Source organism: Mesorhizobium sp. BH1-1-5 (assembly GCF_020165615.1).
GTDB lineage: Bacteria > Pseudomonadota > Alphaproteobacteria > Rhizobiales > Rhizobiaceae > Mesorhizobium.
Window position 1 is genome coordinate 53,223 of sequence record NZ_JAIUIM010000011.1, and the last position, 56,986, is coordinate 110,208.

48 protein-coding genes and 1 riboswitch (1 of these 49 running past the window's edge) are annotated in these 56,986 nt (G+C 64.8%); of the genes, 24 read left to right on the forward strand and 24 right to left on the reverse strand.

What is annotated here, in order from left to right:
- Window positions 1–129 precede the first annotated feature (129 nt).
- The 3 genes from ykgO (at window position 130) to LB572_RS16405 (ending at window position 2,236) form a co-directional block, all read left to right on the forward strand.
- Window positions 130–255 carry a type B 50S ribosomal protein L36 gene (ykgO, locus tag LB572_RS16395; RefSeq protein WP_006203764.1) on the forward strand — a complete coding sequence of 42 codons (126 nt, stop codon included), beginning with the start codon at window positions 130–132 and terminating at the stop codon, window positions 253–255.
- Window positions 256–399: 144 nt separating this feature from the next.
- A complete protein-coding gene (locus tag LB572_RS16400) occupies window positions 400–1,020 on the forward strand; it encodes a tetratricopeptide repeat protein (protein ID WP_140807168.1) in 621 nt (206 codons plus the stop codon).
- Window positions 1,021–1,174: 154 nt separating this feature from the next.
- Entirely contained in the window at window positions 1,175–2,236 is a 1,062-nt protein-coding gene (locus LB572_RS16405) for an alpha/beta fold hydrolase (RefSeq protein ID WP_224668425.1), read from the forward strand.
- A 181-nt stretch (window positions 2,237–2,417) separates the two neighbouring features.
- On the opposite strand, the gene pyk is transcribed toward LB572_RS16405, so the two are convergent.
- Window positions 2,418–3,845 carry a pyruvate kinase gene (gene pyk, locus LB572_RS16410; protein ID WP_224668426.1) on the reverse strand — a complete coding sequence of 476 codons (1,428 nt, stop codon included), beginning with the start codon at window positions 3,843–3,845 and terminating at the stop codon, window positions 2,418–2,420.
- A complete protein-coding gene (locus LB572_RS16415) occupies window positions 3,842–4,333 on the reverse strand; it encodes a DUF1036 domain-containing protein (protein ID WP_412033566.1) in 492 nt (163 codons plus the stop codon). The genes pyk and LB572_RS16415 overlap by 4 nt, the downstream gene beginning before the upstream one ends.
- Window positions 4,334–4,569: 236 nt before the next feature.
- Between LB572_RS16415 and LB572_RS16420 the strand changes: the two genes are divergently transcribed.
- The 3 genes from LB572_RS16420 to LB572_RS16430 all read left to right on the forward strand — a co-directional run bounded on the left by LB572_RS16420 (window position 4,570) and on the right by LB572_RS16430 (window position 7,114).
- Window positions 4,570–5,367, forward strand: a complete 798-nt coding sequence (locus tag LB572_RS16420) for an N-formylglutamate amidohydrolase (protein WP_140810470.1) — start codon at window positions 4,570–4,572, stop codon at window positions 5,365–5,367.
- A 26-nt stretch (window positions 5,368–5,393) separates the two neighbouring features.
- The gene (locus LB572_RS16425) at window positions 5,394–5,702 is read left to right on the forward strand and encodes a DUF1244 domain-containing protein (protein WP_224668428.1); all 309 of its coding nucleotides are present in this window, start codon (window positions 5,394–5,396) and stop codon (window positions 5,700–5,702) included.
- 218 nt (window positions 5,703–5,920) lie between these two features.
- Window positions 5,921–7,114: an MFS transporter gene (locus tag LB572_RS16430; protein WP_224668429.1), complete on the forward strand. Its 1,194-nt coding sequence runs from the start codon at window positions 5,921–5,923 to the stop codon at window positions 7,112–7,114.
- 78 nt (window positions 7,115–7,192) lie between these two features.
- Here the strand turns inward: LB572_RS16430 and LB572_RS16435 are convergent, their stop codons facing one another.
- Window positions 7,193–8,086, reverse strand: a complete 894-nt coding sequence (locus LB572_RS16435) for a LysR family transcriptional regulator (protein WP_224668430.1) — start codon at window positions 8,084–8,086, stop codon at window positions 7,193–7,195.
- A 96-nt stretch (window positions 8,087–8,182) separates the two neighbouring features.
- Between LB572_RS16435 and LB572_RS16440 the strand changes: the two genes are divergently transcribed.
- Entirely contained in the window at window positions 8,183–9,139 is a 957-nt protein-coding gene (locus LB572_RS16440; RefSeq protein ID WP_224668431.1) for an SDR family oxidoreductase, read from the forward strand.
- Here the strand turns inward: LB572_RS16440 and LB572_RS16445 are convergent, their stop codons facing one another.
- From LB572_RS16445 to LB572_RS16460, 4 genes are all read right to left on the reverse strand, one after another.
- The gene (locus LB572_RS16445; protein ID WP_140803247.1) at window positions 9,140–9,298 is read right to left on the reverse strand and encodes a DUF3309 family protein; all 159 of its coding nucleotides are present in this window, start codon (window positions 9,296–9,298) and stop codon (window positions 9,140–9,142) included.
- Window positions 9,299–9,395: 97 nt separating this feature from the next.
- A complete protein-coding gene (locus LB572_RS16450) occupies window positions 9,396–12,572 on the reverse strand; it encodes an efflux RND transporter permease subunit (RefSeq protein ID WP_140803248.1) in 3,177 nt (1,058 codons plus the stop codon).
- Window positions 12,573–12,646: 74 nt separating this feature from the next.
- A complete protein-coding gene (locus tag LB572_RS16455) occupies window positions 12,647–13,849 on the reverse strand; it encodes an efflux RND transporter periplasmic adaptor subunit (protein WP_224668432.1) in 1,203 nt (400 codons plus the stop codon).
- A 354-nt stretch (window positions 13,850–14,203) separates the two neighbouring features.
- Window positions 14,204–15,625 carry a coniferyl aldehyde dehydrogenase gene (locus LB572_RS16460; RefSeq protein ID WP_224668433.1) on the reverse strand — a complete coding sequence of 474 codons (1,422 nt, stop codon included), beginning with the start codon at window positions 15,623–15,625 and terminating at the stop codon, window positions 14,204–14,206.
- A gap of 307 nt (window positions 15,626–15,932) precedes the next feature.
- Here LB572_RS16460 and LB572_RS16465 point away from each other — a divergent pair, with 307 nt between their 5' ends.
- Entirely contained in the window at window positions 15,933–16,817 is an 885-nt protein-coding gene (locus LB572_RS16465) for an AraC family transcriptional regulator (protein ID WP_224668434.1), read from the forward strand.
- Between the two features lie 87 nt (window positions 16,818–16,904).
- Here the strand turns inward: LB572_RS16465 and LB572_RS16470 are convergent, their stop codons facing one another.
- Together LB572_RS16470 and LB572_RS16475 are read right to left on the reverse strand one after the other, a co-directional pair.
- On the reverse strand, window positions 16,905–18,035 hold the full coding sequence (locus LB572_RS16470; RefSeq protein ID WP_224668435.1) for a patatin-like phospholipase family protein: 1,131 nt from the start codon (window positions 18,033–18,035) through the stop codon (window positions 16,905–16,907).
- Between the two features lie 359 nt (window positions 18,036–18,394).
- The gene (locus tag LB572_RS16475) at window positions 18,395–19,480 is read right to left on the reverse strand and encodes a citrate synthase/methylcitrate synthase (RefSeq protein ID WP_224668436.1); all 1,086 of its coding nucleotides are present in this window, start codon (window positions 19,478–19,480) and stop codon (window positions 18,395–18,397) included.
- A gap of 89 nt (window positions 19,481–19,569) precedes the next feature.
- On the opposite strand from LB572_RS16475, the gene LB572_RS16480 reads away from it, so the two are divergent.
- Window positions 19,570–20,715, forward strand: coding sequence for a citrate synthase (locus LB572_RS16480; protein ID WP_224668437.1), 1,146 nt, complete (start codon window positions 19,570–19,572; stop codon window positions 20,713–20,715).
- Window positions 20,716–20,982: 267 nt separating this feature from the next.
- On the opposite strand, the gene phaR is transcribed toward LB572_RS16480, so the two are convergent.
- Window positions 20,983–21,576: a polyhydroxyalkanoate synthesis repressor PhaR gene (phaR, locus tag LB572_RS16485; RefSeq protein ID WP_224668438.1), complete on the reverse strand. Its 594-nt coding sequence runs from the start codon at window positions 21,574–21,576 to the stop codon at window positions 20,983–20,985.
- Between the two features lie 306 nt (window positions 21,577–21,882).
- Between phaR and LB572_RS16490 the strand changes: the two genes are divergently transcribed.
- The 6 genes from LB572_RS16490 to LB572_RS16515 all read left to right on the forward strand — a co-directional run bounded on the left by LB572_RS16490 (window position 21,883) and on the right by LB572_RS16515 (window position 30,004).
- Window positions 21,883–23,067 carry an acetyl-CoA C-acetyltransferase gene (locus LB572_RS16490; protein WP_140803256.1) on the forward strand — a complete coding sequence of 395 codons (1,185 nt, stop codon included), beginning with the start codon at window positions 21,883–21,885 and terminating at the stop codon, window positions 23,065–23,067.
- Window positions 23,068–23,191: 124 nt separating this feature from the next.
- A complete protein-coding gene (gene phbB, locus LB572_RS16495; RefSeq protein ID WP_224668439.1) occupies window positions 23,192–23,917 on the forward strand; it encodes an acetoacetyl-CoA reductase in 726 nt (241 codons plus the stop codon).
- Between the two features lie 701 nt (window positions 23,918–24,618).
- The gene (locus LB572_RS16500; RefSeq protein ID WP_224668526.1) at window positions 24,619–28,083 is read left to right on the forward strand and encodes a helicase-related protein; all 3,465 of its coding nucleotides are present in this window, start codon (window positions 24,619–24,621) and stop codon (window positions 28,081–28,083) included.
- A gap of 91 nt (window positions 28,084–28,174) precedes the next feature.
- Window positions 28,175–28,561, forward strand: a complete 387-nt coding sequence (locus LB572_RS16505; protein WP_140803258.1) for an RNA-binding S4 domain-containing protein — start codon at window positions 28,175–28,177, stop codon at window positions 28,559–28,561.
- 148 nt (window positions 28,562–28,709) lie between these two features.
- Window positions 28,710–29,048 carry a ferredoxin FdxA gene (fdxA, locus tag LB572_RS16510; RefSeq protein WP_112101550.1) on the forward strand — a complete coding sequence of 113 codons (339 nt, stop codon included), beginning with the start codon at window positions 28,710–28,712 and terminating at the stop codon, window positions 29,046–29,048.
- Between the two features lie 374 nt (window positions 29,049–29,422).
- Window positions 29,423–30,004: a CarD family transcriptional regulator gene (locus tag LB572_RS16515; protein ID WP_140803259.1), complete on the forward strand. Its 582-nt coding sequence runs from the start codon at window positions 29,423–29,425 to the stop codon at window positions 30,002–30,004.
- 67 nt (window positions 30,005–30,071) lie between these two features.
- Here LB572_RS16515 and LB572_RS16520 read toward each other — a convergent pair whose 3' ends face one another.
- The 3 genes from LB572_RS16520 to LB572_RS16530 form a co-directional block, all read right to left on the reverse strand.
- Window positions 30,072–30,848: an amino acid ABC transporter ATP-binding protein gene (locus LB572_RS16520; protein ID WP_224668440.1), complete on the reverse strand. Its 777-nt coding sequence runs from the start codon at window positions 30,846–30,848 to the stop codon at window positions 30,072–30,074.
- Complete coding sequence (locus LB572_RS16525) at window positions 30,845–31,525, reverse strand: ABC transporter permease subunit (RefSeq protein WP_140803261.1); 681 nt, start codon at window positions 31,523–31,525, stop codon at window positions 30,845–30,847. Before LB572_RS16525 ends, LB572_RS16520 begins: the two co-directional genes overlap by 4 nt.
- Before the next feature lie 162 nt (window positions 31,526–31,687).
- Window positions 31,688–32,461: an amino acid ABC transporter substrate-binding protein gene (locus LB572_RS16530; RefSeq protein ID WP_140803262.1), complete on the reverse strand. Its 774-nt coding sequence runs from the start codon at window positions 32,459–32,461 to the stop codon at window positions 31,688–31,690.
- A gap of 302 nt (window positions 32,462–32,763) precedes the next feature.
- Between LB572_RS16530 and LB572_RS16535 the strand changes: the two genes are divergently transcribed.
- Window positions 32,764–33,627 (forward strand): RNA polymerase factor sigma-32, encoded by an 864-nt coding sequence (locus tag LB572_RS16535; protein WP_224668441.1) that lies wholly within the window; start codon window positions 32,764–32,766, stop codon window positions 33,625–33,627.
- 169 nt (window positions 33,628–33,796) lie between these two features.
- On the forward strand, window positions 33,797–35,767 hold the full coding sequence (locus tag LB572_RS16540) for a caspase family protein (protein ID WP_224668442.1): 1,971 nt from the start codon (window positions 33,797–33,799) through the stop codon (window positions 35,765–35,767).
- 65 nt (window positions 35,768–35,832) lie between these two features.
- On the opposite strand, the gene LB572_RS16545 is transcribed toward LB572_RS16540, so the two are convergent.
- The 4 genes from LB572_RS16545 to thiB all read right to left on the reverse strand — a co-directional run bounded on the left by LB572_RS16545 (window position 35,833) and on the right by thiB (window position 41,063).
- Window positions 35,833–37,299, reverse strand: a complete 1,467-nt coding sequence (locus LB572_RS16545) for a M48 family metalloprotease (protein WP_140803265.1) — start codon at window positions 37,297–37,299, stop codon at window positions 35,833–35,835.
- Between the two features lie 139 nt (window positions 37,300–37,438).
- A complete protein-coding gene (thiQ, locus tag LB572_RS16550; RefSeq protein WP_224668443.1) occupies window positions 37,439–38,221 on the reverse strand; it encodes a thiamine ABC transporter ATP-binding protein in 783 nt (260 codons plus the stop codon).
- Window positions 38,218–39,837, reverse strand: coding sequence for a thiamine/thiamine pyrophosphate ABC transporter permease (thiP, locus tag LB572_RS16555; RefSeq protein ID WP_224668444.1), 1,620 nt, complete (start codon window positions 39,835–39,837; stop codon window positions 38,218–38,220). Before thiP ends, thiQ begins: the two co-directional genes overlap by 4 nt.
- Before the next feature lie 224 nt (window positions 39,838–40,061).
- On the reverse strand, window positions 40,062–41,063 hold the full coding sequence (gene thiB / locus LB572_RS16560; protein ID WP_412033568.1) for a thiamine ABC transporter substrate binding subunit: 1,002 nt from the start codon (window positions 41,061–41,063) through the stop codon (window positions 40,062–40,064).
- A 52-nt stretch (window positions 41,064–41,115) separates the two neighbouring features.
- Window positions 41,116–41,221, reverse strand: a riboswitch (TPP riboswitch).
- A gap of 133 nt (window positions 41,222–41,354) precedes the next feature.
- Between thiB and LB572_RS16565 the strand changes: the two genes are divergently transcribed.
- The 4 genes from LB572_RS16565 (at window position 41,355) to LB572_RS16580 (ending at window position 44,396) form a co-directional block, all read left to right on the forward strand.
- Window positions 41,355–41,999, forward strand: a complete 645-nt coding sequence (locus tag LB572_RS16565; RefSeq protein WP_140803269.1) for a thiamine diphosphokinase — start codon at window positions 41,355–41,357, stop codon at window positions 41,997–41,999.
- Window positions 42,000–42,009: 10 nt separating this feature from the next.
- Window positions 42,010–43,824, forward strand: coding sequence for an ABC-F family ATP-binding cassette domain-containing protein (locus LB572_RS16570; RefSeq protein ID WP_224668446.1), 1,815 nt, complete (start codon window positions 42,010–42,012; stop codon window positions 43,822–43,824).
- A 55-nt stretch (window positions 43,825–43,879) separates the two neighbouring features.
- Window positions 43,880–44,122 (forward strand): type II toxin-antitoxin system CcdA family antitoxin, encoded by a 243-nt coding sequence (locus LB572_RS16575; protein ID WP_224668447.1) that lies wholly within the window; start codon window positions 43,880–43,882, stop codon window positions 44,120–44,122.
- A gap of 91 nt (window positions 44,123–44,213) precedes the next feature.
- Entirely contained in the window at window positions 44,214–44,396 is a 183-nt protein-coding gene (locus LB572_RS16580) for a CcdB family protein (protein WP_246684693.1), read from the forward strand.
- Window positions 44,397–44,412: 16 nt separating this feature from the next.
- Here the strand turns inward: LB572_RS16580 and LB572_RS16585 are convergent, their stop codons facing one another.
- Entirely contained in the window at window positions 44,413–46,206 is a 1,794-nt protein-coding gene (locus tag LB572_RS16585; RefSeq protein WP_224668448.1) for a hypothetical protein, read from the reverse strand.
- Window positions 46,207–46,276: 70 nt separating this feature from the next.
- Window positions 46,277–47,575, reverse strand: coding sequence for an adenylosuccinate synthase (locus tag LB572_RS16590; protein WP_140803273.1), 1,299 nt, complete (start codon window positions 47,573–47,575; stop codon window positions 46,277–46,279).
- Window positions 47,576–47,875: 300 nt separating this feature from the next.
- Here LB572_RS16590 and LB572_RS16595 point away from each other — a divergent pair, with 300 nt between their 5' ends.
- Complete coding sequence (locus tag LB572_RS16595) at window positions 47,876–48,775, forward strand: DMT family transporter (RefSeq protein WP_140803274.1); 900 nt, start codon at window positions 47,876–47,878, stop codon at window positions 48,773–48,775.
- 162 nt (window positions 48,776–48,937) lie between these two features.
- Window positions 48,938–49,363: an SH3 domain-containing protein gene (locus tag LB572_RS16600; RefSeq protein ID WP_224668449.1), complete on the forward strand. Its 426-nt coding sequence runs from the start codon at window positions 48,938–48,940 to the stop codon at window positions 49,361–49,363.
- Between the two features lie 79 nt (window positions 49,364–49,442).
- Here LB572_RS16600 and serA read toward each other — a convergent pair whose 3' ends face one another.
- The 5 genes from serA to glmM all read right to left on the reverse strand — a co-directional run bounded on the left by serA (window position 49,443) and on the right by glmM (window position 55,875).
- A complete protein-coding gene (gene serA / locus LB572_RS16605) occupies window positions 49,443–51,044 on the reverse strand; it encodes a phosphoglycerate dehydrogenase (RefSeq protein WP_140803276.1) in 1,602 nt (533 codons plus the stop codon).
- 65 nt (window positions 51,045–51,109) lie between these two features.
- Window positions 51,110–52,285, reverse strand: coding sequence for a phosphoserine transaminase (locus LB572_RS16610; protein ID WP_224668450.1), 1,176 nt, complete (start codon window positions 52,283–52,285; stop codon window positions 51,110–51,112).
- A 195-nt stretch (window positions 52,286–52,480) separates the two neighbouring features.
- On the reverse strand, window positions 52,481–53,257 hold the full coding sequence (locus LB572_RS16615; protein WP_224668451.1) for an outer membrane protein: 777 nt from the start codon (window positions 53,255–53,257) through the stop codon (window positions 52,481–52,483).
- Window positions 53,258–53,458: 201 nt separating this feature from the next.
- Window positions 53,459–54,304, reverse strand: a complete 846-nt coding sequence (locus tag LB572_RS16620) for an outer membrane protein (protein WP_140803279.1) — start codon at window positions 54,302–54,304, stop codon at window positions 53,459–53,461.
- 218 nt (window positions 54,305–54,522) lie between these two features.
- Window positions 54,523–55,875 (reverse strand): phosphoglucosamine mutase, encoded by a 1,353-nt coding sequence (glmM, locus tag LB572_RS16625; RefSeq protein WP_224668452.1) that lies wholly within the window; start codon window positions 55,873–55,875, stop codon window positions 54,523–54,525.
- 373 nt (window positions 55,876–56,248) lie between these two features.
- On the opposite strand from glmM, the gene LB572_RS16630 reads away from it, so the two are divergent.
- Window positions 56,249–56,986 carry the 5' portion of a hypothetical protein gene (locus LB572_RS16630; protein WP_224668453.1) on the forward strand. Its footprint extends 129 nt past the window's final position, so only the first 738 of its 867 coding nucleotides appear in the window; its start codon is at window positions 56,249–56,251; its stop codon lies off the right edge, out of view.

Consider the following 56,986-nt stretch of genomic DNA (forward strand, 5'->3'; position numbering starts at 1 on the left):
GACATCGTCACGTGGTTGACACGGACGACACTCCTCGTTTATGAGCCACCGCAAGTTCAAAGGCGCGCTTTTTCCGGGCGCGCCTTTAAAATTCGGCCCGGGACGGGCCCTGACCGAACAGGCAAGACCATGAAGATCAAGAATTCGCTCAAGGCGCTCAAGGCGCGTCACCGCGACAACCAGTTGGTTCGCCGCAAGGGACGCATCTACATCATCAACAAGACCGCTCCGCGCTACAAGGCGCGCCAGGGCTGAGGCTTGCGCGCGGCTTGATGCATGTCGCCCGTAAGGAAGCGACATGCGACGAGGCCACACCGCGCTGATGTCGAATGCCGGTTCGCCGGCGCTCTCACGCTAAAATCACTTTGACGATCCGCCGTCCGGGACTAGATTCCGGCGATGCGGATTCTTTTTGCATTTTTCACCGCCCTTCTGCTGTCCGCCGCAGCTTTGCCTGCGGGAGCGGAAACAGTGCCGGGCGCGCTGCCTCCGGATGCCGCGCCGCCCGCCGCCACGCCGCCGCCGGCCGCTCCGACCAAACAGGGTCGCCTCGACCAGCTCTTCACCGAGTTGAAGCGCGAGCGCAATGAAAAGGCGGCAGAGCGCATCGCCGGGCGCATCTGGAACGAGTGGAACCAGTCGGGCAGCGCCTCGATCGACCTGATGATGCAATGGGCGCAGAAGGCGACCGCAGACCAGAAATTCGATGTCGCGCTCGACTTCCTTGACCAGGTGGTGACCTTGCAGCCGGATTATGCCGAAGGCTGGAACCGGCGCGCCACCGTCCATTTCATGATGAAGAATTACGGGAAGTCGATGGCCGATATCGACCGCACCTTGCAGCTCGAGCCGCGCCATTTCGGCGCGCTCTCGGGCCTCGCCCAGATCATGGCCGAGACCGGTCACAAGCAGTCGGCGCTGGAAGCCTGGCAAAAGGTGCTGGCGATCTACCCGATGATGCGCAGCGCCCAGAACCAGGTTTCGACGCTCTCGGAAGAGCTGGCTGGCGAGGGCATTTAGTGGGGGAGTAAGGGAGTATGTTTTGGGCGCTGTAAAAACGGCGCTCGGAAATGCTTCCCCTACTCCCTACTCCCTACTCCCTACTCCCTACTCCCTACTCCCTACTCCCTACTCCCCTAAACTAATTCCGCCCCACTCCCGTATATCTCCCCGCATGAACCTCATCTGCGCCGCCCTCCTCTTCCTCGTCGCGCTCCTCTTTGCCCTGGCCGGCGTCACCCGCGCCGGCGTCTGGTCGATCGAGCGGCGCAACCCGCCTGTCGGGGCATTCGCCGAGATCGACGGCGCGCGCATCCACTATGTCCATATCCCGGCGCCGGCCGGCGCCGACCTGCCGCCGGTCGTCTTCATCCATGGCGCCAGCGCCAATCTGAAAGACCAGATGCTGCCGCTGAAGCCCCTGATCGAGCGCCGCGCCGAGATGCTGTTCCTCGACCGCCCGGGCTTCGGCTGGTCGGAGCGCGGCGACAATGAAACCTTGGCGGCTCAGGCGGACACCATTGCCACGCTGATGGATCGCCTCGGCATCGAAAAGGCAGTCATCGTCGCGCATTCCTTCGGCGGCGCGATCATCACGGCATTCGCCCGCCAGCATCCCGAAAAGACGCTGGGACTGGTCTTTCTTTCGCCCGCCACGCATCCATGGCCGGGCGGCGCGACCGCCTGGTATTACAAGCTCACCGCCACGCCGGCGATCGGCTGGCTGTTTTCCGAAACGCTCGCCTATCCGGCCGGCATGCTGCAGATCGGCAATGCGACGGCTTGCGTCTTTTCACCCAACAACCCGCCGGACAATTACATCGGCGAGGCCTCGATCCCGCTGGTGCTGCGGCCGTCCGCCTTCCGCGCCAATGCCCGCGATGTCGCCCAGCTCTACGACTATGTCCGCGCCGCCTCACCCGCTTACCGCGAGATCAAGGCGCCGACGGTCGTCATCTCGGGCGACCGCGACAAGGTGGTCTATGCCACGATCCATTCCATCGGCCTTAAGCGCGACATTCCCGGCGCCGAGCTGGTCTGGGTCCACAATCTCGGCCACAAGCCGGACTGGATCACGCCCGGCCTCGTCGTCGGCGCGATCGAGAAAGTCGTAGGCCAAGATGTCGACCTAGAAGCGATGGCCAGGACCGTGGAGGCCCGGATCGCCAGCGATGCCTATAATGACGGCAAATGTCCGGACATCGAAGTACCCGACGCCGAGTTGGCGCCGACCTGAAATTTCAGAGATTGGTTCCTGAATGCCACCGCGAAGACGGCTGGGTATATCGAGATTCAGTCAGGCCGAGTCGAAAGTAGTGACTTCCGAGAACCGGAGCGGAGCGTACTTAAAGTACGTGAGCACCGGAAGCGCAGGAAGTCGCTACTTGCAGGCCGGCCTCACCTGAATATCGACATACCTAATGCGTGTCCGACCCCACATACGCAATGCGCAGCATATTGGTCGAGCCGGGTGTCCTGAGCGGCACGCCGGCCGTGATGATCACCCGGTCGCCCGGCTTGCCGAAACCTTCTTCCAGCGCGATGCGGCAGGCCCGGTCGACCATGTCGTCGAGGTCGGTCGCGTCCGGCGAGACGACGCAATGCGTGCCCCACAAGAGCGACAGCCGGCGCGCCGTGTTGAGGATCGGCGACAGCGCCACGATCGGCACCTGCGGACGCTCGCGCGCGGCGCGCAGTCCGGTGGTGCCCGATGCGGTGTAGGAGATGATCGCCGACAGTTTCAGCGTCTCGGCGATCTCGCGCGCGGCCAGCGAAATCGCGTCGGCCCCAGTGGCCTCGGGCTCGGAGCGCTGCGCGTTGATGATGCCGGCGTAAGTCGGGTCGGCTTCGACCTTGGTGGCGATGCGGTTCATCATGGCGACCGCTTCGACCGGATAGGCGCCGGCCGCGGATTCTGCCGAAAGCATGATCGCGTCCGCGCCTTCGAAGACGGCGATCGACACGTCGGAGACCTCGGCGCGGGTCGGCACGGGCGCGGTGATCATCGATTCCAGCATCTGCGTGGCGATCACCACCGGCTTGCCGGCGCGGCGCGCCGCGCGCGTGATCTGCTTCTGGATACCGGGCACCGCTTCGATCGGCATCTCGACGCCGAGATCGCCGCGGGCGACCATCAGCGCGTCGGAGAGCTCGATGATTTCGGGGAGCCGGGCGACTGCCTGCGGCTTCTCGATCTTGGCCATGATCAGCGCCCGGCCGCGCGCGATCTTGCGAGCCTCCGCCAGATCCTCCGGCCGCTGCACGAAGGACAGCGCCACCCAGTCGACGCCGGTGGCGAGCACCGCGTCGAGATCGGCGCGGTCCTTCTCGGTCAGCGCGCCGACCGGCAGGTCGGTATCGGGCAGGCTGACGCCCTTCTTGTCGGAAATGCCCGAGCCGGCGACGACAGTGCAGGTGATCGACTTGCCGTCGCTCTTTACCGCTTTCAATTCCAGCTTGCCGTCGTCGATCAAAAGCCGGTGACCGGGCTCGACCGAGCTCAGGATTTCGGGATGCGGCAGGTACACCCGCTTCGATGTGCCGGGTTCTGGATTGTCGTCGAGCGTGAAGGTCTGGCCAAGGGTCAGCGCTTCCTTGACGTTGGCGAATTTGCCGACCCTGAGCTTCGGACCCTGCAGGTCGGCGAGGATGCCGATAGGCCGGCCGACGGCCGCCTCGACGGCGCGGATGCGGCCAACCAGCGTGCGCATCAGTTCGTGGTCGGTATGGCTCATATTGATGCGGAAGACATCGGCGCCGGCTTCGAAGAGCTTCTTGAGCATTTCCTCGGAGGAGGAAGCCGGACCGATGGTGGCGAGGATCTTGACCTTGCGGTTACGTCTCATTGACTGCTTGTTCCCGGAGCGGGGGCCGCCGCTGGCGCGCCTCCCGTTGCAGGCTCGTCGGTCAGCTGGACCATCCAGCTGGCCTGCTCGCCCGTGTCATATTCCTGAAATCCGGCGCGCTGGAAGCCCCGGGCGACGCAATCATTCACGCCGGCGATCTTGAACTCTTTTTCGGCGACGCACATGTTGATTGGGCCGTCCCAGCGCCCGCCGCGTTCGGCGTCTTCTGCATAAAGATAATAAAACCTTGATGACAGCGGACCCTCTATCAGCGTCTTGCAGGTCGATCCTTCGATGTGCCACCAGCCCTCGGTGATCCAGCCGGCCTTGGCGCGATAGCCGATGCCGACGCCCACCAGATTTTGCGTTGCGTTGCAAACGCGGAAGTCGGCCCGAGCCGGCGAGGTCGCGAAAATCGCGCATAATCCCGCGCCGATGATCAGCAACGGCACGGCCAAGCGCTTGCGCAACCGGCCGGCAAAACCCATCGCAGATCCCCTTGCGAACCACATTTGCATCTCTCGAAGCCCCTTTTCAGCAAACTCCGGTCGCATGTCAACGCGCCGTTTTGTTCAATTCCAATCGATTTAGAAGGGCCCGTCGCGCAAATTCTCCCCCAGCGGGGGATTTTTTGCCGAAACCTTGGCCAAACAACGGCATTGCGCCAGCGTCCTCTTCGTGGAATGACGATACCACATCGCAGCCGCCATCCCCTTTTCAGCCGATGACCCGATCCACAGTTTTCACGCCATTCGACATCGTCGAGGGCGACCGCAAGAAAGGCGTCGTGCTTCTGGCCGATCACGCCCGCCGCGACCTGCCCGAGGAGTATGGCAGTCTCGGTTTGCCGGCGTCCGAATTCGATCGTCACATCGCCTATGACATCGGCGTCGAGACGGTGACGCGGGAGCTTGCCGCCGCGCTCGACGTGCCTGCGGTGCTGGCGGGCTTCTCGCGGCTGTTGATCGATCCCAACCGGGGCGAGGACGACCCGACCATGATCCGTCAGCTCTATGACGGGACCGTGGTGCCGGGAAATTATCCGATAGCCCGGGAGGAGCGCGAGCGGCGGCTGGACCGTTTCTACCGGCCCTACCACGACGCTGTCGGCGCCATGATCGCCTCCGTGGCGCACGCCTCGGGCAAGGCGCCGTTCATCTTCTCCGTCCATTCCTTCACGCCGGTGATGCAGGGTTTTGTCCGCCCCTGGCATGTCGGCGTGCTGTGGGACCGCGACGATCGCGTGGCGCGGCCGCTGATCGACATGCTGGCTCAGCACAAGTCCCTCGTCGTCGGCGACAACGAGCCTTATGACGGCGCCCTGCGCGGCGACACCATGTTCCGCCACGCCATCGTCAACGGCTATGCCCACGCGCTGATCGAGATCCGCCAGGACCTGATCGCCGACCGCGCCGGTGCCCTCGCCTGGGCCGAACGCCTGGCCCCGATCGTTGACGCCATCGACCGGCGTCCCGATATACATGCGGTGAAAATGTTCGGCTCGCGCACCGGACCCGTGTGACGAGCCCTACAGCCGGAGTTTTCCCCATGACCGAACTCAGCGACGACCAGAAACGCGACTTCGAGGCAGCCGCCTTCCGCCGGCTGGTGGCGCATCTGCGCGAACGCGGCGATGTCCAGAACATCGACCTGATGAACCTCGCCGGCTTCTGCCGCAACTGCCTGTCCAACTGGTATCGCGAAGCCGCCGAGGCCGAAGGTGTCGCGCTGTCGAAGGACGCGTCGCGCGAGATCATCTACGGCATGCCCTATGCCGAATGGCAGGCGCTCAACCAGACCGAGGCTTCGGAAGCCAAGAAGGCCGAGTTCGAGGCAAGGCGCCCGAAGGATCATTAGCGATGCCGAACGCTCTCGCGGCTTCGTCATTCTTGGGCGGAGCAAGGAGCGACGGAGAGGCGCTTGTGCCAAACCTCCAAAGCTACCGCCTGCCACGAACGACGCTGGCTCCACGGTCGCACTCCTTGGTCCAAGCACTTCCCCAGCGCGGTTCTTGACTACCAATTGAATCGATCTAATTTGCCGCGCAAAGCCATTTGGCGCAGCGGATTCGGACTATGAGCGTGCAAACCACGATGCAGGCCGCGACGCGCGGCCGCTGGGCCGTCGCCGGCATTTTCCTGGCCAACGGCTTTCTCACCGGCAGCTGGGCGCCGCAGATCCCGGTGTTCCTCACCCGGCTCGACATCACCCGATTCACCCTCGGCCTGCTGATCCTCCTGTTCGGCGTCGGCGCGGTTGTTGCCATGACCTGGTGCGGCCATCTCATTTCCAGGCATGGCTCGCGCACAGTGACCCGTTGGTTCGGCGTCTGCGGCAGCTTCGGCCTGCTGATCGTGGCGCTCGCGCCCAACGTTCCGCTGGCGGCGATCGCCATGCTCATCTTCGGCGGCTCGATCGGCGGCATGGATGTCGCGATGAACTCGAATGCCGTGGTGGTTGAAAGAAGGCTCTCCCGGGCAATCATGTCGTCCTCGCACGGCTTCTGGAGCCTCGGCGGCTTCGCCGGCGGGGCGCTCGGCGGCTATTCGATCCAGAACTACGGCTATCTGCCCCATGCCGTCGCGGTGACGGCGATCGCCTTTGCCGTGATCGCCTTTGCCATTCGCTACCTTATCGCCGATGATCGGCCGCAGGCGGTCGAGCACCAGAAATTCACGCTGCCGCGGCACACGGCCGTCTATCTGGTCGGACTGATGGCGCTGCTCACCATGATCTCGGAGGGCGCGGTGCTCGATTGGGCGGCGCTCTTCCTGCATCAGGAGCTGGGCGCCGACCTTGCGGTCGCCGGCCTCGCTTATGCCGCCTTCTCCGGCGTCATGGCGCTGATGCGTTTCCTGGGCGATGGCGTGCGCAACCGCTTCGGCGCGGTGGCGACCTTGCGCGGCTCGGCGTTGGTCGCCGCGGCCGGCATGCTGGTCGCCGGCCTCTCGCCCTCGCCTTACCTTGCCATCGCCGCCTTCGCCTTCTGCGGCTTCGGCATTGCCAACATGGTGCCGATCCTGTTCTCGGCCGGCGGCAACCAGGAAGGCATGTCGTCGGGCACCGGCATGAGCGTCGTCACCACAATGGGCTATTCCGGCATCCTGGTGGCGCCGTCGGCGATCGGCTTCGTCGCCGAGCATTCGAGCTTCGGCCCGATCTTCATCGCGCTGTCCGGGCTGCTGGTCGTCGTGCTCTTGATGGCCGGGCTCGCTCACCGGGCCGAATTCGCTCCCGAGCCGGATGGATTTCAGGTCGGATCGACCTGAAATCCATCCGGCTCTAGGATCAGAGAAATAGGGCATGATGTCGTCCGAAAACCGCTTCACACTTTTCGGCATCATGCTCTAGCCTGTGCCGGCCGAATAGCGCCTCAGCTCCTCATGCAGGAAGTCCGCCACGCGGCGGATGCGCATGCTGGTGCGCACGTCGCGATGCATGGCGAGCCATACAGGCAGAACCGGCAGCGGTACATTGGGCAACAGCTTCTCCAGGTCAGGGTCGCGGTCGGCCAGTGGCTCCTGGCCTATGCCGATGCCGTTGCCGGTCCGCACCGCCTCCCACAGCACGATCTGGTTGTCGGTCCGGAAGCGGAAATGGCTGCGGCCGACCGGAATGCCGAACGCGGTGAAGCCGCGAATGATCTCGTCGCTGCGGTCGAAGCCGACCAAAGCGTGCTCGGCAAGGTCGGCGGGTGTTTCGGGCCGGCCGCGCCGGTCGAGATAGGCGCTTGCCGCGCATAGGCAGAGCGGAATGTCGGTGACCTTGCGCGCCACCAGTTCGTTCTGTGCCGGCCGGACCATGCGGATGGCGATGTCGGCGTCGCGGCGCAAAAGGTTCTCGACCTGATTGGAGGCGACGATCTCGACCTCGATGCCCTGCTCCTCCTCGCCGAGACGGGCCATCATACCCGGCAGCACGAAGGCGGCGACCACTTCCGAAGCTGCGATGCGCACCGTGCCCTCGATCGCCTCGACCGAACCCAGCGCCAGCAACGAGAACGCATTGGCCTGCTCGCTGACCGCCCGCCCGCGCTCGTAGAGCGCGCTTCCCGCCTCGGTCAGCTCGTAGCCGCGCCGCCCACGCCTGAACAGCGTCACGCCGAGCGCCGCCTCCAGTTCGGCGATGTGGCGGCCGAGCGTCGGCTGGCTGGCCGCAAGCTGGCGCGCCGCAGCCGAAAGGCTGCCGGTATCGGCGACCGCGACAAAACTCTTGATCAGGTTCCAGTCGAATTCCTTCATTCATTTTTGAATAACAGAACGCCAATCTAAGGCAATTTCAATTCGTTGGTGAACGCCTCAAATTAGCTGGGCAAACGCAAGCAACGGAGAGAACACATGACCAAGATCGCAATCCTCGGCGCCAATGGCCGGCTCGGCCGCGTGGTTGGCAAGGCTTTCATCGACGCCGGCTTCGACGTCCGCGCCGTCACCCGCACCGGCAAGGTGCCGGCCGAGCTCAAGGGCGCAACCGCGGTGGCCGGCGACGCGCTGGACCGCCAGTCCCTGATCAACGCAACGCAAGGCGTCGACATCATCTTCAATGGCCTGAACCCGATCTACACCGACTGGGGCAAGTGCATGCCGATGGCCGAAAACGTCATGGCCGCCTGCCGGGCGAACAACGCGCTGCATCTCTTCCCGGGCACCGTCTATAATTACGGCTCGCCAATGCCGCAGGTGATCACCGAGCAGACGCCATTCCATGCGACCACCGAGAAGGGCCGCATCCGCTGCGCCATGGAGGACCTTTTCCGCGGCGAGGCCGAAGCCGGCCGGGTGCGCACCATCGTGCTCAGGGCAGGCGACTTCTTCGGCGGCACCGGCAGCGGCTCCTGGTTCGACCTCGTCGTCGCCGCCAAGATGGAGAAAGGCGTCTACACCGCGCCCGGCCCGGCCGACCTGACGCATGAATGGGCCTACCTGCCGGACTTCGCCGTCGGCTTCGTCGGCCTGGCGAAGAACCTCGACAAAACGGGCTACTACGAGGCGATCAACTTCCCCGGCCACGCCATCACCGACCTCGACATGAAGGCTGCGGCCGAGAAGGCGCTCGGCCGCAAGCTGAAGCTCTCCTTCATGCCCTGGTGGGTGCTGCGCGCCGGCAGCCCCTTCGTGGCCATGTGGCGCGAGATCGTCTCGATGTCCTATCTGCGCTTCGAAGCGCACCGGCTGGTCTCGACGCGGCTGGAGGAGGTGATCGGCGAAATCCCGCACACCCCGCTCGACCAGGCGGTGAAGGAAGCCATGCGGGATATCGGCATCGCCGTGGAGCCGTCGCGGTTGGCCGCCTGATCAGATCCTGCCCATCAACAAAAGGATCAGCAGCACGATCAGGACGACGCCGACGATGCCGGACGGCCCGTAGCCCCAAGAGCGCGAATGCGGCCAGGCCGGGACGGCGCCGATCAGGATCAGAACCAGGATGATTACGAGAAGTGTCGTGATGGTCATGAGAAGCCCTCGCCGTTTAACCTAACTTGAGGGGACAATGCAAAAAGCCGCCCGGTTGTTCCCGGGCGGCTTTTGTCGTTGGAGTTGTGAAACCGCTCTATTCCGCGGCTTTCGGGAAGGCCTCCGCCGGCCCGGCGCCGACTTCCTGGGCCGGCTCGTCGGTCGTGACCTTGCCTTTGCCGCGGCGGAACAGGCGGCTGAACCAGTTGCGCCGCTGGCCGGGTTTCACCTTGGCGCGGGTGAACACCATCAGCATCGACGGCGTCACCACCAGCGTCAGCAGCGTGGCGAAGGACAGGCCGAAGACGATCGCCGAGGACAGCGATATCCACCATTGCGTCGACGGCGCGTTGATCGTCGTCTCGTGATGGAAGATTTCGAGACCGAGGCCGAAGGCGATCGGCAGCACGCCGAGAATGGCCGACACCGCCGTCAGCACCACCGGACGGGCACGCTCGCGGCAAGTCTGCAGCACCGCGTCCATCTTGTCCCAGCCTTCCTCGCGCAACCGGTCATAGGTGTCGATGAGCACGATGTTGTTGTTCACCACCACGCCGGCCAGCGCGATGACGCCGATGCCCGACATGACGATGCCGAAGGCCTCGCCTGTCAAAAGCAATCCGAGGAACACGCCGATCGTCGCCATGACCACGCAGGACAAGACAAGCCACACGCTGGTGAACTTGTTGAACTGCGCGAGCAGCACCAGGAAGATCAGGAAGATCGCCGCGCCAAAGGCCTTGCCGAGGAAGGCGCTGGCTTCCGCGCTGTCCTCGTTGGAGCCGGCGAGCTTCCAGCGGATGCCGCTGCCGAGATCCATGTCGGCGACGGCCTTGGTGACCTGTTCCTGCACCGCCGCGACCTGCGCGCCGCCGCTGACATTGGCCTGCACCACCACGGTGCGCGCGCCGTCGATGCGGTTGAGCACGCCGACGGTCGGCTCGGGCTTGCGCACGACGAAGTTGGAGATCGGCACCGAGCCTTGCGAGGTCTGCACCCTGAGCTCGTCGAGCGTCGACAGCGTGCGCCGGTCTTCGGGCAGGCGCAGCCGGATGTCGACCGCGTCGTCGGCGCCGGCCGGCCGGTATTCCGACAGCTTGAGGCCGTTGGTCACCAGTTGCACCACCGTGCCGACCGAAGTCGGGCTGATGCCGTATTGCGCCGCCTTGGCGCGGTCGACCTCGATCGCCCAGTCGACCCCGGGCGGCGGCAGGCCGTCCGAAATGTCGATGACATTGGGGATCTTTGCGATGCGTGCCGCGACCGCCCGCGCCTTGTCGTCGAGTCCGGCCGGATCGACGGCCGACAGCCGGATCTGGATCGGCTTGCCGGTCGGCGGGCCGGCTTCGGGCACGCGCACTTCGACGTCGACGCCGGGAATGCCGGCCATCACGCCGCGCAGGTCGTCGAGGATCTGGTTGGCGGACTTGCGCTCGCGCCAGTCGACGAACTCGTACTGGATGACGCCAACCACGTCCTCCGGGATGTCCTGGCCGCCGCCTTGCGTCTTGCCGACGCGCGTATAGACCGACTTCACGCCTGGCCAGCCGAGCAGCCGGTTTTCCGCCGTCTTGGTCGCAGCGTCCATTTCGGCCAGCGAGAGATTGCCGCGCGCGTGCACGTAGAGTAGCCCGTAGTCCGGCTCGACACTGGGGAAGAACTCGACGCCGGCACCATATTTCGAATAGGCGAAGCCGACGCCGACCAAAAGGGCGACGGTGAGCAGGATGACGGTGATCGGGAAGCGCACCGCCTGCTTGACCACGGCCATGTACCAGCCGTCGCGGTTGCCCTCCTCGTGATGCTCCGGCGCCTTGGCGAAGATCGCGCCCAGCGTCGGCGCGAACACCAGCGCGTAGAGCATCGAGGCCGACAGCGTCACGATCAGCGTGATCGGCATATACTTCATGAAATCGCCGATGATGCCCGGCCAGAACAGCAGCGGCGAGAAGGCGGCGATCCGCGTCATCGTCGCCGCGATGACCGGCCCGGCCATGCGCTTGGCCGCCAGCGCGAAGGCGTCCGCTTTCGGCATGCCCTCGCTCATGCGCCGTTCGGCGAATTCGGTGACGATGATGGCGTCGTCCACCAGCATGCCGACCGCCAGGATGAGGCTGAACAGCACGATCATGTTGATCGTGTAGCCCATCATGGCAAGCAGCAGGATGCCCATCAGGAACGATGACGGGATGGCAAGACCGATGAGCAGCGAGGCCCGTCCCGACAGCGCGTAGAGGATGACGATGAACACCAGGATAACGGCGATCATCACATGGTTCTGCAGATCGCCCAGCAGCTGGTTGACGAAGACGGACTTGTCCTGCGTGTAGGTGACATGCATGCCTTCCGGCATCGTCTTGATGAAATTGTCCGACACCTCCCGGACATGGGTAAGCGTGTCGATCAGGTTGGCGCCGATGCGCTTCTTCACTTCGATGGCGATGGCCGGTCTGCCGTCGAGGCGGGTGACCGTCTCGGCATCCTTGAAGGTCGAGCGTATGGTCGCGATGTCCTTGGCCTGCACCACGGCATTGGGCGTGGCGACGACCGGCAGGTTGGCGACATCTTCCGGCGTCTCGATCAGCGACGGCACCTTGACCGCGTATTTGCCTTCAGAGCCCTCGAGATTGCCGGCCGCGACAAGGCTGTTGGAGGAGGCGACGCCCTGGATCACCTGGTCGAGCTGCAGCCCGTAGGAGGACAGCTTGACCGGGTCGACGACGACCTCGACGAGGTCGTCGCGAGCGCCTTGCAGCGAGCCTTCGAGCACGCCAGGCACTTCCTCGATTCGGTCGCGCAGCTCGCGCGCGGCAGCCGTCAGCACGCGCTCCGGCACGTCGCCGGAAAGTGTTACGACCAGAACCGGGAATTCCGAGACGTTGACCTCGTTGACCGTCGGTTCCTCGGCCGCCTGCGGCAGGTCGGCCTTGGCGTCCTGCACCTTGCTGCGCGTATCCTGCAGCGCCGTCGCCAGATCGGTCTGCGGCTGGAACTCGACCAGCACGTAGCCGCCGCCCTGGAAGGCGGCCGAGCGCATCTCCTTGAGCCCCTTGAGGCTCTTGAGCTTGCTCTCCATCGGCCTCAGCAGCAGCCGCTCTGAATCCTCCGGCGAGATGCCCTGATAGATCAGGCTGACATACATCATCGGAATCGGAACGTCGGGCTCCGCTTCCTTCGGCGTCGACTGATAGGCGACCCAACCCGCGACAAGCAGGAACAGCAGCGCCGATATCGTGAGGCGGGCGTTGTTGATGGCGAGTCTGACGATATCCATGACTTCGGCCTGTTGTTTTCGGGCTGCGAACCGGCTGCCGCCGGGCAAGGGCCCGGCGCGCGCCGCGTCGTGCTTTACTGCGTGCCGGCGGTGGCTTCGCCGATCAGCTTGTTGATGGTCGCCTGGTCGGCCTCGACGGGCTTCACCAGATCGCCTTCCTTCACCAGCTCCTGGCCGGCGACGATGATGCGCGCATCTTCCGGAATGCCGCCCAGCACCAGGCCGTGCGGCGTATCGTCGACGAGGTCGATCGGGAAGAAGGCCACCTTGTCGTCCTTGCCGACGGCGCGGATGCCGAGGTCGCCCTTGTCGCCCAGCGTCACCACCGAGCGCGGCAGCATGACCGCATTGGTCGGCTCGGCGCTGAGCGTGATCTCGGCCGTCATCCCGGCTGGGATCGAGCCATCGCCATTGGGGATCGCCACCTCGACACGGAAGGTACGGGTCTGCGCCGAGGCGTCGCGGCTGATATAGCGCACGGTGCCGGTGACCTTCTGGTCGTTGACCAGGCGCACATCGGCCTCGTCGCCGATCTTGACGTAGCGCAGGTCGCGCTCGCTGATCTCGCCGCGCGCGATCACCGGATCGAGCTTCAGGATCGTCGCCACCTCGCCGCCCTGCATCACCGAGCTGCCGAGCTCCACGGGGATGCGGTCGATGACGCCGTCGAACGGCGCCTTGACCTCGTTGCGGTCGAGCTCGGCCTGGGCGGTGTCGAGCTGCGACTGCGCCAGCGTCAGGTTGGAACGGGCGGTGTCGAGCTGCAGCTTCGGCAGATTGCCGGTCTTGGCCAGCCGCTCGGCGGCGTCGAGCTCGGCCTTGCGCTGCACCACAAGCTGCTTGGCGTTGTCGACCATCGAGATTTTTTCCTCGGCCGCGAGCATCAGCACTAGGTCGCCGGTCTTGACGTGGTCGCCCTGCTTGACCGGCAGCTTGTCGATGACGCCGTTGACGCGCGTTGCAAGCACCGCGCGCTTGTCGGCTTCGGTGAGACCCGAGATCCGTATCGCCCGCGCGAATGTCTTGCGCGGCGGCGTCACCACCGCGACAGTGCGCGGCGCGGCCTTGGGCTCGGCCTGCGCCGTGCTCGGCTTGGCGCCGTCGGGCTGCGCCGGCTTGGCGGCGTCAGCGGGCTTGTCGGTGGTGACCGACTTGTCGGTGGCAACCGACTTGTCCGCGGCGCTGCCGACGGACGAGAACTCGCCCGTCCCCATCCAGGCCGCGAACCCGATGAGCACGACAATGGCTGCAAGCTTGTGAAACCTGATCTTCGGCATCGTCATTTTTCCGTTGCAGGACCTGGCGAGGTCGGCGCTCCCGACTCGGGCGCGCGGCCGATATGGGTGCGCGCAGGGTCCAGTTCAATTTGCCGTGAACGGCGAAGCGCGCCTTCTACCTGAAAGTTGCGGCGCAATATAGTCGGAAAAGTTGCGGGAACATTGCGGCGTGCAACACTGTACCTCGACAAATGCGGGCTTTTCTGCAAGCCGGCTGGCGCTTTTGCGGGCGCGTCGACAGTTTCCCCAAGGTTACTGGCAACAGCCGTCAGCATGATGCGAAAAATCTGGCGTGGGCAGCGACTATCGCCCGGTTGGAGCGAGGTTACGCCCACGATGCTCCGGTTGAAGCTGTCAAGTGATGAGGTTGAGCAACCGGAAGAGACGCTCGAACGTCCTGCCGTAAGGCGGGCGCAGCAGGCCGCCGGCGCTGAGCTTCGACTGGATGAAGATCGGCTTTTCCTTGCTGAAGGTGCGGAACCCCCATTCGCCGTGATAGGCGCCTGTGCCGCTCTCGCCGACACCGCCGAAGGGCTGCCGTTCCTGCACCAGATGCAGCATGCAGTCATTGATCGTGACGCCGCCGGATACGGTTTCCCGCATGACCTTCTGGCGGTTGGCGCTGTCGCTGCCGAACCAGTAGAGCGCCAGCGGACGCTCGCCCCGGTTCACATGCTCGACGGCCTCGTCGACCGTGCCATATTCGACGATCGGCAGCACCGGCCCGAAGATTTCCTCGCGCATCAGCCGCAGATTCTCGCCGGCGTTGCGCACCAGCACGGGCGCCATCTTGCGGTCGGTGACGCCGAGTTTCTCATTCCCAGGATTGACCTCGGTGATGTCGGCGCCGCTGTCGCGTGCCTCGGCGACCATGTCGCCCAGCCGCCGGTGGTGCCGCTCGCTGACGATCGCCGTGTAGTCGCGATTGTCGCCGAGGCGCGGATAGAGCTTCGCGATTGCCGCGGCGAACTTGGCCGCGATCGCCGCGCCTTGGCCTTGCGGCACCAGGAGATAATCCGGCGCGATGCAGGTCTGGCCGGCATTGAGCAGCTTGCCATAGGCGACGCTGGCGACGGCGGCGTCGAGATCGCAGGACGCATCGAAGATCGCCGGCGACTTGCCGCCGAGCTCGAGCGTCACCGGCGTCAGATTGGCCGCGGCGGCCAGCGCCACCTGGCGGCCGACGGCTGTCGAGCCCGTGAACAGGAGATGGTCGAACGGCAGCGACACGAACGCCTTGCCGACCTCCGCATCGCCGACCATCACGCTGACCTCGTCGGCGGCGAAATATTTTTCGACCAGGCTGGCGAGCAAATCCGAAAACTGCGGCGTCAGCTCCGACGGCTTGATCATAACGCGGTTGCCGGCGGCGATTGCCGCGGTCGCCGGCGCGATGGCGAGCTGGAACGGATAGTTCCACGGCGAGACGATGCCGACGACGCCGAGCGGCTGCGGCAACAGGCGGTTGTGTCCCGGCAGGAACGGCAGGCTGGTGGCGATATGCCGCTCGCGCATCCAGGCGCTCAGATGCGACAGCGCATGCCTGATGCCGGCGCGCACGACGAACAATTCGGCAAGCCGGGTTTCCTCAGCCGAGCGTGCCGAGAAATCGCTGTCGATCGCAGCACATATCTCGGCCTCGTGCTTTTCGGTGAGCGCCAGCAGGCGGGTCAGCCGGTCCTTGCGCATGTCGAGCGTCGGGAACGGCTCCTTCTCGAAGGCCCTGCACTGCGCTTCAAACCTGACCCCGAGAGCGTTCTGTCTGGTCTGCAGCATCGCTACCTCCCCTTTACGTTCAGGTAAGTTACCTCGCCCGGACAACCGAATCCAGCATCGCCCCGGTTCCGCGGGGGAATGCTCCGGCAATCGCCCCGATCCGGGCGCTTCGAACATGCCGTTTGGCGCCCGTCATCGACACCGGAAGCGATCGGTCCGCAAACGGCCCTTTTCGCCGGTCATATATCGATTGGGCGCGCGTGAACGGTCCTTGGCGATGGTGCGTGGCTCGTGACAAAAACCGCAAGATCGGTCGAGCGCCTCACGTCCGCGCGGCTTAGCTGGTGCTGCCACGGAGAATAAGACTATGAAGGCGGCAGTTCAAAACCACCATGCCCGGATGCGGCGGGTGCTGGATCACATAGACCGGCATCTCGACGACGATCTGGACCTGGACGCGCTGAGCGGCGTCGCGGCCTATTCGAAATATCATTTCCACCGGCAGTTCACGGCGACCTTCGGGCTGCCCGTGCATCGCTATATCCAGCTCGCCCGCATGAAGCGCGCTTCATCCCGGCTGGGCTACGCGGACGCCGAAAGCGTCACGGATATAGCGATGGATGCCGGTTACGACGCACCGGATGCGTTCGCCCGCGCCTTTCGTCAACGGTGCGGGCAGTCGCCTTCGTCGTTCCGGAAATCTCCCGACTGGGGGTCGTGGCTGATGGCCTTCGGGCCGCTCGACAACGCGAGGAGAAAGCTCATGCAGATAATTTTCACCGATGACGACGTGACGATCCGCGACGTGCCGCCCACCCCGGTGGCGATCAGGGAGCATCGCGGGGATCGGGCAACGCTCGGCGACACCATCCAGCGCTTCATCGCCTGGCGCAAGGCAGCCAGCCTGTCGCCCGAAACGAGCCCGACCTTCAACGTCTTCCGTTCCGAAAGATGTCCCGCTGTCGCCGCCGACTATAGCATGGACATTTGCGTCGGCACCGACCAGCCGATCGCGGCGGACGACAAGCAGATGAAGGCCGGCGTGATCCCCGGCGGACGCTGCGCCGTGCTGCGCTACCCCGGCAACACCAACAATCTGGAGCCGGCAGCTCTCTACCTTTATCGCGAATGGCTTCCGGCCAGCGGCGAGGAGGTACGCGACTTCCCGATCTATTGCCAGCGACGGCTGTCCTTCCTTCCGGAGCTGTCGGTGCCCGAGATCATCATCGAGCTCTTTTTGCCGCTGAAATAGCGTCGCCCTGCAACGGCGGCCTGCCTGTCTGCCCCGGTCGCAAAACGGACCGGCCGTCGTCCGCCCGGTCTTGGCCTTGCCCTGCAGTTAGGCGCGCCGCCGCGCGGATTCCGGCTTGACGCGCGCGGCGAGGAATTCCTTGACGCGGCGCCCCGGCGCCGGACCGCGCAACGGCTTGAAGCCGTCGTCGAGCTCGCCGGAGAGATCGAGCGTCGGCCGCTGGCCGACGGCGTCGTAGTTTTCTTCCAGCCAGTCGCTGGCGGCGCTGCGGCCGAGGTCGCGCAGATAGGCGATGAAGGCCCATTCGGCATTGACCTTGGACGACGCGGAGAGGTCCTTGAACGCCTCGTCGGCATCGATGCGGTGCATGCGGATGTCGCGATACTCGCCATGCGGCAGGCGCCCGGCCGCGATCAGTTCCTTGACGAAGGCGATCGAGCGGAATTCACGCAGCAGCCCGGCGTTGAAGGTGATCTCGTCGATGCGGTTCTGGATCTCGTTGGCGCTCTTCGGCGTGCCTTCGCGCACCACAGGGTTGATCTGCACCAGGAGCACATCCTCGGTCGCCGCCGTCTTGAAGAACGGATAGAGCGCCGGGTTGCCGCCATAGCCGCCGTCCCAATAGGGCACGCCCTTGATCTCGACCGCCTGGAACAGTTGCGGCAGGCAGGCCGAGGCCATCACCGTGTCGAGGTCGATCTCGCCGTCGGAGAAGACGCGCAACTGACCGGTCTCGACATTTGTCGCCGAGATGAACAGCTCCATCGACTTGCAGGCGCGCACATTGTCGAAGTCGATCTCCTTCGCCACCACGTCGCGCAGCGGGTTGAGGCCGAGCGGATTGGCGACATAGGGCGAGAACACCCGCGACATCGTGTCGAAGAAGACGTAGCCGGGCGTGTTCTCGATCGACCAGTTGCCCCAGACGACGTCCCAGGGCATGCGCTGCACAGGGCTGAAACGGCCCTTCGAGGCCACCGCCCGCCAGAAATCGTCGAGCTTTTCTCGCGCGCCTTCCACGCCGCCCCGGACAAATCCGTCGGCCAGCGCCACCGCGTTCATCGCGCCCGCGCTGGTGCCGGACACCGCAGCGATGTCGAGCCGCCCGTCCTCCAGCAGCCGGTCGAGCACGCCCCAGGAAAAGGCGCCGTGCGAGCCGCCGCCCTGGAGGGCGACGTTGATCTTCTTCTTTTCCTCCGCCTTGCCGTTCTTCGCCATGGCGTTCCTTGTCTCGATGCGCCGGCCTGCCCTTGCGTCATCGCGAGGGGCAGCTTCCGCCTGTCTATGTTGCAGTGCAGCATATAAGGACGAACCAAGGCAAGAACACGAACACACAAGCGTGATCATGGGATTTTCCTCGCCCCACGCAGTGGGGAGAGGTGGCCCGGCGCAGCCGGGACGGAGAGGGGTCTTCGCGACCGCCGGAAGTCTGCCTCCCGCGAACTACTGCTGCCTATTGAGGGGATCAGGCGGCACTTCGCCCGAAAGGGACGCCGCTTCACGGCCGGCGTCCCCCTCTCCGTCCCGGCTTCGCCGGGCCACCTCTCCCCCGCGTTGCGGAGGCGAGGAACGGCTTCTCAGGCGACGAGGTCGGGCACCGGCCCGACATACCGCGACTGCGGCCTGATCAATCGCCCGGTGGCCTGCTGCTCGCGCCCATGTGCGATCCAGCCGGCGACGCGGCCCGCGGCAAAGACGTTGGAGAAGGCCTCCTTCGGGAAACCGACCGCTTCGAGCAGAAGCGCGGTGTAGAACTCGACATTGGTCTGGATCGAGCGTTGCGGCTTGGCGATGCGAAGCACCTCCAGCGCCGTCTGTTCCACCGTCTCGGCGAAGGCCAGCCGGCTTCCGGTCTCGTTGCGGGAACCGAGCTGCCGCACGACCGCCTTCAGCGCGTCGGCGCGCGGGTCGCGCACGCGGTAGATTCGATGGCCGAAACCCATGATGCGCCGGCCTTGCGCGATCTCGTTGCGCAGCCAGGCAGCGGCATCGCCGCTGGCCTCGATGGCGTCCAGCATCTCGATCACCGGCCCCGGCGCGCCGCCATGCAGCGGGCCTTTCAGCGCGCCGAGCCCGGCCAGGATCGCCGAAGTCAACCCGGCCTGTGTCGACGCGACCACCCGGGTCGCGAAGGTCGACGCGTTGAGCCCGTGGTCGCAGACCGTCACCAGATAGCTGTCCAAGGCCTTGGCAAGCGCCGGCGAGGCGGTGTCGGAGAGCATCCGCAGCATATCGCCGGCGTGATCGGCGTTTTCGTCGGGGGCGATCGGCGCCTCGCCCCGGCCAAGGCGCAGCAGGGCCGGCGTCAGCACCGCCGGCGCCGCGATCAGCCGAAGCGCGTCGGCAAGCCCGTCACCGTCCGGCAGGATGGCCATGCCGGCCCGCATGCCGCTGTAGATGTCGAGCGGCGCCAGGCGGGCAAGCATCGGCCGCACACGATCGAACACTTCCACCCGAGCCTTGCCAATCGCCTTCTCCAGTTCGGCATCGCCTGGAAGGCCGTCGAAGAAGCCGTCGAACAGCAGCCGCACCACCTGCGCATAGCGCCAGCGGCCGGCGAGCTCCATCAGCGAATGGCCGCGGATGGTAAGGTGCCCGCCTACACCGTCGACATCGGAAAGCACCGTGTCGGCCGCCACAACATCATCGAGCCCATTCGCCATGATCGTCTCCTTGACCTTTTGCGCATTGCAATTAATGCTGCGCAATCAATGCATCAATCTTGATCAAGATAATCAATATAAGGCGGCAAATGACGGAATGGCTGACGCGGGAGCAAGCGCTGGAGCGGCTGAACGTCCGGCCGCAGACGCTTTATGCCTATGTCAGCCGCGGCCGCATCGGCATGAAGCCGGACGACGCCGACGCGCGCCGCAGCCAGTACCGCGCCGACGACATCACAGCCATCGCCACGCGCCGCGACCGCGGAAGGAGCCCGCAGGCGATCGCCGAAAGCGCCATCGCCTGGGGCGAGCCGGCGATCGCCACCTCCATCTCGACGGTGCTGCATGGCCGCCTCGTCTATCGCGGCAGGGACGCGGTGGAGTTTTCGGCGACGGCGACGCTCGAGGACACCGCCGAATTGCTGTGGGCCTCCGACCGTCCGGTGTCGTTCGCTTCGCTGACGCCGTCAGCCGCCCGGCAAAGCGGCACGCCGACCGCCTTCGCTAGGCTCTCGGCGCTGGCCGCCGAAGGCTGGCCCTCGCTCGGCCGCAGGCCGGCCATGCTGCAGCAGGACGGCGCCGCCGCCACCAGCGCTCTGGCCACGGCGCTTGGCGCGACGCCGGGTTCCGACCCTGTGCATGCAAGGCTGGCGCAGGGCTGGTCGGTCGAGGGCGCTGGCGCCGACCTCATCCGCAAGGCGCTGGTGCTTTTGGCCGATCACGAGCTCAACGCCTCGACCTTCGCGGCCCGAGTCGCTGCCTCCACCGGCGCGCCGATCGCCGCCTGCCTGCTCGCCGGCCTTGCGACGCTCACCGGCCCGCGCCATGGCGGCGCGGGTGCCGCGGCGATCGCGCTGGTCGAGGATGCGGAGCGGCTGGGTCCGGACGAGGCGATTGCCCGCTGGCTGGCGCATGACCGGCCGCTGCCCGGCTTCGGCCATCCGCTCTATCCGGAAGGCGACCCGCGCGCCGAGGGCCTGTTCTCCGGTTTCAGGATCGACGACGGGCTGCTGCGGCTGCGCAAGGCGGTTCTCGACGCGACCGGCCTGCATCCCAACATCGATTTCGCCCTGGCCGCGATGACGCGCAGCCTGCGCCTGCCGGCCGATGCGCCGTTCCGTCTGTTCGCGCTCGGCCGCAGCGTCGGCTGGACGGCGCACGCCGTCGAGCAGGTGACCAGCAACAGGCAAATCAGGCCCCGCGCCCGCTATGATGGGCCGGTTGAAAGAGGCTGACGGGCGCTTCTAACGCAGACGACTGGGATTAGCCGAAACGCGTCTCAAATCGTCATTCCAGGGCGAAGCAAGGAGCGAAGCGACGCGCGCAGAAACCCTGGAATCCATTCTGTGACGCTAAGGCACTGCAACGATTACAGAATTCTGCACCGTTGCGCCCTACGGCGTCGGTCACGGAATGGATCCTCGGGTCAAGCCCGAGGATGACGAAGGGATGGCGTTTGCGGCCAATCTCAAACGCTAGCGACTGCCAACAAACGAAGCCCGTCAGGACATTGTGTCCAGCTTGCGTTGCATGGCCGCGATCTGCGCCTTGAGCTCCTGCAGATCGTCGCCTTTCTCTTCCTTCTTCACTGGTTCGGCAGCCGGCGTTGAATTGGAGCCCGCTGGCGGGAACGGCGTGAACATGCGCATGGCGTTCTGGAACATCTCGACATTGCGGCGCGTCTGTTCCTCGAGCGCCTTCATCGGCGTCTTCATCATGTCGATCGGCGTCTTGCCGAAGCTGCCCTTCAGCTGCTCGCGAAACCGCTCCTGCTCCTTGGAGAAGGCGATCATCGACTGTTCGAGGAAGCTCGGCACGATCATCTGCATCTGATCGCCGTAGAAGGCTATGAGCTGCCGCAGGAACGGGATCGGCAGCATGTTCTGCCCATCCTTGTTCTCGAGCTCGAAGATGATCTGCGTCAGCACCGGATGCGTGATGTCGTCGCCGGTCTTTGCGTCCTGGACCGTGAACTCCTCGCCCTTCTTGACCATCTCGGCCAAGTCTTCGAGCGTCACATAGGTGCTTGTGCCGGTGTTGTAGAGCCGGCGATTGGCATACTTCTTGATGACGATCGGGTCGTCTTTTGCGGCCATCCGTATCCTCCCCAGGACACCGGCACCTTTAGGAGTAAGCGGCCGGTAACGATTGCGCCCTTTAACGAGGATACGCGCAAAAGCGTCACAATTCCAAGCGGTTTGTGCACTGCGGCATCAATTAATGCTGCACAGTCATTTGCAAAATCCGCTGCATGGCCAACGTCACGTTACCGCGACTGGCGCGCGCTCTGCTTGTCGCGCATGGCGGCCATGCCCATTTCCGGTTTGACTCGGAGTTTCGAACGGGCAAGAAAGTCCTAAAGCGATCTCGAAAATACGACACCTCGAAGTCTGGAGAAGAAAATGTCCGCTTCCAATTCAATCGTCGTCGCCAGCGCCGCCCGCACCGCGGTCGGCTCCTTCAACGGCAGTTTCGCCGCGACGCCGGCGCATGAGCTCGGCGCCGTCGTCATCAGGGAACTGCTGGCGCGAGCGAACGTCGACGCGGCGGAAGTCGACGAGGTCATCCTCGGCCAGGTGCTGACCGCCGCTCAAGGCCAGAACCCGGCTCGCCAGGCCTCGATCAATGCCGGCCTGCCGAAGGAGACCACGGCCTGGGGCCTCAACCAGGTTTGCGGCTCGGGCCTGCGCGCCATCGCGCTCGGCATGCAGCAGATCGCCACCGGCGACGCCAAGGTGATCATCGCCGGCGGCCAGGAGTCGATGTCGCTGTCGCCGCATGCCGAGCATCTGCGCGCCGGCGTCAAGATGGGCGACTACAAGATGATCGACACCATGATCAAGGACGGCCTGTGGGATGCCTTCAACGGCTACCACATGGGCAACACCGCCGAGAATGTCGCCCGCCAGTTCCAGATCACCCGCGAAAGCCAGGACGAGTTCGCGCTGGCCTCGCAGAACAAGGCCGAGGCCGCGCAGAAGGCCGGCAGGTTCAAGGACGAGATCGTCGCCTTCACCATCAAGGGCAAGAAGGGCGACACCATCGTCGACCAGGACGAGTATATCCGTCACGGCGCGACGCTCGACGCCATGACCAAGCTGAAACCCGCTTTCGACAAGGACGGCACGGTCACCGCCGCCAACGCGTCCGGCATCAACGACGGCGCGGGCGGCGCGCTGCTGATGACCGAGGCCGAGGCTGCAAGGCGCGGCATCACCCCGCTGGTGCGCATCGCCTCCTGGGCGACCGCCGGCGTCGATCCGTCTATCATGGGCACGGGGCCTATTCCGGCCTCGAAGCGGGCGTTGGAAAAGGCCGGCTGGTCGGTCAAGGATCTCGATCTCGTCGAGGCCAACGAGGCCTTCGCCGCGCAGGCCTGTGCCGTCAACAAGGGCATGGGCTGGGATCCCGCGATCGTCAACGTCAATGGCGGCGCCATCGCCATCGGCCATCCGATCGGCGCTTCGGGCGCCCGCGTCTTCAACACGCTGGTCTACGAGATGCGCCGCCGCGGCGCCAAGAAGGGCCTCGCCACGCTGTGCATCGGCGGCGGCATGGGCGTCGCCATGTGCGTGGAAGCGCTCTGAAAGAGAAGTGAGTAGTGAATAGGGAGTAGCGAATAGGGAAGAACGGCGTCGGCTTGGCGGGACATTAGGTCCCTACTCGCTATTCGCTACTCCCTATTCACTCCCGACCAAAGGGAGGGAATGCATGACCAAGGTAGCAATCGTCACCGGCGGATCGCGCGGCATTGGTGCTGCGATATCGGTCGCCTTGAAGAACGCCGGCTATTCGGTCGCGGCGAACTATGCCGGCAATGACGAGGCGGCGCAGAAATTCAAGGCTGAGACCGGCATCCCGGTCTACAAATGGTCCGTCGCCGACTACGAGGCCTGCGCCGCCGGCATCAAGCAGATCGAGGCCGATCTCGGTCCGGTCTCCGTGCTGGTCAACAATGCCGGCATTACCCGCGACGCCATGTTCCACAAGATGACGCCGGCGCAGTGGAGGGAAGTGGTCGACACCAACCTGTCCGGCGTCTTCAACATGACGCATCCTTTGTGGAGCGGCATGCGCGACCGCAAGTTCGGCCGCGTCATCACCATTTCCTCGATCAACGGCCAGAAAGGCCAGGCCGGCCAGGTCAACTACTCCGCCGCCAAGGCCGGCGACATCGGCTTCAGTAAGGCTCTTGCCCAGGAAGGTGCTCGCGCGGGCATCACCGTCAACGTCATCTGCCCCGGCTATATCGCGACCGAAATGGTCAAGGCGATCGAAGAGAAGGTGCTCAACGAGCGCATCATCCCGCAGATCCCGGTCGGCCGCCTCGGCGAACCGGAAGAGATCGCGCGCTGCGTCGTCTTCCTGGCTTCCGACGAGGCCGGTTTCATCACCGGCTCGACCATCACCGCCAATGGCGGCCAGTACTTCGCCTGATACCCCAACAAGGCCAAGGCGGCTCCGGCAACGGAGCCGCCTTTTTTTGATCCGCCGGCAAGGCCGGCGCGACACCTTGCCTCAATTCGGCACGCAAAGGTTAACGGCGGTAGCCGCCCTTGTGCGTAACTCCTCCAACAAGCTGTGAATCCTCGGTGGGCAAGCTGTGGATAACACCATATCTAGGGGTGAACAAACCAGGAAACTTCGCGCATCTCTGATTCGTCGCCGATTCGTTCTGGCTTTGGCCGAAAAGTTAATGACGAAGGGCGAAAGCGTTACCCAGTTCGTTAAAAGCGATTAAGAAAAATCAACAATTTCATAACCTTGAGAGCGACCCTCAGGTCGGCCTCGATGGTTCCCCGGCAAAAGTTAACACTGACTCGGGTTCACTGGAGCTAGGCATGAATCGGGCCAATTCCCAGATTCAGCATGTGGTGCGACTCGACGTCAAAAAATCCACATATAGCCGTGAACAAAACCTGAATCCGAGCGAGTCAGCGATTCGTCGCTGATTCGTTCCAGACTCGTTCCAGCCGTTAACAAGGACCGATTTTGGCCGCCCCTGCCGACTCGACCTGCCCCCCCAAAGGAACATTCCGCTTTCGCTTCCCGCCCGAAGTCCCTATGTGTCGCCTGTCACACGCGGCGGCACCGCCGTGCTTCAGACTACAAGCGGCAGAAACCTTATTTCCGAGCCGATGAACATCCAGCCGAAACATTCCCAGCCGCTGATCCTCTCGGGCCGCGACGTGACGGCCGTGCTAGGCCCGACCAACACCGGCAAGACCCATCTCGCCATCGAGCGCATGGTCGCGCATGAGACAGGCATCATCGGCCTGCCGCTGAGGCTGCTCGCCCGCGAGGTTTATGCCCGGGTCTGCGAGAAGGTCGGCGCCCACAAGGTGGCGCTGATCACCGGCGAGGAGAAGATCGTGCCTGCCGGCGCGAAATATTCGGTCTGCACCGTCGAGGCGATGCCGCGCGAGACCGACGCCGCCTTCGTCGCCATCGACGAGGTGCAGCTCGCCGGCGATCTCGAGCGCGGCCACATCTTCACCGACCGCATCCTGCATCTGCGCGGCCGCCAGGAGACGCTGCTTCTTGGCGCGGCCACCATGCATGGCATTCTGCAGCGCCTGCTGAAGGGCGTGTCGGTGGTGACGCGGCCGCGGCTGTCGCACCTTGCCTATGCCGGCTCGAAGAAGCTCACCCGGCTGCCACGGCGCACGGCGATCGTCGCCTTCTCCGCCGACGAGGTCTACGCGATCGCCGAGCTGATCCGTCGGCAGCAGGGCGGCGCCGCCGTCGTGCTCGGCGCGCTTTCGCCGCGCACCCGCAATGCGCAGGTGGAGATCTTCCAGTCCGGCGACGTCGACTATCTCATCGCCACCGACGCCATCGGCATGGGACTGAACCTCGACCTCGACCATGTCGCCTTCGCCCAGAACCGCAAATTCGACGGTTACCAATACCGCAACCTGACCGCTGCCGAGCTTGGCCAGATCGCCGGCCGCGCCGGCCGCCACCTGCGCGACGGCACGTTCGGCGTCACCGGCCAGGTCGACCCGTTCGACGAGGATCTGATCGCCAAGATCGAGGGGCATGACTTCGACCCGGTGAAGGTGCTGCAATGGCGCACCGCCGATTTCGACTTTTCCAGCCTCGATGCGCTGAAGCGCTCGATCGAGACCAATGCGCCGGTCGAGGGGCTGACCCGCGCGCTGCCGGCCGTGGATGCGCAGGCGCTGGAGCATCTGTCGCGCGACGGCGACATCCGCGCTTTGGCCTCCGGCAAGGAGCGCGTGGCGCTGCTCTGGGAAGCCTGTGCGCTGCCCGACTACCGCAAGATCGCGCCGGCCCAGCATGCCGACCTCATCGCCTCGATCTATATGGACCTTGCGCGCCATGGCCATGTCGATGAGAATTACATGGCCGAGCAGGTGCGGCGCGCCGACACGACGGAAGGCGATATCGACACGCTGTCGCACCGGATCGCGCAGATCCGCACCTGGACTTTCGTCTCCAACCGACCGGGCTGGCTGGCCGATCAGCTACACTGGCAGGAAAAGACGCGCGAAATCGAAGACAGATTGTCGGATGCGCTGCATGAGCGGTTGACGAAACGCTTCGTAGACCGCAGGACTTCCGTCCTCATGCGGCGCCTTAGAGAAAATACCATGCCTGAAGCCGAAATCAGTCCAACCGGAACCGTCCTCGTCGAGGGCCATCATGTCGGCGAATTGCAAGGGTTCCGCTTCACCGCCGACCAAAGCGCCGGCGGCGAGGACGCCAAAGCGGTGCGCACAGCTGCCCAGAAGGCGCTCGCAGCCGAGTTCGAGGCGCGCGCCGAGCGCTTTGCCGCCTGCGCCAATGGCGACCTGGCTTTGGGCTCGGACGGCGTCCTGCGCTGGATCGGCGCGCCGATCGGCACGCTGGTCGCCGGCGACGAGGCGCTGAAGCCGCGCCTGGTGCTGCTTGCCGACGAGCAGCTGACCGGCCCGGCCCGCGACAAGGTCGCCGCGCGCGCCGAGCGCTTCGTCAATTTCCAGGTCGAACAGCTTTTGAAGCCGCTGGTCGATTTGAAGAACGCCGACCAGCTCACCGGCATCGCGCGCGGCATCGCCTTCCAGCTGGTCGAGCATTTCGGCCTGATCAATCGCCGCGACATCGCGGAGGAGATGAAGTCGCTCGACCAGGAGGGCCGCGCCGCACTTCGCCGCCTCGGCGTGCGCTTCGGCGCCTACCATGTCTTCGTGCCGGCGTTGATCAAGCCTGCGCCGGCCGGTCTGGTGACCTTGCTCTGGGCGCTGAAGAACGACGGCAAGGACAAGCCGGGCTTCGGCGACGTGGTGCATGCGCTGGCGTCGGGCCGCACCTCGGTGGTCATCGACCCGGCCTTCGACAAGACCTTCTACAAGCTCGCCGGCTATCGCAATCTCGGCCGCCGCGCCGTGCGTATCGATATCCTCGAGCGGCTTGCCGACCTCATCCGCCCGGCGACCAACTGGAAGCCCGGCCTCGGCCAGCGTCCGGACGGCGCCTATGACGGCCACGCCTTCACGGTGACGCCGCCGATGATGTCGATCCTCGGCGCCACCGCCGACGACATGGAAGAGATCCTGAAAGGCCTCGGCTATCGCGCCGAGCCGAAGCCCGCCGCCGAGGTGAAGGCGAAGCTCGAAGCCCAGGACAACGCCGCCCGCGAAGCGGCCGAGGCGAAGCTCGCCGCCGAAGAGGCGGCCCGCGCCGCGCAGGCGGCGGCTGAAGTTGCGACGACGGACACGATTGCCGAGACACCGGTCGAGGGTTCGGAGCCGGCCGCCGTTGAGGCTGTCGCCGAAGCTTCGGCTGAAGCCGTCGTGGAAGCGGCAGCCGAACCTGCCGCGGAAGAGCCGGCAGAAGTTCCGGCCGAGGTCACGGAAGAAGCTCCCGTTGTGGAGGACACCGCGGCGGTGGACACCACGGCAGCGCCCGGGTCGGCTGAAAGCGCCGACGCCCTTCCCTCCCCCTCCTCAGTGGAAGAGGTCGCGGCGCAAGGCGACGCAGGCGATAGCGCCGACCATGCAGAGAGCACTGATACCGCCGGCGCTCCCCCCGCCCCGGCGCTGCGCGCTGACCCTCCGCACGAGGGTGAAGGTAGCGAAGCCGCTGCCGGCGAAACCCCGACGGAGGCTGAGGAACCAAAGCCCGTGCTCCTGTGGCGCCAGGCGCGTTTCGACCACCAGCGTCCGCGCCATCGCCAGGACAACCGCCGTGACAATCGCCCGCGTGGTGGACAACCCGCGCGCGACGGCCAGGCAGGCGCCGCAAGCGGCCAGCCCGGCGATCGTCCGGCCCATGAAGGCCGCCGCGAGCAACGCAGCGACGGTGCGGGCAAGCCGCGCTTCGACCGCTCGAAATACAAGCCGAGGCCGGAGACGGGCGACCGGCGCGAGGGTGGTGAACGGCGCGAAGGCAGGCCGCAAGGCGAGCGCCCGGATCGCCACGAGGGGGCCCGCCGCGAGGGCCGGCCCGACTGGAAGGGCAACAGGCAGGACGGCAAGGCTAACCAGGGTGGCAAGCCGGCGTTCCAGGGCAAGCCGCGCGAAGAGCGCCCGCAGCGCTTCGATCCGGATTCGCCCTTCGCCAAGCTTGCCGCCTTGCGCGACCAGCTGAAGAAGTAGGCTAGAGCATGATCCCGAACCGAAGGACCGCGTCAGCGAAAAGTGGGAACCGGTTTTCGGGCGAGATCATGCTCCAACAGAGCTAGCCGCGATGGTTGGAGAAGGCCGCCAGCGCATCGACAAATGGCTGTTCTTCTCGCGCGCGGTGAAATCGCGGTCCCTGGCGGCGAAAATCGCCGTCGCCGGGCGCGTCCGCATCAATCGCGACAAAGCAGCGCAGGCCTCGGATATGGTGAAGCCCGGCGACGTGCTGACCATCACCTTGGAAGGCCGTATCCTCGTCTGGAAAGTCTTGAACTGCGGCACGCGGCGAGGCCCGGCCGAGGAGGCGCGGCTGCTTTATGAGGACATGTCGCCGGCGCCGACACCCAAGGGCGAGGCCGTTCCGGACGCCATTCCGGCCTTGCGCGAGGCCGGCAGCGGTCGCCCGACCAAACGCGAACGCCGGCAGACCGACCGGCTGCTCGGCGACGATTGAGATTATAAGCGGACCCTCGGCGCAGCGAACCGCGACAATTCGTTTCCGCAACGCCGGCCCGGCCAGCAAGCCCTGCCCTTGCAAGCGGCGGGCAAAGGCGTTACCTCAGCCAAAAAGCCCAGCAAAATGGGACGTTCCGGAGCCTGCAATGACCTATGTCGTGACCGACAATTGCATCAAATGCAAATACATGGACTGCATCGAGGTCTGTCCGGTCGACTGTTTCTACGAAGGCGAGAACATGCTCGTCATCCACCCCGACGAGTGCATCGACTGCGGCGTCTGTGAGCCCGAATGCCCGGCCGACGCGATCAAGCCGGACACCGAGGGCGGTCTCGACAAATGGTTGCAGGTCAATTCCGAATATGCCGAGAAATGGCCCAATATCACCGCCAAGAAAGAGCCGCCGGCTGACGCCAAGACCTTCGACGGCGAGACCGGAAAGTTCGAGAAATATTTCTCTGCGGAGCCCGGCGAAGGCGATTGACATAATCGCAGATAGCGCCGGCGTGACGCGGCGTAACATGGCCGATACAATTACTGTCTTGACAGGCAGCGGTGTCGCTCGGCGTTAGCGAACGCAGCAAAACCTTGATTCTTCCGACTTTTTGTGTTACATCAGCGGAACATGCCGGTGACACAACGTCGATTTATGGCGCTAACGCCCCAAATCACTGAAAGGTGAGCTTCTCAAACCCGAACCAGAGCAATCTGGGACAGGCGGCCGCATTCGTGCGCTTTGCTGGTCTCGGCTTTTCCGGTGGGTTCACCTATTGTGCGGCTAATGATCGGCCACCGCCGGTCACACGAGTTCAGCCGGCGCCGCCATGCCGGCGCTACAACCAAGGAGTTCAGGGCGTAATGGCAACGATCACCCCGCAGAAGAAGTCCACCGCGGCCCGTCACGGTTTCAAGACCGGCGAGTTCATCGTCTACCCGGCGCACGGCGTCGGCCAGATCGTGGCGATCGACGAGCAGGAAGTGGCAGGCCACAAGCTGGAACTGTTCGTCATCGACTTTCAGAAGGACAAGATGCGGCTCAAGGTGCCGGTCGCCAAGGCGACCTCGATCGGCATGCGCAAGCTGTCGGAAGAAGACTATGTCGACCGCGCGCTGAAGGTCGTGCAGGGCCGCGCCCGCGTCAAGCGCACCATGTGGTCGCGCCGTGCCCAGGAATATGACGCCAAGATCAATTCCGGCGACCTGATCTCGATCTCGGAAGTGGTGCGCGACCTCTATCGCGCCGACAACCAGCCGGAGCAGTCCTATTCCGAGCGTCAGCTCTATGAAGCCGCGCTCGACCGCATGGCCCGCGAGATCGCCGCTGTGAACCGCATGTCGGAGACCGAGGCAGTGCGCCTCATCGAGGTCAACCTCAACAAGGGTCCGAAGCGCGGCGCCAAGGCCGACAACGAAGAATCCGAACAGGAAGAAGCTGCCTGAGCTTTTTCGCTCCAAGCGTATGAAAAACCCGGCCTCGCGCCGGGTTTTTTGTCTCTGGTGCCCAACTCTACGCCCCGCCGCCGGCTTCCTTCTGCGCCTCCTCCTGCCTGAGCGAGGCAATGAAGCGTTTGGTCCGCTCGCGCTCCGGATTGTCGAACACGACCGAGGCCGGGCCTTTCTCGACGATCGAGCCGGCATCGAGGAAGACGACCTCCTGCGCGATCTTGGAGGCGAGCCGCAGGTCATGCGTGGCCATCACCATGGTCGTACCTTCGCGGGCAAGCTGCCCGAGCACGTCGACCACTTCCTGCGCCAGCTCCGGATCGAGCGCCGAGGTCGGCTCGTCGCAAAGCAGCACGCGCGGCGACGGCGCCAGCGCCCGGGCGATCGCCACGCGCTGCTGCTGGCCGCCCGACAGCGTCGCCGGCCAGGCATCCGCCTTGTGCGCCATGCCGACCTTTTCGAGCAGCGCCATCGCCCGCTCGCGCGCTCTTGGCTCGGGCCATTTCAGCACCGTCACCATCCCTTCCATGACATTCTCGATCGCCGTGCGGTGCGGAAAGAGCTGGAAATTCTGGAACACCATGCCGGTCTGCAGGCGGATGCGCTGGATGTCCTTGGTCGGCACCTTGCCGCCCGGATGGAACGCAAGCGTCTCGTCGCCGATGCGCAACGATCCGGACGTCGGGATCTCCAGGAGGTTGATGCAGCGCAAGAGCGTGCTTTTGCCGCCGCCGGAAGGACCGACCAGCGCGGTCACGGAGCCCTCGGCCAGGCTGACGGTGACGCCTTTCAGCACCAGATTGTCGCCGAAGCGCTTTTCGATGTCGGTGAGGCCAATCATGAATTGGCCTCCAGGAACCCGCCATAGCGGTTGAGCCGCACCTCCAGCCGCGCCTGCAGCGCCGACAGCACCGAGCTCAGCGCGAGATAGAGCGCCGCCGCCTCGACATAGAGGATCAGCGGCTCATAGGTGGTGGCGACGATGCGCTGCGCGGCCTGGAACATCTCGGGCACGGTGATCGCCGCCGCCAGCGAGGTATCCTTGACCAGCGAGATGAAGGTGTTGGAGAGCGGCGGCACCGCGACGCGGCCCGCCTGCGGCAGGATCGTGCGCCGCATCGCCTGGCTCCAGGTCATGCCGATCGAATAGGAAGCCTCCCACTGCCCCTTCGGCACCGAGCCGATGACGGCGCGGATGATCTCCGACGTGTAGGCGCCGATGTTGAGCGTGAAGCCGATCAGCGCGGCCGGAAAGGCATCGAGCAGGATGCCGACCGACGGCAGGCCGTAGAAGATCAGGAACAACTGAACGAGCAGCGGCGTGCCGCGAAAGATCCAGACATAGAAGCGCACCAGCGCGACCAGCGGCTTCGGCCCGAACAGCCGGATCAGCGCCGTCGCAAGCCCGGCGATGAGCCCGAGCGCGAAGGACAGGAGCGTCAGCGGCACGGTGAAGATCAACGCCGCCCATAACAGCGTCGGCAACGATTCCAGCATCAATTGCAGCCAGTGCGGCACGGAGCACTTCTCCCTTCCAGATACGGCGGCGCGTTCCCCCGTATGGACTGACTATCACGCGAAAACCGGCGAGCCGTCAAAGACGCCGGCGCATGAATATCGTGCAAAAAATGGCGGGCCGTCTTTGACGACCCGCCATTTTTAGAACGAAGGACGATTGCCTTACTTCGAAACGTCCTGGCCGAAATACTTGTCGGCGATCTTCTGGTAGGTACCGTCGGCCTTGATGTCGGCCAGCGCCTTGTTGATGGCGGCGACCAGTTCCGGATCGCCCTTGCGCACGATGACGCCGGAATAGTCGGCATTCTCTTCCTGCGCGGCGATCTTCACATTGGCGTCCGGCTTGTGCTTCTTGAAATCGAGGAAGGACAGGCTGTCGTTGATCGTGGCGTCGGCGCGGCCGGTGAGCAGCAGCTGGATCGACTGGTCGAAGCCGTCGGTGCCGACGAGCTCGGCGCCGTTGGATTCGGCGAGCTTGCCGAAATTGGAGGTCAGCGACTGCGCAGACTTCTTGCCCTTGAGGTCGGCGAAGGTCTTGATGTCGGTGTTGTCGCCGCGCACGATCAGCACCGCCTTCGAGGCGATGTAGGGATCGGAGAAATCATATTTGGCCTTGCGCGCATCGGTGATGCCGACCTCGTTGATGACGGCGTCGTAGCGGTTGGCGTCGAGGCCGGCGATCAGCCCGTCCCACTTGCCCTCGAGGAACTCGACCTTGACGCCGAGCTTGTCGCCGATGGCCTTGGCGATCTCGACGTCGAAGCCGACCAGCGCGTTGGATTCGTCGTGATAGGTGAAGGGCGCGTAGGTGCCTTCGGTGCCGACCTTGAGCACGCCGGCCTGCTTGATCTGGTCGAGATTGGCGCCGGCATGGCCGGCGGTGACCGCCAGAACCTGCAGCGTTCCGGCGACAAGAAGCGACTTAAGCCATTTCATTTTTATGTGATCCCGTTTTGACCGGTGCCCCCGGCGCGATTGTGAGACCCGGAAACTGACAGATAGAAGGTCGCTAAATAAGGAACCAGATTTCAAAAATCGTCCCTACTAGAAATCTGGTTCTCAAATCAGCTCGAGAATCCGCCAAACGGCTTTTCCCGGCCAATAACAAAATGTTCCCGTCGGCAACATCTGCCCCCCGCGGGCGGCGGAACCATCCATGCGCCTGACACGTTGCATGGCTGTTGTAGGGCGCGGCGGTGTCTTTTCAACCGTACCAATCACCGCCAACAGGAGCCGGCATGATCCAGGACGCGGCAGGACGGACACTGGTCCGGGCGGCAATGAGGGCTCCCTATCTCGAGCGCGACGAGGAGCACGTCCTTGCGCTCCGCTGGAAAGAAGAGAACGATCAGCACGCGCTGCACCGGATCACCGTCGCCCATATGCGGCTGGTGATCTCCATGGCCTCGAAATTCCGCCACTACGGCCTGCCGCTCGGCGATCTGATCCAGGAAGGCCATGTCGGCCTGCTCGAGGCCGCGGCGCGTTTCGAGCCCGCGCGGGAAGTACGCTTTTCCACATACGCCACCTGGTGGATTCGCGCCTCCATGCAGGACTACATCTTGCGCAACTGGTCGATCGTGCGCGGCGGCACCAGCTCGGCGCAGAAGGCGCTGTTCTTCAATCTGCGCCGTTTACGCGCACGGCTGGCCAACGGCGCCGAGCCGCTCTCCAATGCCACGCTCTACCGCGAGGTCTCGGCCGCGCTCGGCATTCCGGAAGCCGACGTGGCGATGATGGATTCACGCCTGTCCTCACCCGACAGCTCGCTCAATGCGCCTTTGGCCGACGAGAACGGCGCCGCCGAGCGGATGGACTTCCTGGTCTCGGAGGATCCGCTTCCCGACGAGATCGTCGGCGAAAGGATCGACGTCCAGCGCCGTGCCGTCTGGCTGAAGAGCGCGCTCGGCGCGCTCAACCCCCGCGAGCTCCGCATCATCGAGGAGCGCAGGCTGAGCGACGACGGCGCCACGCTGGAATCGCTCGGCGAACAGCTCGGCATCTCCAAGGAGCGCGTCCGTCAGATCGAAGCCCGCGCCATGGAAAAGCTGAAGCTGGCGCTGGTGAAGCAGAACCCGGAATTTTTGGCGGAAGCCGCCTGAAGTTAATGCGTGCAAAAATCAAGGATAAGAAATTTATTAAATAAGAATATATCGCCGTCGGGCAAATTTTCCTCGATAATACCTATGGTTTGTGAGCTCTTTAACAGACCATCGCGCCGCAATAGGCCTTTTTGACACCTCCAGATCACAACATATGGGGGGATTTGCCATGCTGCGATGCTGCGTGCTCCTTGCGGCCTTGATCCTCGTGGGCTTCACGACATTCGAAGCGCGCGCCGATCGAAGGGTTGCCCTTGTCATCGGCAATTCCGAATACCGCGAAATCCCGGCCCTCAAGAATCCGGACAAGGACGCCGACGATGTGTCGAAGACATTCAGGCTGGCCGGCTTCGAGGTGTTCACCGCCAAGGACCTGACCAGGCTTCAGTTCGAGGAGCGGTTCCGCAACTACCTGGCGGCCGCCGACGGCGCCGACCTGGCGGTCGTCTACTATTCGGGGCACGGCTTCCAGATCGGCGGCGAGAATTTCCTGATCCCGGTCGATGCGTCGCTGAAGGACGCGGCCGACATGGAAGTCCAGGCCATCAAGGTCAACGACATACTGCGGCAGCTGCGCTCGAGATCGAAGATCCAGATGATCATCCTCGACGCTTGCCGCAACAACCCTTTCCCGCGCAAGGACTATTGGCTGCGCGACCAGCTGATCGTCGCCGGCGACAGCGGACTTGCGCAGGTAACGGGTTCGCAGAACACGCTGATTGCCTTTGCCACCGAACCGGGCGCCGTCGCCTATGACGGCGCCGGCGACCTCAGTCCGTTCTCGTCGTCCTTTTCCCGCCGCGCCCTGGCTCCGGGCCAGGAGATAAGCTCGGTGATGGCGGCCGTGCGCCGCGATGTGGTCAAGGCCACCAACGGCAAGCAGGTCCCGTGGGAGAACTCCTCGCTGATCGACGATGTCGTGCTGATGCGCGGGGCGGAGCAACCAGCACCGCCGCCGCCCGCCGCACAGCAGGACCAGCAGGCGGCCGAGCGCGGAATCCAGGTTGCCGATGCCGCGGAAGCGATTGGAAGTCGCGACATTCGCATCCCGGTCGGCGTCGGCCCGGTTCCACTGAAACTGGATCTTCCGGCCAAGGATGCCGGGGTCAGCCTAAAGCTTGCGAGCTACCCGGCGACCGGGACGCTGTCCCTGCCCGATCGCGTGCTTTCGCCGCAATCGAGCCTGATGGCCGCCGAGGTCGATAAATTGCGCTACGAGCCGCAGATCGGCTCGTCCGCTCCCATCGAGGTCGGCTTCCAGATCCGCGTCGGCAACGCCGCGAAGCAGGCGACGATGAAGCTGTCGCCGGACGTCGATCCTTGCGACCAGGCTGCCGGCGAACCGCTCGACCTGCAGGGCGTCGTCCCGGGCCGGTTGCCGAACGAGATCGGCGGCGGGGCTCTCGAGGCCTGCGAGGCGGCGGTGAAGGCCTATCCCGACATTGCGCGCTTCCGTTACGAACTGGGGCGGGTGCTGCTGGCGTCGGGCAGGGTCGACGAGGCCAGGCAGGCGATCCAGGAGGCCGCGGACAAGGGACATATCCGCGCCCTCTTCGCGCTCGGCTCCATCGCCCCGTCCGGAACAGGGACGGCTGTCGAGACATCGAAGGCGACCGACCTCTATTCGAAGGCGTCGGACAAGGGAGACCCCTACGCCATGGCCGCCTGGGGACGCGCTTTGTTCAATGGCCTCGGCGTCGAGCGCGATACCGGCAAGGGACTGGACCTGCTGCTCCAGGCAGCGGCCATGGGACATGTCGATGCCATGAAGGAGCTTGCTCTGATCTTCAAGGAAGGCCGCAACGGCGTGCCCGCCGACCCGGCACGCGCCCTGGCTTTCCTCAAAGCGGGCATGGAGCGGCAGGACGCGTACTCGATGGGCATTCTCGGTCTTCCCACGCGCAGCACGCCCGTGGTCATGGCGTGCAAGGTGCCGCCGAAGGTCATCACGAAGATAAAGGTGATCCGCGTGCCCGTGTCGAAACCGAAGACCATCACACGGACAATTCCGGGAGCACCAAAGGTCAAGCCGATACCGACCGAAACCGGGAGAACATCCTGGACTGGCGGCGCCAGCCACGCCAGCGATGGCAATACCGGCGGTGGTGACGGTGGCGACACCGGTAGTGACGGCTTGTGAAGACAACGGCCCCCGGCCCGGGCGATAGTTCAGATCGCCCACGGCGCCGGGTTGGCCCCGAGTCTCTATTTGTCGGTGACGATCTTGACCTTGTCGCCGGCCGATACGCTGGCACCGGGCGACATGGCGTTGAGCACCCGGAACAGGTCGAGCTTGCGGTCGACGCCGACCATTTGCGCGGCGAGCGAGCCCATGGTCTGCCCGGCCTGGACGGTGACGACGCGGATATGCAGCGGCTTCAGCGCCGCCTTCTCGGCAGGGCTCAGCACGCGGAAGGAACCGCTGACCGAGCGCGCGACCGGGTCCAGCGCGGTGCTGGCCGAGGGCGCGGCCGTCAGCAGCCTGTAGACCTGCCCGCCGGCGCGGATCACGGCGATGTCGAACTGCCAGCCTTGCGCGCTGGCATGCGCCATCGCCGCCTCGTTGCCATTGACCGTTTCCTGGCGCACGCTGGCGTCCTCGAGACCCGCCACCCAGCCGCTGCGGATGTAATCGGTGAGCGATACGGACTTGTTGATCGCCACGCCGTCGAAACGGACGGCGATGTCGCCAGGCCCGGTCGCGGTGACCGCGGCCGCCGTATTGTCGATGACGAAGCCATCCGGCACCGTGAAGGAGACGCCGAGATTGGGGTGCATGAAGGTCTGGCCGCGCACATAGCCTTCTTCAGGCGTGTCGCCGTAGAGCAGCCCGTCTATGCCGGCCAGAAATGCGTCGCGGTCGCGCGTGCCGACGCCGGGCGGGCCGAAATTGCGCGCAAGGCGCTGCGCCAGCTCGATGCGCTGGGGCGTGTTGGGGTGCGTCGCCAGGAAGTCGAGGCTGGCGTCGGTGGCGCCGCTGACCGAGCGGAAATCGGTATAGGCCGACATCGACTGCAGGAAGCGGCCGGCGGCATAGGGATCATAGCCCGCCTCGCCGATCGACTTGATGCCGATGGCGTCGGCCTGCAGTTCCTGGTTGCGCGAGAATTGCGCCAGCCTCAGCTTGCCGCGGATCAGTGCCGCCTTGGCGGTCGGACTGTCGCCGAGCACATCGGAAACAACCTTGGTCGCCAAGCCCTCCTCCGCTTCGAGCTGCTGCCGCTGCAGGCCATGATTGGCGGTGACGTGACCCATCTCATGCGCGATGACGGCGGCAAGCTCGGAGGAATCGTTGGCCAGCGCCAGCAGGCCGCGCGTCACATAGAGATAGCCGCCCGGCAGCGCGAAGGCGTTGACGTTGGGCGAGTTCAGGATGGTGATGCGATAGGTCTGGGTCGGGTTCGCCGACACCACCGTCAGATTGCCGACGACCTTGGCCACCATGCGTTCGAGCCTGGGATCGGAATATTCGCCGCCATAGGTGGCGAGAATCCGCGGATGCTGCGCCTTCGCCATGTCGGCGAGCTTGGCGTTGGCGACGACATTGTCGACGGTGATCGGCTTGTCGGAAGGCTGGAAGCCCGATTCCTGCACGTCCGGCGGCGTGAACATCTGGCAGCTGGCCAGCGCCACGACGCTTGCCAGCGCGAAAAATCGTGCCAGCGGCCTCATCCAAACCTTCTCAGCGCCGGTCGACAGATCGGCTTCCTTTCGAAATCTTTCGGCAAATCACGGCCCAGCCGGACCTAGCCACACTCCCCCGGACAAGGCAAGCAAACGCCGGATCACCCGTTGCCGGTTTGGCCGTAAATTATGTCCGCTTCCGGGCAATATGTTGTGATCCGGCAACGGTGCCGCCTCGATCGCCGATATAGCGCCGGAAGGCGTCCGGTCCAGACCGATCGAAGAAATCCTCGGCCGGGCCCGTCGCCGCGATCGTGCCTTCATCGAGAAATGCGACGTCCTGGCCGATGCGGCGCGCATCTTCGGGCTGATGCGTGACGAAAAGCACCGTCATCTTGCGCTCGGCATGGATGCCTGCGACAAGGTCGAGCATGTCGTCGCGCAGCGCCGGGCCGAGCGACGCGAAAGGTTCGTCGAGCAGCAGAACGGGCCGATCGCGCAGCAGCACCCTCGCCAGCGCCACGCGTTGCCGCTCGCCGCCGGAAAGCTCGCGCGGCAGCCGCTTTTCCTTGCCGGCAAGACCGACACGCGCCAGCGCCTCGGCGACGGCAATACGATCGGCATCGCCGAGCTTGAGCGACGGCGAGCGGCCGAGCCCGACATTGGCCTTGACGCAAAGATGCGCAAACAGATTGTTTTCCTGGAACACCATCGACACCGGCCGCGCCGAAGGCGGCGCGGTGCCGAGATCGGTGCCGCCGATCAGCACCTTGCCTGCATCGGGCACCTCGAAGCCGGCTATCAGATTGAGCAGCGTCGACTTGCCGGAGCCGCTCGGCCCCATGATGGCTGTGATCCTGCCGTCGGCGAATTCGGCATCGAAGCGGAAGGACGCCTCCCCATAGCTGAACGAGACGCCATCCAGCCGGACAGCCAGGCCTTTCTGCGCAGTGCCGTTGCTCGTCGTCATGACTTTCCTTCCCGCCCGAGCCAGTCGGCGGCGACCACCAGCATCAGGCAGACGAGGCCGAGCAGCAAGGCAAGCCCCGCGGCGTCGGCTGTCCGGTAGCTGCCCATGCGCGCCAAAAGCAGATAGGGCAAGGTCTGCACGGAATCGCTGCCGAACAGCGCGATCACGCCGAGATCGCCGAGCGACAGCGCCATGGCGAAGGCGAAGCCGGTGGCCAAGGGCCGCCTGAGCGACGGCCAGTCGATCAGGCTGAGCCGGTTCCAGCCGGATATGCCGAGCGCCAGGCAAAGCCGCTCGTGACGCTCGCTCGCCGCGTCATAGGCCGGGCGAATGGCGCGGATGGCGAAGGGCATCGCCATCACCGCGTTGACGGCAACGACGATGACCGGCGCGATGGCAAAGACATCGGTGACATGGCGCAGCGCCAGGAACCAGCCGGCGCCAAGCACGATCGGCGGCACGACGAGCACGAAGCCGGCGCCGGTGTCGGCGGCATGTTCGAGCAAGCCCATCGCGCCACCTGCCCGGCGCCGCAGGGACAGCGCGCGCCGCGCCGCGATCAGCGCCAGCGACAACGTCACGCTGAGCAGCGCCGCAAGCAGCGCGAGGCCCGCGCTGGTGAGCGTCGCGCGGCGCACCGCCTCCTCACCCGCCAGCCGGCCGAGATCGGCCTCCAGACCTGAAAGCACGGTCGCCAGCATCGGTCCGGCAACGAACAGCAGGGCAAGCGCGATGAGGCCGGCGTTCAGCGCACTCTCCATTCGGCCTGCCGAAAGGTAGCGGCGCGGCGCCACCGGCAGATTGGCGTCGCCGACCGTGTTGGCGCCGAGCCGCGTCAGCGCGACGACCACGATGAAGGTGAGCGCGATCTGCAGCAGCGTCAGCACCACGGCGCGGGCCGGATCGAAATCGAACCGCAGCGCCTGGTAGATGGCGACCTCCAGCGTCGTCGCGGCCGGACCGCCGCCCAGCGTCAGCACGATGGTGAAGGACGTGATGCAGAGCATGAAGACCAGCCCGGCGATCCCCGGCAGGGCCGCGCGCAGCACCGGCCATTCGATCAGCCGGAAGGCCGGCCGGGGACCCATGCCGAGCTGGCTCGCCAGCCGCCACTGGTCGGCGGGAATGGTGCCCAGCGCCTCCAGGAACAGGCGCGTCGCCAGGGGCAGGTTGAAGAAGACATGGGTGACCAGGATGCCGGAGAGGCCGTAGATCCCCGGCCACTCCCCGCCGCCAAGCCCGGCGAAGACGCCGGCAAAATATCCGGCGTGACCGTAGAGCGCCAATATGCCGAGCGCGGCGACGATCGCCGGCAACGCCAGCGGCACGGTGAACAATTGCAGGATCAGGCGGCGCCCGGGAAAGGCCGGATGCCTCGACAGGGCGCGCGCCACCAGCAGCGCGGGGCCGACCGATAGGAGCGTCGAGAGAGCCGCTTGCCACAGTGTGAAGCGAGCGACGCGGAAGAGGTAGCCGTCAAAGGCGGCGGCGGCACCGGAGAGGTCGTGCGCACCTTCGAGGATGAGGCCGGCGAAAGCGCCGCCGATGAGCAAGGCGATGGCCGCAAGCGCGACGGCGCCGGCAGTGATGCGGGAGTCAGAGGGCGCGTGTCGCACGCTGCGCCATTTGAGTTCGAGCTAACGAGCGCCGAGTTCCTTCGCCCCCCTCTCTGGCCTGCCGGCCATCTCCCCCTCTAGTGGGGAGATCAGACGTCACTCGGGCTTTCGCCAATCTCCAATGCCGCAGGATTGAGCAAGGCGCCAAAGCTGCCAATCTCCCCCCTTGAGGGGGAGATGTCCGGCAGGACAGAGAGGGGGGCCTTGGCGCAAGCATTACAGCCCTACTTGCTCATCACCGCCAGCCACTCATCCACCCAGGCCTTGCGGTTGGCGGCGACTTCCTCCGGTCTGAACAGCAGGGTCTTGGTCGGCTTGACCAGCTTGTCGAAGGCCGGGTTGAGCGGCTTGTCGGTCTTGCCGGCCGGGAACATCCAGTTGGTTTCCGGAATGACGTCCTGGAATTTCGGCCCGGTCATGAAGGCAATGAATTTTTGCGCCAGCGGGTTCTTCGCGCCCGTCGTGGTGATGCCGGCGACCTCGATCTGCAGGTATTCGCCCTCCTCGAAGGAGGCCGCCTGGTAGCGCTCGGTGTTCTCGGCCACCATGTGGTAGGCCGGCGAGGTGGTGTAGGAGAGCACCATCGGCGCCTCGCCCTTGGTGAACAGGCCGTAGGCCTCGCTCCAGCCCGGCGTCACCGTCAGCACCTTCGTCTTGAGCTTGGCCCAGGCCTCCGGCGCCTTGTCGCCATAGACCGACTTCACCCACAAAAGCAGCCCGAGGCCGGGCGTCGAGGTGCGCGGATCCTGGATGACGATCTTGTCGGTACCGGCGCCCTCGACCAGCTCCTTCAAGCTCTTCGGCGGATTTTTCAGTTTCTCCGTGTCGTACACAACGGCGAAATAGCCGTAGTCAAACGGGACAAAGGTATCGTCGCTCCAGCCGCCGGGCACGTTGATGCCGGAGACTTCGCCATGCGGCGCGAACAAGCCGCTCGCCTTGGCGTCGGCGGTCAGGTTGGTGTCGAGGCCGAGCACGATGTCGGCCTTGGTGCCGGCGCCCACGAGCTTGACGCGGTTGAGCAGCGCGACGCCATCGGCCACCGAGACGAATTCGAGATCGCAGCCGCATTCGGCCTCGAACTCTTTCTTGACGGCCGGCCCAGGCCCCCAATCGGCGGTGAAGCTCTCATAGGTATAGACGGTGAGCTTGTCTTTCGCCTCGGCAGGCACGACGCCTGCCAGAAGCGACACGAGACCGGTAGCGAGAATGAGATTGGACAGCATTGCGCGCATCGGCGCCTCCTTCGTTCGAGTGACAAGGAATTGAGGCGCCGGATGGTCCGAAACGTCTAATCCCTCCGCCGGTACAAACCGGATCAGGTTCAGCGGGTTGGCTTGATCGCCTCTCAGCCGGATCACGTCCGGCACCCCGTTAGAGCGTTTCGACAGATAGGCCCGGCCGAAGCGGCGTGCAAGCGGAAGTTTGCCGGGTAGCTAATGTTCCGGGGCGGGCGCCACCGAAGCGCGGGCCGTCCGGCTTCCGTTTCGCCTGGAGGGCTGGTAAGGGCCACGGCCATGGGCACATTCACCATCCTGCTTGGCGGCGAACTTATCCGCACGCCCCGGCTCGAACACCAGATCGAGGGTTCGCGCGTCATCGCCGCCGATGCCGGCATCGGCCATGCCCGCATGCTTGGCCTCATGCCGGAACTTTGGGTCGGCGATTTCGATTCGGTGCCGGCGAACCTGCCGGATGACCTCGCCGCCGTTCCGCGAAAGATCTTTCCGGCCGAGAAGGACATGACCGACGGCGAGCTCGCCATCGCGGAAGCGCTCCGGCGCGGCGCCACCAGCCTGGTTCTGGCCGGTGCCTTCGGCGGCAAGCGCGCCGACCATGCTTTCCTGCACCTGGCGCTCGCCGTGCGGCTGGCCGAGGCGGGCACGCAAGTTCTGCTGACCAGCGGCGCGCAGGAAGGCATTCCCGTTTTGCCGGGCAAAGCCGGCTTCGACTATGAGGACGGCACCTTGTTTTCGGTGCTCGGCTTCTCAGAGCTCGCCGGCCTGACGGTCACCGGCGCCAAGTGGCCGCTCGACCGCGTCGAGGTGGCGTTCGGCTCCTCGCTCACTATATCAAACGAGGTCAAGGGGCAGCTTGGCATCGCGCTGGAACGCGGCCGGGCGCTGCTCCTGGCCCACCCCTATCCTCTTCCTGAAAGCTGACATTCCAGACATGGCGCCGCCACTCCTCAATCTCGACGGCATTAAACTGACCTTCGGCGGCACGCCGCTGCTCGACGGCGCGGCGCTCAGCGCGTCCGCCGGCGAGAAGATCGCGCTGGTCGGCCGCAACGGCTCGGGCAAGTCGACCTTGCTCAAGATCGCCACCGGCATGATAGAGCCGCAGGACGGCGAGGTGTTCCGCCAGCCTTCGGCCACGGTCCGCTACCTGCCGCAGATGCCTGACATGGATGGCTTCGCCGACGTGCGCTCCTATGTCGAGGCCGGCCTCGGCCCGGCCGACGATCCGCACCGCGCGACCTATCTGATGGAACATCTCGGGCTGACCGGCGAGGAGCGGCCGAACGACTTGTCCGGCGGCGAGGCGCGCCGCGCCGCCCTTGCCCGCGTCATGGCGCCCGAACCCGATATCCTGCTGCTCGACGAGCCGACCAACCATCTCGATCTTTCTGTGATCGAGTGGCTGGAAGAAGAGCTTGCCCGCACCTCTTCGGCGGTGATCCTGATCTCGCACGACCGCCGCTTTCTCGAGCGCGTCACGCGCGCCACCGTCTGGCTCGACCGCGGCCAGACCCGGCGGCTGGACAAGGGCTTTGCCCATTTCGAGGAATGGCGCGACCAGGTGCTGGAGGAGGAAGAGCGCGAGCAGCACAAGCTCGGCCGCCAGATCGTGCGCGAGGAGCATTGGCTGCGCTATGGCGTGACCGCCAGGCGCAAGCGCAACATGCGCCGCCTCGGCGAGTTGCAGACGATGCGCCAGCGCTTTCGCAGCCATCGCGGCGCCGAAGGCACCGCCACCATGGTGGCGAGCGACGCCACCGAATCCGGCAAGCTGGTGATCGAGGCCAAGGGCATCGACAAGAGCTTTGGCGACCTCACCGTGGTCAAGGGTTTCTCGACGCGTATCCAGCGCGGCGACCGCGTCGGCCTGGTCGGCCCGAACGGCGCCGGCAAGACGACGCTTTTGAAGATGCTGACCGGCGAGCTGGCGCCGGATGCCGGCACCGTACGGCTCGGCGTCAATCTGGAGATCGCGACGCTCGACCAGAAGCGCGAGGCGGTCGACCCGCAGGAGACGCTGGCGCATTACCTGACCGACGGCCGCGGCGAGAACCTCGTCGTCAATGGCGAGCAGCGCCACGTCGTCTCCTACATGAAGGATTTCCTGTTCAAGCCGGAGCAGGCGCGCACGCCGGTGCGCGAGCTTTCCGGCGGCGAGCGCGCGCGGCTGTTGCTGGCGCGCGTGCTGGCGCGGCCGGCGAACCTGCTGGTGCTCGACGAGCCGACCAACGATCTCGATATGGAGACGCTGGAACTGCTTCAGGAACTGGTCGCCGGCTTTGCCGGAACCGTGATCCTGGTCAGCCACGACCGCGATTTCCTCGACCGCACCGTCACCAGCGTGATCGCGCCGGACGGCAGCGCACGCTGGATCGAATATGCCGGCGGCTATTCCGACATGCTGGCGCAACGCGGCGGCTCCAAGCTGGAGGACCGCAAGGCGAGGTCGAAGACTGAGGCGGGCGAGGCTGCGCCGAAAGTCGAACTAGTCGCGCCCAAGGGTCCGGCGAAGAAACTCTCCTTCAAGCAGAAATTCGCATTGGACTCCCTGCCGAAGAAGATCGATGCGGTGACCGCCTCGATCGCCAGGCTTGAGAACAACATCGCCGACCCCGCCTTCTACGAACGCGACCCGGCCTCGTTCCAGAAGACCATCGCCGCGCTCGACAAGGAGCGCACGACGCTTGCAGCACTCGAGGAAGAGTGGCTGGAGCTGGAAATGCTGCGCGAGGAGATGGAGGGGTGACTGGTTTGCCCGCATACAGATATGCGCTTATCCTATGCGCATAAAGAGGTATGCCATGCTCCGATCAACGACAAAACCACAACGCAAATCGGTCAACACCTCGATTGATTCCAGACTGATCGAGGAGGCCAAGGCATTAGGCATCAACATGTCCCGTGCTGCCGAGCAGGGAATCGCGAAGGCAATTTCTGCCGAAAAGACGCGCCGCTGGCAGGAGGAGAATAAGGAAGCGCTCGAAAGCTCGAACGAATACGTCAAGCGCAACGGCCTGCCTTTGGCCAAGCACCGGCTGTTTTGATGGCCCGCTATGATTTCTACCAGAACCTGGGAAGCGGCGGTTACGGGAGCACCTCGATACCAACGTCGTCGTTCCGCTTCTGCCGCCCGACATTGCACCGTTACCGGCCCGTAGGCTGAACCCAATCTTCAGAATCGATGGCAGAGACCATGTAATGGTCACTCAATTCATTTCAGCTGTGACGGCTTCCGAACTGCGGACGGCAGAAGGAAGTCTTGCGAGACACCATGACGAGATCGTCGCGGCGCTTGATATGCTGTTCCAGGGTTTCTAAACCGGCGAAACCGTCCTCAACCCGACGTCTTTGCCGCCCAGGCCTTCAGCGCCTCGTCGAACACCTTCTCGCCCGGGATGCCCTTTTCCATGGTGAGCAGCGCGCGGCGTCCGTTCTTGTAGACCACCGGTACGTCGATCCAGTCCTGGCCCCGAAGCAGCGTCAGGTTGGCGTCCTGGTCGGCCTTGTTGTCGTTGAGCGCGACGAGGAAGAAGCCGTCGCCGATCTTGGCCGGGAGGCCGATCAGCGGGCTGCCGGCGTCCTGCTCCGAGCTCTTCATGGCGATGCGCAGAAGGCCGTCGACGCCGCCGCCGTCGAAGTCTTTCGGCGTCAGGAAGATCATCTCGATGATGTGGCTGGCCGGCAGCGTCTGGTCGGTGTTGCGCCGGATCGTCATGCGCAGCTGGATATTCTTGCCGGGAATCGTCGCCTCGGCACGGATCGCCGGCTCCGGCGGCAGGTCGCCGCCGGGCGATTCCTGCACCAGCGACCAGACGATGCTGCCGGGCTCGGCCGTGCCTTGCTGAGTGCTGGTGCGCTCCTCATAGAAGATCGCTTTCTGCCCGACCGGCACGGTCGCCTCGGCTGTCGCTGGCGCCGGCGCAGCCGGTGTCGCAGCTGCGGCTGGCGGTGTTGTCCCGGCAGCGGGCGGCGTGGCCGCATCAGCCGCCGGCGGTGCGGTTCCGGCCGCGGGCGGCGTCGGATTGGCCGCGTCGGCCGCAGGTGCCGCTCCCGCCGCGGGCGCTTCGGGCGTTTGCGTGGCCGCGGCGGGCGGGGTCGTTGCTGGCGCCGCCGGCGGCCGCGAGGTCAGCGCCGCGACGGATTCACCCTCGCCGATCGTCGCCTGTCCGCCGGCCGGACCGGGATCGGTCTCCTTGCCCTCGGGCGACAAGCGTTGCGTGAACTTGGTCGTGTCCGCGGATCCGCCGGCAGCAGCCGGGGCCGGCGCCGCCGACGTCTCGGTCGCCGGCTTGTCTGGGGCCGGCTTGACCAGCGGCTCGGTCGAGACCGTCTTATTGCCGCTGCCGCCAAGACCGAAGAGTGAGCCGAACGCATTCTTGTTCAGCCATATGCCGTAGCCGCCGCCGGCCAGCACCAACAGCGCGATGACGGCGGCGATCAAGCCGCCATAGCCGCGCTTGCGCGCCTGCCGCTGTGGTCGCAGACGCTGGAAGGTATCGGCCGCCGGTTGCTCGTCATTGGCAAAGACGTCGCTGCCCTCATCGGCATCGGCGGCGTCCATGCTTGCAAGGCCGACATCGTCCTCGCGCGGCGACGGCATCTGCGGTGGCGGGGCCTTCTGCCACGCGGGCTCCGCCTTTGGCGCAGTCTGCCAACCAGGCTCCGTCCTGGCCGTGGTCTGCCAGGCTGGCTCGGCTACCGCAGGATTTTGCGGCGCGGGGCCCGCCTTCGGCGTGCTTTGCCAACTCGGTTCCGTCCTGGCGGGCGCCGCCGGCTTGAACGGTTCGGATTTGAACGGATCCGGCTTGGCGGGCACGGGCGCCGCCGGCTGGCGGGAATGGCTCGGCTGGTTCTTGTTGCGGTCGATGGAGGAGAAAATATGCTCCAGCTCCGCCAGCGGATCCTCGGCCGGAGCGCGTTTGACATAGTCGCGCTCGACGCTGGAAATGGCGTCCTCCAGCGAGCGCTTCTGCTTGCTGACGACGTCGGGGGCGAGCGGCGGGGAATACTCGGCGAGCGTCTTCGCCAGCACCGCGCGGGCACCATCGTATATCTGCTTGCGCACCTCGAACGAAGGATCGCCCTTCTTGTCGAGCTGCTTTTTCAGAACACTAACGAAATCTGCCATGCGTCAGGTGACCTGCATTCTTTTCCCGCCCGGCCGCAAATCAGCCGTAGCGCCGGGAAGGGCTGTGAAACTAGTCTTGAAACGGATCGGTCACAAGTATCGTGTCGTCCCGCTCGGGGCTGGTGGAGAGCAGTGCCACCGGGGCGCCGATCAGCTCCTCGATATAGCGGACATATTTGACGGCTTGGGCCGGCAAATCGTTCCAGCTCCTTGCGCCGGCCGTGGTTCCCTTCCAGCCTTCGAGCGTCTCGTAGATGGGCTCGACGCGCGCTTGCGCGCCCTGGCTGGCCGGCAGGTAATCGATCGTCTCGCCGTCGAGCCTGTAGCCCGTGCAGACCTTGATCTCGTCCAGCCCGTCGAGCACGTCGAGCTTGGTCAGAGCGATGCCCTTGATGCCGTTGACGGCGACGGCCTGGCGCACCAGCACGGCGTCGAACCAGCCGCAGCGGCGCTTGCGGCCGGTGACGACGCCGAACTCGTGGCCGCGCGTGCCGAGGAACTCGCCGATCTCGTTCTTCTGCTCGGTCGGGAACGGCCCTTCGCCGACGCGCGTCGTGTAGGCCTTGGTGATGCCGAGCACATAGCCGATGACGCCGGGGCCGACGCCCGCGCCGGCGGCCGCCTGCCCGGCCACGGTGTTGGACGAGGTGACGAAGGGATAGGTGCCGTGGTCGATGTCGAGCAGCGTACCCTGCGCGCCCTCGAACAGGATGCGCTCGCCGGCACGACGCTTGTCGTCGAGCACCTTCCAGACGCGGTCCATGTAAGGCAGGATCTCGTCGGCCACCGAGGTCAGCTCCTGCATGATCGCCTCATGCGTCGCTTCCGCATGGCCAAGCCCGCGGCGCAGCGCGTTGTGGTGCGTCAGCAGCCTGTCGACCTTCAAGGGGAGCGTTTCCAAATCCGCCAAATCCATCACCCGCACCGCGCGCCGGCCCACCTTGTCCTCGTAGGCGGGGCCGATGCCGCGGCGGGTCGTGCCAATCTTGGTCCCGGAATTCGAGGCGGCATCTTCGCGGAACCCGTCCAACTCCCGGTGCAGCGACAGGATAAGCGCGGTGTTTTCGGCTATTTTCAGGCGCTCCGGCGTGACCTCCACGCCCTGCTCCTTGAGCTTCTTGGCTTCGGCGACGAAGGCATGCGGATCGAACACCACGCCATTGCCGATGATCGAAAGCTTGCCCTCCCGCACCACGCCCGAGGGCAGCAGCGACAGCTTGTAAACCTTGCCGTCGACGACCAGCGTGTGGCCGGCATTGTGGCCGCCCTGGAAGCGCACGACCACATCGGCCCGTTCCGACAGCCAGTCGACGATCTTGCCCTTGCCTTCGTCGCCCCACTGCGAGCCGACGACCACCACATTGGCCATGTTCTTTTCCCTTGAAATGCCGCGCGGGCGGCCTGAAACGACAGCCTCTATAGCGTCAAGCGCCGGCCGGCGCGACCCTTTCTTTGCCGCCGAAACCATCCTTGGCGCGATCCCCCAAAAACGGATACAGGCTTTCGCAAAAGACTATGTTCCAGCCAAGTATCGGATCAAATGGCGCTGCCGGCGTGACGTCCCGCCTGATCCAGGCACAACAAATTCCGGCTTTCGCATCATTTACTTGCCGCCGCCGCCGCTCTAGGCCGGCCTGAACCCTCGAATACCTGCAGGGCCGGATTCTCCATGCACCGAGCCGCCTATCTGTTCCTTCTGTCGACCATGCTCTTGTGGGGCGGCAATTCGGTGGCGGGCAAGCTTGCCGTCGGCCATGTCTCGCCAATGACGCTGGTGTTCCTGCGCTGGGTCATGGCGGTGCTGATCCTGCTGCCCGTCGGCTGGCGGACGCTGCGCGAGGATTGGCCCGAGGTGCGCAGCCACTGGCGGCTGCTTGCCGGCCTCGGCGCCTGCGGCTTCACCATCTTCAACGTCATCTTCTACACGGCGCTCAACTACACCACCGCCATCAACGTTTCGATCGAGCAGGCGGCCATCCCGATCGTCATCATCCTTGCCAATTTCATGTTCTTCCGGCTGCGCGTGCAGCCTCTGCAGATCGTCGGCGTCGCGCTTACCATCGTCGGCGTCGCGCTGACCGCCAGCCATGGCGAGCTCGGCCAGTTGCTGAAGCTCGATCTCAATTTCGGCGACGCCATCATGCTCGTCGCGGTGCTTTGCTACAGCCTCTATTCGGTGGGACTGCGCCTCAAGCCGCTAATCCGCTGGCAGAGTTTCATGCTGGCGCTTTCGATCGCCGCGCTGCTGACATCCGTGCCCTTCTTCGTCTGGGAGATCGTGGCCGGCCGCGTCATCGTGCCGGATGCGCATGGATGGGCGCTCACGCTTTATACGGCGCTTGGCGCTTCGGTCGTCTCGCAGGTCCTCTACATCAAGGGTAACGAATTGATCGGCGCCAACCGCGCCGGCCTGTTCATCAACCTGGTGCCGATCTTCGGCACGCTGCTTTCGGTGCTGATCGTCGGCGAGCGGTTTCAGACCTATCAGGCTTTCGCGCTGGCGCTTGTCCTCGGCGGCATTGCTCTTGCCGAATACAGCGGCAGCAGAGCAGCGCTGCAGACTGGATGATATCTGTCGCATCATAAGCCAAGCAGTCATTAGAAACGGCTATCCCATTAAGGATATTGATATTTTCTCTATACCAGAGACTGCGGCGGCATTGACTCTCCCAACTTTCAGCGGACAAATGCCGCAACCGGGTTGCTATTTTCATCGACCAGAGAGGGGATCATGAATTTCCGGATTTTTTTGGCGCTGATCGGCGCTTTCGTCGGCCTTGCCGCCCTTTCAGCACCGGCGTCGGCGGCCACCGTCGCCCACACCACGACGTCGCTGAACGTCCGCAGCGGTCCGGGCGCGCATTATGCCAGGATCGCGACCTTGCCGGCCGGCCAGAGGGTCGAGCTCTACCATTGCGAGGACAGCTGGTGCTCGATCCGCGCCGCCGGTATCCATGGCTGGGCGAGCGCGAGCTATCTCGAACGCTCCCACGTCGTGCGGCCGGTGATCGTGCAGCCGCAAATCGTCATTCGCCCGCCGCATTACCGTCCGCACAGGCCGCACTGGTCGCATAAGCCGCACCGGCCGCGCCCGCCCAAGCCGCCAAGGCCTCACAAGCCGCAATGCAAGATCGCGCCCGGCTTCCCCTGCAAGTGAGCTCGATCAAGGCCTGACGAATTGAAACGCCCCGCTGCTGACGCAGGCGGGGCGTTTCGATTTCAATCGACCAGCACGTTCACTCGCCGCCGACATCAAAGCGAAGCCGCTTCGCCGAGTCGATCGACTTGTGGGCGCGCACCTGCTCGAGCACTTTTTCCGGGAAGGGCGCGTCGAGATAAAGCAGCGCGATCGCGTCGCCGCCCGGCCGGTTGCGGCCGAGTTGGAAGTTGGCGATGTTGACGCCATTCTCGCCGCACACGGTGCCGAGCAGGCCGATGATGCCCGGCGCGTCGGCATTGGTCGTGTAGAGCATGTGCTGGCCGACCTCGGCATCGAGATTGATGCCCTTGATCTGGATGAAGCGCGGCTTGCCGTCGGAGAAGCAGGTGCCGGCGATCGAGCGTGTCCTGTGCTCGGTCGTGACGGTGAGCTTGATGTAGCCGTCGAACACGCCCGACTTGTCGCGCTTGACCTCGGCGACGATGATGCCGCGCTCCTTCACCATGATCGGCGCCGACACCATGTTGACGTCCGAGACCTGCGGCCTGATCAGGCCGGCAAGGGCAGCGCTCACCAGCGCGCGCGTATTCATCGTCGCGGTCGAGCCGTCGAACAGGATCTCGACCTCCTTGATCGGATCCTCGGTGACCTGCCCGACAAAGGCGCCGAGCACTTCGGCAAGCTTGACGAAGGGTTTCAGCCGCGGCGCCTCCTCGGCGGTGATCGAAGGCATGTTGATGGCGTTGGAGACCGCACCCTTGATCAGATAGTCGCTCATCTGCTCGGCGACCTGCAGCGCGACATTCTCCTGCGCCTCGGTGGTCGAGGCGCCGAGATGCGGCGTGGCCACGACATTCTCCATGCCGAACAGCTCATTCTGCTCGGCCGGCTCGACCTCGAAAACGTCGACGCCGGCGCCGCCCACCTTGCCGCTCTTCAGCGCCGCGACCAGATCGGCCTCGACGACCAGCCCGCCGCGGGCGCAATTGATGATGCGCACGCCGTCCTTCATCTTGGCGATCGCGGCCGCATCGATGATGCTGCGCGTCTTGTCGGTCAGCGGCGTGTGCAAGGTGATGAAATCGGCGCGGGCGAAGAGCTCGTCGAGCTCGACCTTCTGGACGCCGAGCTCCTCGGCGCGGCTGTCCGACAGGAACGGATCGAAGGCGATCACATGCATCTTCAGGCCGACGCCGCGCGTGGCGACGATCGAGCCGATATTGCCGCAGCCGATCACGCCCAGCGTCTTGCTGGTGATCTCGACGCCCATGAAGCGGTTCTTTTCCCACTTGCCGGCATGGGTCGAGGCATTGGCCTCCGGTATCTGTCGCGCCAGCGCGAAGATCATCGCCACCGCGTGCTCGGCGGTAGTGATCGAGTTGCCGAAGGGCGTGTTCATCACGATGATACCCTTGCGGCTGGCGGCCGGGATATCGACATTGTCGACGCCGATACCGGCGCGGCCGACGACCTTGAGCTTGCCGGCGGCATTGATCAGCTTCTCGGTGACCTTGGTCGCCGAGCGGATGGCGAGGCCGTCATACTGGCCGATCACTTCGAGCAGCTTTTCCTTGTCCTTGCCGAGATCGGGCAAGTAGTCGACGTCGATGCCGCGATCCTTGAAGATCTGCACGGCGGTGGTGGAAAGTTTATCCGAAACGAGAACGCGGGGCGCCATCACGGCCTCCTTGAAGGGGATTGGATGTGTCGGAAAATGGTGGCGGCCGGAGGCCGCCACGGATTTCAGGCCGCTGCCTTGAGCGACGCCTTCTGCGTGGCGAAGGCCCAGTCGAGCCAGGGCAGCAGCGCTTCGAGATCGGCGGTCTCGACGGTGGCGCCGCACCAGATGCGCAGGCCGGGCGGCGCATCGCGATAGGAACCGATGTCGTAGGCGACGCCTTCCTTGTCGAGCGAAGACACGATGCCCTTGGCGAAGGTCGCCTGTCCGTCGGCATCGAGCGCCGCCACGTCAGGGTCGGTGAAGGAAAGGCACACGGACGTGTTCGAGCGCGTCGCCGGATCGACGCCGAGATGGCCGAGCCACGCCGACTTGCCGGCGAAGCGGTCGAGCACCGCGGCATTGGCGTCCGCGCGGGCGACCAGCGCCTCGAGCCCGCCGATCGACTTCGCCCAGCGGAGCGCGTCGAGATAATCCTCGACGCAAAGCATCGACGGCGTGTTGATGGTCTCGCCCTTGAAGATGCCTTCGATCAGCTTGCCGCCCGAGGTCAGGCGGAAGATCTTCGGCAGCGGCCAGGTCGGCTTGTAAGTCTCCAGCCGCTCGACCGCACGCGGGCTGAGGATCAGCATGCCATGCGCCCCCTCGCCGCCCAGCGCCTTCTGCCAGGAGAAGGTCACGACATCGAGCTTTTCGAAATCGAGCCGTTGCGCGAAGGCGGCCGAGGTCGCGTCGCAGATGGTCAGGCCCTTGCGGTTTGCGGGAATGAAATCACCGTTCGGCACGCGCACGCCCGAGGTCGTGCCGTTCCAGGTGAAGACGACGTCGCGGTCGAAGTCGACCTGCGTCAGGTCGGGCAGCTGGCCGTAGCCGGCCTCGAACTTGCGCACATCGGCGAGCTTGAGCTGCTTGACGACATCGGTCACCCAGCCGGAGCCGAAGCTCTCCCAGGCGACCATGTCGACGCCGCGCTCGCCGAGCAGCGACCACAGCGCCATCTCGACCGCGCCGGTGTCCGACGCCGGCACGATGCCGATGCGGTAGTTCGCTGGAACCTTGAGAATTTCGCGCGTCAGCTCGATAGCCTGCTCGAGCTTGCTCTTGCCGATCTTGGCGCGATGGGAGCGTCCAAGCGCGGCGGCCTTGAGCGCCTCGACCGACCAGCCGGGGCGTTTTGCGCAGGGACCTGAAGAGAAATTGGGGTTTGCCGGACGGAGTCCGGGCTTGGTAAGCGTCGTCATCGTGGTCTATCCTTCCAGATAGTGGCCCCTCGTTGGGGAGGGGTGGCCCACGGACGGCGATATGCGCTTAGGCCTTCGGCGTCAAGAGCAAAGTTTCTGTCGCTGTCAGGATATTCCCTACGACTGGTGCTCGATCCGAAACGAAAACGGCGGACCGCTCAGGATCCGCCGTGGAAACCTCTCAGCCTGCGTGGCTCACCAGAGATCGTAACGCAGCCCAAGCTTGATCTGATGGTTGCTGATGCCTTTGTGGACAGGGAAGGAATTCAGGCTTGCGGCGGTCACATATTCGGCATCCGGCGCGGAGAAATACTGATAGCCGAGATCGATCAGGACATTCTTGGAGACCTGGTAGGCAAGGCCGGCGTTCAATGTGTATGCCAGCGAATATTTTGTTTTGCTGCTGCGCTGAGAGAAGTCGTCGCTTGCATCGCCGTTGTCGGTGAAATAGTTCGCCGAAAGGCTGTATTTGCTTTGAACGATGCCGACACCTGCGCCGATATAGGGCGTGACGCCGACATATGTTCCAAGGTCGACATAGCCGTTCAATATGCCTGAGAAGGCATAGTTCTTGAGGCTTCCGTCTCCCACGGTCGCCGGTGCCACGATGCCTGAGTCATCATAGCTGAAGCTGGCTTTGTTGCCGGGCAGGTAGCCGAGGTTGAGATCGGCGCGGAGATAGTCGTTGAAATGATACCCGAAGCCGACGCTCGCGAAATAGGCGTCCTCGCTCTCGCCGAAGTTTTCGCTGGCGATCGCCGACGGGAAGGTGAAATCCCCGTTTTTGAAGCTTTTCTGCGCCAGATAGGAGACATCGCCGCGCAGGTACCAGCCCGAGCCGACCTCGACCGGCTGGTAGTCCGGCGCCTGGTCGGCATAGACCGGCGGATCGTAGTCCGCCGCCAGCGCCGGCGTCATCGGCAACAGGATGGTTGCGGCAAGCGCTGACGCGATACGCGATCTGGATGTCATGGTCCCCGGCTCCCGAGATTGGCGCAGCCGCGAACGCGGGCGCCGTTTCAAGGAGCCATTGTTAACCATAGTGGTTAAGTGCCGGTTAAGGATAACAGCCGGTTACCGAATTGATTTCGATCGATATTTACCGACGCCGCATAAATGAAAACCGCCCGGCTGGCGCCGGGCGGCTGACGAATTTCGGGATAATGAAGGCGATTACTTGGTGTAGATCGGTTCCGGCTCCGGCTGGTAGGCCACCGGCGCGGCGCAGCCATTGTTGCCGCCGAACTGGTAGCGCAGGCCGCCGCGCACCTCGTGGGTGTTGATGCCGCGATCGAAGCCCGGTCCGGCGCTGCTCGCATCCCAGTCGAACATGCGGCCGCCCTGGATGTGGCTGAAGCGGTAGCCGGCGTCGAGGATCACCTTGTCGGTCAGGCAGTAGGAAGCGCCGGCCATGAGAGCGTAGGCAAAACGCCAGTTGGAGGAGCCCGGATTGGTCTCGGTGGTGTTCGGATCGTGGACCGTGTCCCACTTGACGTGAGCGCCGCCGATGCCGGCGCCGACATAGGGCGTGATGCCATGCCAGGTGCCGATATCGACATAGGCATTGGCCAACAGCAGCAGCGCGCTCATCTTCGACACTTCGGTCGAGGTCGAGACGAGATCAGAGGTCTGGCCGTTGAAGTTCGAGCTGAACCAGTAATCGGCGGTCACGTCCGTGCGGAAGTAGTCGTTGATCTTGTAGCCGACACCGCCACCGAGCGAGAAGCCGCCCTTCAGCTTGCCGAAATCGAAACTCTTGCTGCCCGGTTCGACCGCGCACCCAACCCCGCAGGGGCCCGGAACGATGGCGTAAGTCATGTAGTCGATGCCGCGCACGGTCGACTTGTGATAGTCGATGTCGCCGCGGATATACCAGCCGCCGACATCGATCGGCTGCTGTTCGACGACCGGAGGCGGAGCCTCTTCGATTTGCGGTTCGGGGAGGTCGGCCGCGAAGAGCGGTCCGGCCAAGCCCGCGAACAGCGCGGCAAGCAATGCCATTCTTGCTGTCTTGAACATTCTGTCACCCCTAAGAAGCCTCGGGACGACATCGCCCGAAGTTGATTGACCTCGGGTTTGGATAATGAATTGCAAAGGTTAAAAGCCGTTTAACCGTACTGATTAACCACGAATCTATACAATTTTAGATGGAACGCCGTTGTCCGACGGCCCGTCCGGCAACGAAAAAGCCCGCCTTGCGGCGGGCTTGAAGACGTTGCGTAACCCCGGCGACGGGGTCAGGCGGCGCTGCGGGTCTCCTGCAGGATGTCGACGATGTCGTTGACGACCGCTTCGACCAGTCGCGGATCGTCGCCCTCGGCCATGACGCGGATGAGCGGCTCGGTGCCGGAGGGCCGGATGACGAGACGACCGGACGTGCCGAGCCGGTTGCGTCCTTCCTCGATCGCCGCCTTGACCGGCGCTTCCTCCAGCGGCTTGCCGCCGGAGATGCGCACATTCTTCAAGAGCTGCGGTACCGGCTCGAACTTCTTCGACAGCTCGCTGACCGGGCGGTTCTGCCGCTTGATGCAGGCCAGCACCTGCAGCGCCGAGACGAGGCCGTCGCCGGTGGTCGAGAAGTCGGAAAGCACGATATGGCCGGACTGCTCGCCGCCGACATTCAAGCCGTGCGCGCGCATGTGCTCGACCACATAGCGGTCGCCGACCTTGGTCCGGTGCAGCTGCAGCTTCATGTCGCCGAGGAAGCGTTCCAGGCCGAGATTGGACATCACGGTGGAGACGACGCCGCCGCCGGCCAGCCGTCCGCTCTGGTGCCAGGATTCGGCGATCAGCGCCATGATCTGGTCGCCGTCGACGATCGCTCCGTTCTCGTCGACGATGACGACGCGGTCGGCGTCGCCGTCGAGCGCGATGCCGATGTCGGCGCGCACCTCGTGCACCTTCTTCTGCAGGCCGGCCGGATGGGTCGAGCCGCATTCCTTGTTGATGTTGAAGCCGTTCGGCTCGACATTGATCGCCACCACCTCGGCGCCGAGTTCCCACAGCGCCTCGGGCGCCACCTTGTAGGACGCGCCGTTCGCGCAGTCGACGACGATCCTCAGGCCCGAAAGCGACATCGAGCGCGGCAGCGTGCGCTTGGCGAATTCGATATAGCGGTCATGCACGCCATCGACGCGCTTGGCGCGGCCGAGCCCGTCGGAATCGGCAAGCGCCAGCTCGATGTCCTTGTCGAGCATGCCTTCGATGCGTTCCTCGATCTCGTCGGAAAGCTTGTAGCCGTCGGGACCGAAGAGCTTGATGCCGTTGTCGTAGTAAGGATTGTGCGAGGCCGAGATCATCACGCCGATGTCGGCGCGCAGCGACCGCACCAGCATGGCGACGGCGGGCGTCGGTATGGGGCCGAGCAGGAACACGTCCATGCCGGCGGCGCACAGGCCCGCAACCATGGCGTTCTCGATCATGTAGCCGGAAAGCCGCGTGTCCTTGCCGAGCACGACGCGATGACGGTGATTGCCGCGCTGGAAGGAGAGTCCGGCGGCCATGCCGACGCGCATGGCGACCTCGGCCGTCATCGGAAATTTGTTGGCGCGTCCGCGGATACCGTCGGTGCCGAAATACTGACCTGCCATGTGCCTTATAGTCCCCGTCGGTTTTTCAGCCGCCCGTATTGCCACAATTGGGCCGCATCCGATCATCAAATTTCATGATTATATATTACCAATCCTTAGAAAATCATTGTCGCGGGCGATGCAAATGATCCTAGGGCCTAACACATCTTCTCGCTGTGGGGCTAGTATGCCTGCCAGGGGGCAGCTTTTCGTCATGCGTTCGCATGGAGAACCTCGGCGGCGTAGCAGCGAACCGGCAAGCAATTCATCACCTTATCGGGAGCAACACACTTTGTGACGGCGCCCGTGCCGGAAGCATCTGGCGCAACCGGACATTGAGCGTTATTGATTTGGCATAGGGACACTCATTGGCGGCAGCAAGGGAGAAAACGCCATGCTTATTCATAGACTTGCAGCTTTGACGGGGATCGCCGTCGCAACCTTGTTCCTGGCGGCGCCGGCCAACGCGCTGACCATGGCCGAGTGCAGCACCAAGTATAACGCGGCCAAGGATGCGGGAACGCTTTCCGGCCAGACCTGGAACCAGTTCCGCAAGGCGCAGTGCGGCAGCGACGCTTCCGCCGCGACCGACACCAAGGCCGCCACTGATGCCAAGGCGGTGACCGATACGAAGGCCGCCGACACCAAGCCTGCCAAGAAGACGAAGGCGGCTGCCGCCACTACCGACGACGCGGCCAAGGGCCTGAGCTCCAAGGAATGCAGCGCCAAATACCAGGCTGCAAAAGCTGGCGGCACGCTGAACGGCATGAAGTGGAACGACTTCCGCAAGGCCGAGTGCGGCCCCGGCGCAACCGCCGCGGCTGCCACCGACACCAAGCCTGCCAAGACAACCAAGACCTCGACCGCGGCTGCCGACGGCGGCAAGGGCCTGAGCATGGCCGAATGCAGCACCAAGTACCAAGCTGCGAAAACGGCGAATACGCTGAAGGGCATGAAGTGGAACGACTTCCGCAAGGCCGAGTGCGGCGCCGGCGCCGACGATGACGACACCGTGCCGGCTCCGACGGAAGCGACCTACACCAGCGAACCGGCCAAGCCGAGCGTCGCCGCGCCGAAGGGCGTGAGCTTCCCGAAGGCGATTTCGCCGAAATTCGCCACCGAGACCCCGGCC

Excerpts from the sequence above, each read along its gene's own strand:
- ykgO (WP_006203764.1), top strand. The coding sequence starts at position 130 with ATGAAGATCAAGAATTCGCTCAAGGCGCTCAAGGCGCGTCACCGCGAC.
- LB572_RS16400 (WP_140807168.1), top strand. The coding sequence starts at position 400 with ATGCGGATTCTTTTTGCATTTTTCACCGCCCTTCTGCTGTCCGCCGCA.
- LB572_RS16405 (WP_224668425.1), top strand. The coding sequence starts at position 1,175 with ATGAACCTCATCTGCGCCGCCCTCCTCTTCCTCGTCGCGCTCCTCTTT.
- pyk (WP_224668426.1), bottom strand. The coding sequence starts at position 3,845 with ATGAGACGTAACCGCAAGGTCAAGATCCTCGCCACCATCGGTCCGGCT.
- LB572_RS16415 (WP_412033566.1), bottom strand. The coding sequence starts at position 4,333 with ATGGGTTTTGCCGGCCGGTTGCGCAAGCGCTTGGCCGTGCCGTTGCTG.
- LB572_RS16420 (WP_140810470.1), top strand. The coding sequence starts at position 4,570 with ATGACCCGATCCACAGTTTTCACGCCATTCGACATCGTCGAGGGCGAC.
- LB572_RS16425 (WP_224668428.1), top strand. The coding sequence starts at position 5,394 with ATGACCGAACTCAGCGACGACCAGAAACGCGACTTCGAGGCAGCCGCC.
- LB572_RS16430 (WP_224668429.1), top strand. The coding sequence starts at position 5,921 with ATGAGCGTGCAAACCACGATGCAGGCCGCGACGCGCGGCCGCTGGGCC.
- LB572_RS16435 (WP_224668430.1), bottom strand. The coding sequence starts at position 8,086 with ATGAAGGAATTCGACTGGAACCTGATCAAGAGTTTTGTCGCGGTCGCC.
- LB572_RS16440 (WP_224668431.1), top strand. The coding sequence starts at position 8,183 with ATGACCAAGATCGCAATCCTCGGCGCCAATGGCCGGCTCGGCCGCGTG.
- LB572_RS16445 (WP_140803247.1), bottom strand. The coding sequence starts at position 9,298 with ATGACCATCACGACACTTCTCGTAATCATCCTGGTTCTGATCCTGATC.
- LB572_RS16450 (WP_140803248.1), bottom strand. The coding sequence starts at position 12,572 with ATGGATATCGTCAGACTCGCCATCAACAACGCCCGCCTCACGATATCG.
- LB572_RS16455 (WP_224668432.1), bottom strand. The coding sequence starts at position 13,849 with ATGCCGAAGATCAGGTTTCACAAGCTTGCAGCCATTGTCGTGCTCATC.
- LB572_RS16460 (WP_224668433.1), bottom strand. The coding sequence starts at position 15,625 with ATGCTGCAGACCAGACAGAACGCTCTCGGGGTCAGGTTTGAAGCGCAG.
- LB572_RS16465 (WP_224668434.1), top strand. The coding sequence starts at position 15,933 with ATGAAGGCGGCAGTTCAAAACCACCATGCCCGGATGCGGCGGGTGCTG.
- LB572_RS16470 (WP_224668435.1), bottom strand. The coding sequence starts at position 18,035 with ATGGCGAAGAACGGCAAGGCGGAGGAAAAGAAGAAGATCAACGTCGCC.
- LB572_RS16475 (WP_224668436.1), bottom strand. The coding sequence starts at position 19,480 with ATGGCGAATGGGCTCGATGATGTTGTGGCGGCCGACACGGTGCTTTCC.
- LB572_RS16480 (WP_224668437.1), top strand. The coding sequence starts at position 19,570 with ATGACGGAATGGCTGACGCGGGAGCAAGCGCTGGAGCGGCTGAACGTC.
- phaR (WP_224668438.1), bottom strand. The coding sequence starts at position 21,576 with ATGGCCGCAAAAGACGACCCGATCGTCATCAAGAAGTATGCCAATCGC.
- LB572_RS16490 (WP_140803256.1), top strand. The coding sequence starts at position 21,883 with ATGTCCGCTTCCAATTCAATCGTCGTCGCCAGCGCCGCCCGCACCGCG.
- phbB (WP_224668439.1), top strand. The coding sequence starts at position 23,192 with ATGACCAAGGTAGCAATCGTCACCGGCGGATCGCGCGGCATTGGTGCT.
- LB572_RS16500 (WP_224668526.1), top strand. The coding sequence starts at position 24,619 with ATGAACATCCAGCCGAAACATTCCCAGCCGCTGATCCTCTCGGGCCGC.
- LB572_RS16505 (WP_140803258.1), top strand. The coding sequence starts at position 28,175 with ATGGTTGGAGAAGGCCGCCAGCGCATCGACAAATGGCTGTTCTTCTCG.
- fdxA (WP_112101550.1), top strand. The coding sequence starts at position 28,710 with ATGACCTATGTCGTGACCGACAATTGCATCAAATGCAAATACATGGAC.
- LB572_RS16515 (WP_140803259.1), top strand. The coding sequence starts at position 29,423 with ATGGCAACGATCACCCCGCAGAAGAAGTCCACCGCGGCCCGTCACGGT.
- LB572_RS16520 (WP_224668440.1), bottom strand. The coding sequence starts at position 30,848 with ATGATTGGCCTCACCGACATCGAAAAGCGCTTCGGCGACAATCTGGTG.
- LB572_RS16530 (WP_140803262.1), bottom strand. The coding sequence starts at position 32,461 with ATGAAATGGCTTAAGTCGCTTCTTGTCGCCGGAACGCTGCAGGTTCTG.
- LB572_RS16535 (WP_224668441.1), top strand. The coding sequence starts at position 32,764 with ATGATCCAGGACGCGGCAGGACGGACACTGGTCCGGGCGGCAATGAGG.
- LB572_RS16540 (WP_224668442.1), top strand. The coding sequence starts at position 33,797 with ATGCTGCGATGCTGCGTGCTCCTTGCGGCCTTGATCCTCGTGGGCTTC.
- LB572_RS16545 (WP_140803265.1), bottom strand. The coding sequence starts at position 37,299 with ATGAGGCCGCTGGCACGATTTTTCGCGCTGGCAAGCGTCGTGGCGCTG.
- thiQ (WP_224668443.1), bottom strand. The coding sequence starts at position 38,221 with ATGACGACGAGCAACGGCACTGCGCAGAAAGGCCTGGCTGTCCGGCTG.
- thiB (WP_412033568.1), bottom strand. The coding sequence starts at position 41,063 with ATGCTGTCCAATCTCATTCTCGCTACCGGTCTCGTGTCGCTTCTGGCA.
- LB572_RS16565 (WP_140803269.1), top strand. The coding sequence starts at position 41,355 with ATGGGCACATTCACCATCCTGCTTGGCGGCGAACTTATCCGCACGCCC.
- LB572_RS16570 (WP_224668446.1), top strand. The coding sequence starts at position 42,010 with ATGGCGCCGCCACTCCTCAATCTCGACGGCATTAAACTGACCTTCGGC.
- LB572_RS16575 (WP_224668447.1), top strand. The coding sequence starts at position 43,880 with ATGCTCCGATCAACGACAAAACCACAACGCAAATCGGTCAACACCTCG.
- LB572_RS16585 (WP_224668448.1), bottom strand. The coding sequence starts at position 46,206 with ATGGCAGATTTCGTTAGTGTTCTGAAAAAGCAGCTCGACAAGAAGGGC.
- LB572_RS16590 (WP_140803273.1), bottom strand. The coding sequence starts at position 47,575 with ATGGCCAATGTGGTGGTCGTCGGCTCGCAGTGGGGCGACGAAGGCAAG.
- LB572_RS16595 (WP_140803274.1), top strand. The coding sequence starts at position 47,876 with ATGCACCGAGCCGCCTATCTGTTCCTTCTGTCGACCATGCTCTTGTGG.
- LB572_RS16600 (WP_224668449.1), top strand. The coding sequence starts at position 48,938 with ATGAATTTCCGGATTTTTTTGGCGCTGATCGGCGCTTTCGTCGGCCTT.
- serA (WP_140803276.1), bottom strand. The coding sequence starts at position 51,044 with ATGGCGCCCCGCGTTCTCGTTTCGGATAAACTTTCCACCACCGCCGTG.
- LB572_RS16610 (WP_224668450.1), bottom strand. The coding sequence starts at position 52,285 with ATGACGACGCTTACCAAGCCCGGACTCCGTCCGGCAAACCCCAATTTC.
- LB572_RS16615 (WP_224668451.1), bottom strand. The coding sequence starts at position 53,257 with ATGACATCCAGATCGCGTATCGCGTCAGCGCTTGCCGCAACCATCCTG.
- LB572_RS16620 (WP_140803279.1), bottom strand. The coding sequence starts at position 54,304 with ATGTTCAAGACAGCAAGAATGGCATTGCTTGCCGCGCTGTTCGCGGGC.
- glmM (WP_224668452.1), bottom strand. The coding sequence starts at position 55,875 with ATGGCAGGTCAGTATTTCGGCACCGACGGTATCCGCGGACGCGCCAAC.